The sequence below is a fragment of the Streptomyces sp. NPDC025784 genome, from assembly GCF_055558435.1.
This window is the reverse complement of sequence record NZ_JBVHMN010000019.1, coordinates 84,399-138,079: the sequence shown is the minus strand read 5'-3', so window position 1 is coordinate 138,079 and position 53,681 is coordinate 84,399. Positions and strand designations below refer to the sequence as shown.

Sequence of the window (53,681 nt, the reverse complement as noted above, 5' to 3'; positions counted from 1 at the left end):
GTTGCAGAAGAGGCGGTACGGATTTTCCGTACCGCCTCCTGACTGACGTACCGCGGCGGCTACTTGACCGCGAGGACCAGGGCGTCCGAGGGGGAGCGCCAGACCGTCCGGGCCTCCCCGAAGCCCTTCTCGCGCAGGACGCGCGCGTGCCAGTCGGCGGAGGGGGTGTCGCCGTCGGCGTGCTCGCCGTAGATCTCGAAGCGCCGGGCGGTGGGGCCGGCGAGGACGGGGTCGGCGGCGGCCAGCTCCCACCATTCGGCCCAGTCGAGGGCGCCGTCCTTCTTGGCCTGATCCATGCGGGCGTGCCGCTGGGCGCGCTCAGCCGCGTTGATCCTGGGGGTGGTCTCGTCGATCATGTGGTCGGCGTTCATGAAGACACCGCCGTCGCGGACGAGTCCCGCGATCCGACCGTAGAGGGCCGCGAGGGGTTCGCTGTGCAGCCAGTGCAGGGCCGTCGCGGTCAGGACGGCGTCGTACGAGTCGTACGGCAGCAGGGACGCCCAGTCCGGGTCCTTGAGGTCGGCCGTGACGAAGGAGACCCGGTCGTCGCCCGCGAAGGTGCCCTCGGCGATGGCGAGCAGGGCGGGGTCGAGGTCGACTCCGGTGCTGACGGCCTTCGGGAAGCGGGCGAGCAGCCGGGCGGTGATGGTGCCGGTGCCGCAGGCCAGGTCCAGGATGCGCGGCTCGGGACCGACGAGGGCCTCGACCATGTCGAGCATGACCCGGAAGCGTTCCTCGCGGTCCGGCATGTACCACTCCTGCTGCCGGTCCCAGCTCGTCTGCCAGGCTGCCCAGTCGGTTCCCGGTGTGGTTCCGGTCGTGGTGGTCATGGACTCCCCTTCTTCGCCGCACCTCGTAATACCCTGGAAGCACGATCAGCTGTTACCCGACCGCAGACATGACGATAGAGCGCGCCCGTAAGGACTACAAGTGGAACTGGCCTATTACTCGGATTACGCCGTCCGTCTCGTCAACAGCGAGGAGCCGGCCCGGGGCAAGGACGGGCTGACCTCGGTCGAGGCGGTCCGCGACCTCTTCGGCGGCAACTCCTCGGCCGCGCGCCGTGCCACGGACGCGGACGTCACCCGCTTCCGCTCCGTACGGGCGCGGCTGCGCGGAGTCTTCGAGGCGGCGGACGGCGGCGACGAGACCCTCGCCGTCGACCTGCTGAACTCACTGCTCCTGGAGTTCCCGGTGAGCCCCCAGATCTCCGGCCACGACCACCGGGACGACGACGGCCGCCCCCTGTGGCACATGCACCTGGCGGACCACCCGTCGAACGCGACCGCGGGCTACGCGGCGATCGCCGCGATGGGGCTCGCCTTCCACCTCACCGAGTACGGCGTCGACCGGCTGGGCCTGTGCGAGGCAGCACCCTGCCGCAACGCCTACCTGGACACCTCGACCAACCGCTCGCGGCGCTACTGCTCGGACCGCTGCGCGACCCGTGCCAATGTCGCGGCCTACCGGGCCCGCAAGCGCCTGGAGGCGGACCGGTCCGACAGCACGGGCCTGGCCGCGCCGAACGCCCAGCGCGCCAGCGCGACCGGCGAGCGCTGACCCCGCTTCAGGGGCCGGTAGCGGAACCACACCTTCCCGAGGACGAGTTCCTCGGGGACGGTTCCGTAGTCGGTGCTGTCCCCGCCCGCGAAGGCGTTGTCCCCGAGCACCCACCAGCCGCCCTCGCGCCGCTCCGCTGCGCGTTTGACGACCAGCAGGTCCTGCTGGAACGGATGGCGCAGGACGACGACGTCGCCGACCTTGACCCGCGCCCCCCATTGCACGACGAGCCGGTCCCCGTGCTGGAGGGTGGGCACCATGGACGGTCCCGTCACCTCGGCCGCACCGAACGGCAAGACGGCCCTCCCACGCTCGGTGTCCTGCGACAGCTCCGGCATCACCGGCACCTCCCCGGTCCTATCCTCCACCAGTCCCAGTTTCACCCTGGACTTTTGTCCTAAGCCCATGGGGGCACTCGCGAAAACCCGTCTTCCACGGAGTAATGTCCCACCTGAGAAGACGATCACGAGGAAGGACAGCTCAATGCTCTCCCGCCTGTTTGCCCCCAAGGTCAAGGTCAGCGCACACTGCGACCTGCCCTGCGGTGTGTACGACCCGGCCCAGGCCCGCATCGAGGCGGAGTCGGTGAAGGCCGTCCAGGAAAAGATGGCCGGCAACGACGACCCGCACTTCCAGGCTCGCGCCACCGTCATCAAGGAGCAGCGCGCCGAGCTCGCCAAGCACCACGTGTCGGTGCTCTGGAGCGACTACTTCAAGCCCCCGCACTTCGAGAAGTACCCGGAGCTGCACCAGCTGGTCAACGACGCCCTGAAGGCCCTCTCGGCCGCCAAGGCGTCCACCGACCCAGCGACGGGCCAGAAGGCGCTGGACTACATCGCCCAGATCGACAAGATCTTCTGGGAGACCAAGAAGGCCTGATCTATGGCTAGGCCGTCTGACCTGCGCTCACGCGGGTCGCATCGCCTACCTGTCCGCACCCGGTCCGCAGGCCGCCGAGAACGGCGTCCATGACGGTCCGGGTGCGGTCGTCTTCACCCGGCCACAAGTGGGCGCAGATCCGCAGCGTGATGACGGCGGACGTATGGCCGAGAACCAGCCGGACCTGCTTGAGGCTCGCCGCGCCGGCGATGAGGGCGGAGGCAAAGATGTCGGGAGCCCGTGTGTACAGACCACGTGAGAGGGTCGAGCGGATCGGCCATGACCGCCGAATGGCCCCGAGCCTGCCGGGGCGGGGGCCTCATCCGCGGCACGAGGTCAGCAAGAACACGATGACCGAGGCTTCGAGGACACAGGTACAAGAGCACGGCCATGGCACAGGGTGAGCGGCGACCGGAAAGCGGCATGACGGACCGTTCGGAAGGGTTCGGTGAGCGGCTGCTGGGGGTACTGCTGGACCGGGCACACGAGATGCCGCCGCAACTGATCGCCCCGCTGATCGCGGAAGAGGTGGCCAGGGTCGGTGGCCGTGACGTCTCGATCCTGTTGCAGGACTACGGCCAGCTGGTGCTGGTGCCGCTGCCGGGTCGGCGGCTGATGGTCGGCGAGCCCGAGCCGATCGGTGACTCTCCCGCGGGCACCGCCTTCCTGCAGGCGACCACTGTCGAGGTGCCGCAGCCTGACGGCGTCCGGATGTATCTACCGCTGCTGGACGGCAGCGACCAGGTGGGAGTGATGGGCCTCACCCTGGACACCGTCGATGACAACGACCGACGGCTACTGCGCAGGCTCGCCGGTCTGGTGGCCGACATGCTGGTCACCAAGCACAGCTACACCGACCGGTTCTTCCTCGCCCGGCGCCGCGAACCGATGAGCGTGGCCGCCGAGATTCAGTGGTCTCTGCTGCCGCCGCTGGCGATGTCCGTCCCACAGGCAGCAGTGGCCGGAATCCTGGAGCCCGCCTACAGCGTCGCAGGCGACAGCTTCGACTACGCCCTCAACGAGGACATCCTGCACCTGGCCATGGTCGATGCGATGGGCCACGGCCTGGACGCCGCCACGATGGCGACTGTCGCCGTCGGGGCCTACCGGCACGCCAGACGTGCGGACATCGGCCTGTCCGAGATCTATGCGTTCATGGACCGGGCCATCGCCGACCAGTTCGGGCCCGAGCACTTCGTCACCGCGCAGATGATGCGTCTGAACGTCGCAACGGGCCACCTGCAGTGGGTCAACGCGGGCCACCCCGCACCGCTGCTGATCCGCAACCACCAGGTCGTGCGGCAACTGACAGGCCCGACCACCCTGCCGGTCGGCTTCGGCGGTGAAGAGCCCCAGATCAGCGAGCAGATGCTTCAACCCGGCGACCGGGTGCTGTGCTTCACCGACGGCCTGATCGAGGAACACGAAGCCGGTGAAGAGCAGTTCGGCGAGGAGCAACTCATCCGCTGGGTCAACCGCGTCGAACACACGGAGAAGGGAGTACGCGCGGTGGTGCGCGCACTCTCCCACGCTCTGAAGCAGCAACGGGGTGGCCGCACCAGCGACGACGCGACCCTCTTCCTGATCGAATGGCGCGGGGGCGCCGCCGACCACCTCGCCATCCTGGAGTGAGGCGACCGCCGAACCACCATGAATGGCAGCTCGGTTCAGGAGACCGGCCGAGTAACGCTGCACAAGCCGGATCCCCAGCTCTTCCTGCGCTCCGTGCGCGTTCGTGCTCTCGTGCAGAGAAGCGAACAGCCGGTCCAGCAGCCTGTGTTCCAGGCGCAGGGCCGACTGTCTCATGGCAGGCCGTCCTGGTGCGGGGCCCCCTTCCGCTGAGCCGTGGTGCAGGCTGAGCCGGTTGTGCGGGGGTCACTTCTCGGTTCGGCGCCACGGCCGGAGCCGCCACAGCCGGGTATGACCGGAGGGCAAGGTCGCCGTGCGATCGTCGTGGCGCCTCGTGAACAGCTGAATCACGAGCACGCCCACGGCGATCATGGCCACAAGCAGGATCACTGTCGAGAAGGTCTCCATGCCTTCACATTCCTTCTGCCGGGGTCGGCAAGGGGTCAATGACCGTTCCGACAGGGCCATGTGAGGTCGGGTGGCGGGCGTCATGCCCGCCTCCGGATTCCCACACCGCCTCCCGCATCGAGTCCGAGTCGGCCTCGTCCTCTGTCATGGTCCGGAAGCTTTCGGCCTCACGCATCAGGCCGCTCGCCGTGAGGTTCCGTGACGGGTCGGTGGCCGTGACCATGAGCCGGGCCGCGGTGGCCGGGTCTGTCTCCGGTGGGATCACCAGCAGGTCCCAGCGGCCGAAGATGCAGGACAGCAGCAACAGCTTGTGCGTGTCGTGACCGGCGTCGGACCAGCCGACGCGCACCATGTGACCGTGCGCGGGTACTTTTCCCGGAATGACCGGCCAGAACGTGCGGCTCACCGCTACCCGGGTGATCCGCCCGCACAGCGCGTCGAGACATTCGACGAGCGCCGGGAGCTGCTCCGTCAGGTTGCGCGAACGGGGCCACCAGGCACCGTCGACCAGGGCCGGAGGGACACCGGCCGGCGCCGGCGTGAGTCGGAGCGGTGACGAAGAAGGGGCCCGGTCTTCGACTGCGGGCGTGAACGGAACGGTCGCAGTCACGGCGCGGACCCAACCCCGGGCCGGTCACGGCCGGCCCGGTTGTCGTGAATCGCCGAGAACGACGTCGGCCTGGAAGCCTGTGTACGAGATGCTCTCGGTAATCACAACGGTACTCCTAGCCGAGCCCCGACGGACCGATGCGGAGCGACGGGCTGAACGGAACACGAGACCCTGGTCGTCCGCCGCCGCAGTCAGCGGAGGAGGCGCCTATGCGAGCGCCGGTACAGTCGCAGCCTGCCCGGCGGCCCGCGCCGCGGCACGACCCCCTGCGGGACCACCACTGCCCAAATCGCCGACCGTCGGCGAACGACGTGACCACCGCGACGGGGGCCGCGGCCGCTGCACCCGCCACGCCGCCGCCACTCGGCGGCGCTGCACCGGCCGCACCGACAAGTCCCTCAGCCCGGTCGGCAACGCGCCCGGCACCGCAGCCTGACCCGACCACGGCCCGCACCGTCACCGCGTACCGCGGTGACGGTGCGGGCGAGCGATCCGTGCCACCAGGGCGGACTCGTGGCCGGTGCCTGTCGCGCGGACTCCGGGCATCGGCTGATGATGGGAGTACGGCCGAACACGCGGAGCTGATCATGACGGGTTGGCGGGTCAGGGACTACACCGAGGACGATCTCGAAGCGCTGATCCGAGTCGACATGGAGAGCAGCACGACCGAGGAGCTGCCGCTCTTCCCGCTCTCGGATGCCGTGACGGCTCTCCAGGCACGCCACCCGGCTGTGGTGGCCACGGCCGACGACGTGGTGATCGGCGCCGCGGTGAGCCGGGTGGAGGGCGAACGGGCATGGATCCTGCTCATCTGCATGGCGCCCGGCTGGCGGCAGCGCGGGCTGGGCAGTGCCCTGATCACCGCCCTTGAGCAACGGCTCTTCACCGCCGGCGTCCGGGCAGTGCACGCCGTCCTGCCCGAGGGTAAGACAGGTGACACCGCCCTGCGCAACTGCGACTTCGGCGCCCGCCCCGGGTTGGTCTTCTTCGAAAAACGCGGGCCGGTGACTCCGCAGTCGGTCGGCACGCTGTCCTCGCTCGGAGCGGAGCTGCCGCCGGGGGGACTGTGGCAGAAGGTCGCGGGCATGCAACGGGAGAAGCAGCTCATCGAGCGTCGCCTGGTCCTGCCGCTGGCCCATCCCGAACTGGCCGCCCAGCACGGAGTGGAACTACCGCGGGCGGTGATGCTGTTCGGCCCGCCCGGGACCGGCAAGAGCACCTTCGCGCACGCGATCGCCAGCCGCCTGGGATGGCCCTTCCTCGAGCTGTTCCCCGCCCGTCTGGCCGCTGAGTACGGCCTGGCGACCGGGCTGAACCGGCGCTTCGACGAGATCGCCCGGCTCGACCACGTCCTGGTCTTCATCGACGAGGTCGAGGAGATCGCCAGCGAGCGCGGCGGTGCGGACGCGACCGCTGTCGGCGTCGTCAACGAACTGCTCAAGGCGATCGTCCGGTTCCGAAGCCAGGACGGACGTCTGCTCGTCTGCGCCACGAACAACGTGACCACGCTCGACTCCGCGTTCCTCCGACACGGCCGCTTCGACTACGTGCTGCCGATCGGCCCTCCCGACCGCACCGCCAGGACCGCGCTGTGGGAGAGCTACCTGGCCCGAGCGGGCGCGCGGGCCGACAGCGCGGTACTCGCGTCCGCCAGCGAGGGATTCACCCCCGCCGACATCGCCCACGCGGCGCGAACCGTCTCCCAGGCCCAGTTCGAGCGCACCTTCGACACCGGAACCCGGAGCACCCCTACCACGGACGACTACCTGGTCACGATCGGCGACACCAAGCCCACGGTCAGTGCCGCCATGGCCCGGGAATTCGCTCAGCAGACGGAGAAGTTCGCCCGCATCTAGCCCAGGCCGACAGGGAGTCGATCGGTGACGGAACTGCCCGTGCTGCGCGCGCTTCGCCGCAGGGCGCGGTTATGGAAACAGGCAACGGCTCCGGCGTGAACCCGCCGGAGCCGCCCTTCCGGATCATTGCACGTGAGCGTGCGCCGACCCGCTTTCCACATTACGCCAAAGGGATTAATCCGACACGAACAATCCTTGCCTAGGTTCACTTCGGTCCGAGAAGCCGACGCGGCCGCTCAGCCACGTCCTTCCTCTTCTGTCTCCATCTGTCGGATGCCCTGGTGCGTCAGCGTGATCATCGCGGGCGTGTTGCCCCTCTCCCAGTCCACGACGACCCAGCCTTCGCCCGCCAGGTACATACAGGCGGCGGCCATGTCCTGCTCAGGGATACCGAGGTCGGTGCGGAGCTTCGCCCCACCGACGCCCAGGAGGCGATTGCCTTCGGCGGCTTGGTACAGAGCCTGCATGATCCTGTCGCGGTACGTCTTCCGGTCTCGCAATATCGCCATGACGTGCCTTCCTCTACCGCCCTCGGTCGGGCCGAAGTCGATGTCATCCACGGTCGCTGTCGCGGTGGGGTGCGTCGGAACGGTTTTTCCCGTCCACCGCCGACCGACACTGTCTCCGGGGCCGACGCCCGATCCCCGGCAGAACATCGCTGTAGTGGAAGGCAGCGATCCGTTCGTCGTGCTGACCGTTGAGCCGGTGGATCAGAACGACTCCGACGGTGATCAGAAGGAGCAGCACGGCCACGGCGATGACAGTCATGGTTCTCTCACCTCCGCGGACCGCCGGGCGAAGGCCCTGCCGAGCCGATGGGCCGGGGCGGGGAGGACGGCCGATCCGCTCCGCCGTCGGTGTCCCACGCTTCTTCCCTGGTTCGGGCATCGATCCTGTCTGCTGCTTCCTCTCGGGCCGGGGCACCGATACCGTCGCCGGCCATCAGCTGCGCGGCGGCATCCGCACCGCTTTCCGGCGGAATCACCAGCACGTCCCGGCGGCCATCGGTGGAGAAGAAGGTCAGTCTGTGCGGATCCTGCCCATCGGTGGTCCAGCCCACATGCACCGTGCGCCCGGCGACGGACACCCAACTCGGGATGACGGGCCAGTAGGCCGGGTTCACCGTGATACGCGTGATGCGCCCCCAGAGGTCGCCCAGAGCGGCCGTCAAGGGTGGCAGCTCACGGGTGAGGGCACGGGAGCGAGGCCACCACGTTCCGTCCAGCCCGCCGGGCGCCGACGTCAGGGACAGGCGAACCGGCAGCAACGGCGCGCGCCTGCTCGATTTCGTACGGTCAATGGTCACGGGCATGGCGCGGACCTGTCCCCGGGCTCGTGGGTGCGGCCCGGCGTTGTCGATCACCGGAAACGGCACCGCGGCGGAGCCGGTGCGCGAAGAACTCCCGGTGTCTTCACACTACTCCGCTCACCGGCCCGAAAAGCCGGGGGTGACCAGGTATTTCCCCGCCTTCGGAACCTGGTGTACAGCTTCGATCTCACGGCGCCCGGCCGCGAGGAGCAGCCCCTCCAGCTCCTCGATGCTGTCCTCCAGTCGCTGGACCGCGGCGAAGTGCCCGTCCACGAGAGGTCGAGCAGGCCGTGCAACAGGAATCCGACGCCGTGACCGGCGGGTCCGGACTCTCGTCCCAGCGGGCGACGACGTTCTCGATGTCGCGACTGTCGTCCTTGCGGACGGTGATCACGGCCTGGCTGATGAGGAAGGCGGCGATCTCGCTGTACGTCAGTCCCGCACCGTCCGGGCTGACGGTCACGGCACGGTCGCTGAGGAACTCGTGGGTGCGACAACGGTCGAGTCTCGGGCGCCGCCCATACTGTGCGGCATCCGCCAGAACCAATTCGTGGCTGCCGAACTCCTGGCCGGGCATGCTGAATTCGGCGGGCCCGGGTTCCTACAGGTCCAGCCAAAGGACCGACGCCGGATCGGCGAGATCCGCGGAGACGTCACTGACGGGAAGGTGCTCCAGGACGAGCGTGCCCTCGCGATACAGCCGGGTGCGCGTCATCATGGCCCGAGGCACGAGCACCGCGTCCGCCACGGGCCGGGTGCGGTCGTCCTGTCACAGCCAGCCGCGCTCCTTCGCCCGCAGGGCGGCCTGGAAGCGGGTGGTGGCACCGAGCCGGGTCATCAGCGCGGCCACGTGCGCGCGGTACTTGCGCAAGGACACGTTCAGCGCGCGGGCGGCGGTCTCGTCCTTGTCGTGCTCGGCCAGCGCCCGCAGGACCCGCGCCTCCGTCGCGCTGAGGTCGAGCCCGTCGAGATCCGCGGCCCGCTCCCACAGTTTCTCGAACAGCGCGACGAGCGCGGCCACGATCCCGGGCTGACGGATCATCAGCGCGTCGGTGTCCGACCGGTCCGGTTCGAGCAGCACGAACGCGACCCGCCGGTCGATGACGAGCAGCGGCAGGAACGGCTCGGCCGTGACGCGGTGCAGATCGCCCAGGCCGTGCAAGTGCCGGGCGTAGGCCATCTCCTCGGGCAGGTCGAGGGCCGCGGCGCCGACCAGGGTCCGGCTGACCAGACCGTCGGCGAGCTGACGGCGGTAGCGGCGGGTGGCCGCCTCGGTGTGGTGCCGGCCGCGCGGCAGGGGCTTGGCGTTCATCGTCTCGGCCCGGTCGCGCATCGCGTCGACGCGCCGGTTCACGCCCGCGCTGTCCTCGATGCGTTCGACGAGTTCGACGGGGCGGCCCCGGCGCGCCTCCTCGGCCAGATCGCGCACCACGTCGAAGGCCGCGTCCAGGCGGGCCAGTTCGCGCGAGGTGCGCTCCACCTGGTGGCGGACGAGCAGGTCCACGGTGGCGGCGGGCGGCAGCGGGACCAGGGAGCGGTCGATCACGCCCAGCGTCCGCAACTCGTCGAGGACGGCCGCGAGACGGGGCAGGCCGAGTTCCGCCCGGGCCTCGTCGGGGTCGGCGTGCGGTGTGCGCAGGAGGTAGCGGTAGACCCGTTCCTGATCATGCGTCAGCCCGAGGCTCTCCAGGCTCATCGGTCCCCCCGTCCCGTGCAGCTTCCTGCACCGAGTCTTGCATCTTCTCCCCGTGCCGAGGCGCACATGTGACCGAGAAGCTGAGGGCCCCGGGTCCGACCGAACCCGGGTCGTACGAACACTGGGGGACCACCGTCATGGGCTACATCCGCAGCTTCGTCCCGTGGATCGCCGTGGCCGCGCTCACCGGCACGGTCGACATCCGTGTCGCCGCGCTCACCGGCCTCGTCCTGGCCGCCGGACTCGTCGCGGTCCAGCGCCGCGCGGGCCGCGGCTGGGACGCCCAGGTGATCGAGGGCAGCGCCGTCGTGTTCTTCGCCGCCTACACCGTCGCCGCGTGCGTCGCGCCCGCCTCGTCCGCCGTCGTCCATTACGGCCCGCCGCTCTCCTCGCTCTGGCTCGCGGTCACCGCCTGGGGCTCGCTCGCGATCGGCCGCCCCTTCACGCTCGGCATCGCTCGCACCCAGGTGCCCGAGAACCGGTGGAACAGCCCGCTCTTCCTGCACGTCAACCGTGTCGTCACCGTCGTATGGGCCACGGCGTTCACCCTCTGCGGCGTCGGCGGGGCGCTGCTGTGGCACTACCGGCCGGAGGCGGACACGGCCCGCACCCTGCTCACCGTCGCCGCGTTCGTCCTTCCCGTCCTGTTCACGGTGCGCTTCCCCGACATCGCACGCGCCCGTCACGCGACGTCGCGCGACGCGGTCGCCGAGTGACCGGGCCGGCCGGGCGCGTCCCGGCCGGCGGCCTCCCCCCGCTTCACCGGACGCGGCGGTCCCTGAGAGAGTGCGTGCGAGAAAGCACGATGAACGCCGAGGAGTCCCCCATGCCGTCCGCGCGCCCCCGCGTCCTGTTCGTCAGTGACCTGGCCTACCCGGCCAAGGGCCGCCGCTACTGCGACGAGGACATCTTCCTCACCTCGCGGCTGCGTGAGGACTTCGACGTCGCCCTGTGCCACCCGCTGGACGCGGAGCGGCTGATGCACGGCTTCGACGTGGTGGTCGTGCGCAACAGCGGGCCGGTGCTGAACTACCAGGAGCAGTACGACGCGTTCCGCGCGCGGGCGGTGGCGGACGGTGTGCGCGTGTTCAACGAGCTCTCCGGCAAGGGAGACATGGCGGGCAAGCGGTACCTGCTCGATCTGACGGCCGCCGGATATCCGGTCATCCCCACCGTCGACCGTGCCGAGGACCTGGGCCTGCTGCCCGACTCCGGCCAGTACGTGGTGAAGCCCAAGCTGGGCGCGGACTCGATAGGCCTGGAGTTCGTCTCGCGCGAGCAGCTCGCCGGGCGCGCGTACGGCGAGGTCCTCGTCCAGCCCCGTATCGACTTCCGCTACGAGGTGTCCTTCTACTTCGTCGACCGCACCTTCCAGTACGCCCTCTACGCTCCCGACCCGGACCGGCGGTGGGCCCTGGAGCCGTACGAGCCGACCGCGGCCGACCGTGAGTTCGCCCAGCGGTTCGTCGACTGGAACGACATCGACCACGGCGTCCAGCGCGTGGACGCCTGCCGTGCCCCCGGCGGTGACCTGCTCCTCGTGGAGCTGGAGGACCTCAACCCGTACCTCTCCCTGGACGTCCTCCCGCCCGGTGTCCGGGACTCGTTCGTCGCCGGCGTGAAAACCTCGTTGCGCGGGCTGATCGGGCGGGAGACGGTACGAGCCGTACCGGCCGACCGACAGGGAGCACCCCGATGACCGAGCCGATCCGGTGGACCTACGCCTTCGTCGACCGGCCCCTGAAGGAGTCCGGCACCGCCCACGACTTCTGGACCGCCGTCACGGGGACGCGGTTGTCCGAACCGCGCGGCGACCGGGACGAGTTCGTCACGCTGCTGCCGGGCGGAGCGGACGCGTGCGTGAAGGTGCAGGGCGTCGAGGACGGCGACGGGGGCGCGCACCTCGACCTGGTCGTCGATGACGTGACCGCGCTGGTGCGGTCGGCGCGGCACCTGGGTGCCGAGGTCCTCGCCGGGCACGAGGGATGGACCGTCCTGCGCTCCCCCGGCGGGCAGTCGTTCTGCGCGGTGCCCTGGCAGGGCGAGTCGACGCGCCCACCGGTGGTCGAGGTCCCGGGCGGCGGTGCGACCAGCCGCCTCGACCAGGTGTGCCTGGACCTGGCGCCGTCCGTGTACGACGCCGAGGTGGTCTTCTGGAGCGAGCTGACCGGCTGGGTGTCCCGGCCCGGCGCTCTGTCGGAGTTCCACGTGGTCAGGCCGCCCTCGACGCTGCCGTTCCACATCCTCCTGCAACGCCTGGACGACGAGCGTCCCGCGTCCGCCCACCACGACATCGCGTGCTCGGACGTCGACGCGGTCCGCGCCCACCACGAGAGTCTCGGTGCCGTCCTCGTCGCACGCGGCGCCCACTGGAACGTCATGCGGGACCCTTCCGGCGGCACGTACTGCCTGACGTCCCGGGATCCCGCGACGGGAAGCCTCCCCTAGGGGGTGTGCGGCTCCCAGGTCTCCACATCCACGACGGCCTCCACCGGGATGGGGCCGTAGACGTGCGGGAACTCCTCGCCCCCGGGCTTCATCGCCTCGTAGCGCACCGGCGCACCGACCCGCTCGGCGTCGATGACGAGGACGACGAGCTCGTCGGGACCGGCGTAGGCGCCGTACAGGAAGGAGGCCACGCCCGGGAGTTGGCGGCGTGTGGAGCAGTGGACGAATCCCTCCTCGCCGAGGGTGCGGCCGCGCGTGGACATCTCATACGTGCCGGACGCGCGGGCCGCGTCCCACAGGGACCGCTCGGTGATGTGCAGCAGAGGTTCAGGCATGCGCCCACGCTACGGTCCCCCGTACGGGGCCCGCACGCGGATAACGCCTGCTCCCTAGGCGTTCGGGCGCGCCGGCTCCTCGGGACGGTCGCCCGGTCCTTGTTCCGGCCGGTCGACGGCCGCCCGGTCCGCCCGTCCGCCGGACGCGTCGTCCGGTGTGCGGCCCGGCGCGTCGTCCGGTGTGCGGTCCGGCGCGTCGTCCGGCTCATGGACGGGGTGCCGGCCGTGCTCGGCATGCCCGGCCTCGCACTCGGGGTTGTGGCAGGGTCCGGGTCCCCACACGGGGACCCAGGCGCCCAGGGTCTTGTGGCGTCGCACTACGGTGTCGACCGGCTGCCCGCAGGAGGGGCAGACGTGCTCGTCGGTGCCCATGACCCCAGGGTATTGCGGCGGCGGCCTCAGCGCTTCCTGCTGTACGTCCGCACGAGCACGCCGTTCTCGAAGGTGCGCACCGAGTCGAGCGCGAACTCGGCGACGTCGAATCCGGATCCGAACATCGGCATACCCGAGCCCAGCACCACGGGGTAGGTCTTGATGACGAGCTCGTCGACCTCGTCGATCAGGGCTCCGGCGAGCTGCGAGCCGCCGCAGAGGTAGATCCCGAGTTCGCCGTCCTCGGCCTTGAGTTCGCGGACCTTTCCGAGGACGTCGTCCCCGACGACCGTCACGTTCGGGTCGGGCGACTCGTCGAGGCCGCGCGAGGCGACGTACTCGCGCAGATGGGCGTACGGGCTGGTCACGCCGATGTCCAGCGCCAGGTCGTAGCTGACGCGGCCCTGGATCACCGTGTCGAAGCGGCGGTTGGCCAGATCGTCGATGCCGAGCGCCTGCCGGCCGTGGGTCGCCAGGGTCTCCGGGTACTCCGCCTTGAGGAACTCGAAGTACTCCTCGTCGACGAACGGCATGAAGAACTGCCAGTCGCCCTTCGGGTCTGCGATGAAGCCGTCGATCGAGCAGGCGATGAAGTACGTGAGCTTGCGCAAGCGGGTCTCTTTTCGTGGACGACACGTTCAGGTGGTCCGGCCGGCCCGGCCGGACCACTCCAGTTATAGTGCTTCATCTGTAGTGGTTACAAGGGGATTCCCGGAGGACGTCCACATGGCAAGGAACCCGGAGCGCAGGGCCGCCCTCGTCGACGCGGCCGTGGCGGTGCTGGCACGAGAGGGGGCGCGCGGGCTGACGTTCCGTGCCGTGGACGGTGAGGCCGCCGTGCCGGTGGGGACCTCGTCGAACTACTTCACCGACCGGGACGACCTGCTCAACCAGGTCGACGCCCACCTCCACACGCGCCTCGCCCCCGACCCGGCGGTGCTCTCCGAACTGCTCACCAGACCGAAGGACCGCTCTCTGGTGCTGGAGTTCATGCGCGACCTGCTGTCCCGCGCCACCGGCGACCGCACCGGCTACCTGGCCCTGTTCGAGATGCGTCTGGAGGCCACCCGCCGTCCCGCCCTGCGGGCCTCGTACACCGCGTCGGTACGCGGCGACCTGGAGCAGGGCATGGCGTTCCACCGGGCGGCGGGGCTGCCCGGCGGCGACGAGACCGTGACGGTCCTCTACCTGGCCGTGCTCGGGCTGCTCCTGGAACAGCTGACCCTGCCGGGTGTCCTGGACGGGGTGCTGCCGGGCCTCGCCGTCCCGGACGAACTGCTGGAACGGATCGTGGCCACGATCGTGCCCGAGGCCTGATGCCTCAGGCCTGCGGCTCCCGCCACATGGGCCACATCTGCGGCCCGTCCGGCAGGTCGAGCGGGCGGCCCTCGAGGGCGAACCCGAGCCGCTCGTACAGCGCGCGGCTGCGCACGCTGCTCGCCTCCAGATACGCGGGCAGGCCCTCCCGGTCGCAGCGGTCGAGGACGGACCGGATGAGCGTCGTACCGAGTCCCTCGCCCTGCCGCTCCGGCGCCACGGCGATCATCCACAGATACTCGTGGGCACGGCCCGCGGGGTGGATGTCCGCCGTCAGCCGGCCGATCAGCTCGACGCGTTCGTTGCCCGGGTCGACGGCCTCGCGCAGCTGCGCCGGACCGTCCTCGTCCGCGTCTTCCCCGTGGTCACCGGCGGGGACCGACAGCCACAGGGCGCAGGCCGTGCCGTCCTCGGCCAGGTCCACCCGGCCCTCCGCCAGCACGGCGTCGAGAAAGGCGGCCATCAGCTTGTGGTGCGTCGCACGGCGGTCCGCCTCGTCCGGGAAGACCCAGCCGCTGACCGGATCGTCCTGGAAGGCCTCGTCCAGCAGCCGGACGACCAGCTCTCTGTCGCCCTCGTCCGCCGCCCGGATCGCCACGCCCATGTCCCGCCCCGCCCTTCGCCCCAACTCACCTTGATCGTATGGCCGTTGCAGCCTAGTCGGTCTCCGCGGAGGGCGGGCACCGGAGGTCACGCACCGGGGACGACGAAAGGGGGCGGAGCCCGCACACCGTGGGGATGTGCGGGACCCGCCCCGTCCGGGGCCCGGTGTCGTACGGAGGTCAGGTGCCGTACGGAACCGGGCCCCGGGGCCTGCGGCAGGCGCGCGGGCCGGGTGACCGGCGCGCCGCTCCGGTCAGTTGCTGCGCCGCGTGACGAACTCCGCCAGCGCGAGGAGGCCGCCCGCCGCCTCCGGGTCGGGGATCGCCCGGGACAGCTCGTGCATCGCCCGGGCCATCCGGTCGGCCGCCTGGACCTGCGCCCAGTCACGGCCGCCCGCCCGCTCGACGGCCAGCACCGTGCGCTCCAGTTCCCCCGCGTCTCCTTCCCCGTACGGCACCCTGTACAACTCGGCCAGTTCGTCCGCCGCCGGGGTCCCCGAGCCGAGCGCGGCGACCACGGGCAGGGACTTCTTGCGGGCGATGAGGTCCGCCCCGGCCGGTTTGCCGGTGCGGCTCGGGTCCCCCCAGATCCCGATCACGTCGTCGATCAGCTGGAAGGCGAGCCCGGCCGCACGGCCGAACACGTCCAGCGCCGCGACGTCCTCGTCGTCCGCCCCCGCGTAGAGCGCGCCGACCGCACAGGCGCAGCCGATCAGCGCTCCCGTCTTGGCCTCGGCCATGACCAGGCAGTCGTCGAGGGTGACTTCGTCCGGGCCCAGCTTCTCCATGGCCGTGTCCGCCTGCTGGCCCGCGCACAGCTCGACGACGCAGGCGGCGAGCCGGGCGGCGGCCGCCGAGGACGCCGGATGGGGGTCCTCCGCGAGCAGCTGCTGGGCCAGCGCCTGGAGCGCGTCGCCCGCGAGGATCGCATCGGCGTCACCGAACACGGTCCACGCGGTGGGACGATGCCTGCGGGTGGTGTCCCGGTCCATGACGTCGTCGTGCAGCAGCGTGAAGTTGTGGACCAGCTCCACGGCCGCCGCGGCCCGCACGGCCGCACCGTGCCGCCCGCCGAGTGCCCTGACCGCGGCCAGCACGAGCGCGGGCCGGATCGCCTTGCCCGCGTTGCCCGCCGCCGGGGTGCCGTCCGCGTGCTCCCAGCCGAAGTGGTACAGCGCGACCCGGCGCATGGAGCCGGGCAGCGTGTCGATCGCCCTGCGCAGCTCGGGGTCGACGGACGCCCGCGCGCGCTCCAGGATGCCCGCCGCCTCCTGCCCGTCGAGCGGACCCTGCGGGGCGTGCCTGTCCATGGGCCTTCCGGTGGGGCTCCGCCTTTCCAGGATCTCGGCCGGGCCCTGCTTCGTGTCCGTCATGAACTCACCCATGGGACCGCCTCGGAGCGTCTGCGGACAGTGGCATCTCCACGACTGCCGGGCGCGCACCCCCTCGTGCACCCGCCCCGCGGGACCGGGACGCGGCGCCCGGCGTGCGGTGACGTCACCGCCAGCGGCCGATCTCGACGTTCTCCAGGATGCCGAGGGCGTCCGGCACGAGGACGGCTGCGGAGTAGTACGCCGTCACCAGATAGGAGATGACCGCCTGTTCGTTGATGCCCATGAAGCGCACCGACAGGCTCGGCTCGATCTCGTCCGGGATGCCCGACTGCTGCAGGCCGATCACGCCCTGCTCGGCCTCGCCCGTGCGCATGGCGATGATCGAGGTCGTACGGGTGTCGCTGACCGGGATCTTGTTGCACGGGAAGATCGGCACCCCGCGCCAGGTCGGGATGCGATGGCCCGCCATCTCGACGGTCTCCGGGACCAGACCGCGCTTGTTGAGCTCGCGTCCGAACGCGGAGATCGCGCGCGGGTGCGCGAGGAACAGCTTGGTGCCGCGCCGCCGGCTGAGCAGCTCGTCGAGGTCGTCCGGGCTGGGCACGCCGTCGTGCGGCTGCAAACGCTGGTCGTACTCGCAGTTGTTGAGCAGTCCGAACTCCCTGTTGTTGATGAGCTCGTGCTCCTGGCGCTCCTTCAACGCCTCGACGGTGAGCCGGAGCTGCTGCTCGGTCTGGTTCATGGGCTGGTTGTAGAGGTCGGCCACACGGGTGTGCAGGCGCAGCACGGTCTGGGCGATGCTCAGTTCGTACTCGCGCGGCGCCGCCTCGTAGTCCACGAAGGTGCCGGGGATGTCCGGCTCGCCGGTGTGACCCGCCGCGAGGTCGATCTCCTTCTCGCCGTACTTGTTGGTGCGCTGCGCCGGAATGGAGCGCAGGCTCTGGAGATGCTCACGGAGGGAGTCGGCGCGCTCCGCGACCTGTTCGAGGTCCTGGCGGGGCAGGGTGAGCACGGTGACCGAGGTGACCGCGCGAGCCGTGTACTCCCAGATCGCGTCCGGGTCGATGAGCGCCTGCTCGCCGAAGTAGGCGCCGTCGGCGAGGACACCGAGGACCGCGTCGTCCCCGTACGGGCCGGTGCCGATCTTCTCGACCCTGCCGTGCGCCAGCAGGAACACCGCGTCGGCCTGGCTGCCGAACGAGGCCAGCACCTCGCCCGGCGCGAACTCCCGCTGCCGGCAGCGCTGGGCGAGCTCGCCCAGTACTTCCTGGTCCTCGAACGACCTCAGCACGGACAGCTCGCCGAGCTCCGCCGGGATGACCTCGACCCGGTCGCCGGTCTTCACGAACGTCACGCGGCCGTCGCCCACGGAGTAGCTGAGCCGCCGGTTGACTCGGTACGTGCCACCCTGCACGTTCACCCACGGAAGCATGCGCAGCAGCCAGCGGGAGCTGATCTCCTGCATCTGGGGTGCGGACTTGGTGGTGGTGGCCAGGTTCCGCGCGGCGGATGTGCCGAGGCTCTGCTGCGGCTTGCTCTGCTGCGCGCGGACCTCTTCGCCTACCGACATGAATTGCCCTCCCGGTCGTGCACTGATCTGCGCCGACCAGCCTTCCATCACGGAGCGCGCCGGTGCTATTACACGAATGAGGGGGAATGGATCACCGGCCAGTGGGCATTGGCCGCGATTCTGTCCAGGGAACTCCAAGATCCGGCCAACCGTTTGACCCAGCGACGGACAACGAAGGGAGACGGCAGTGGCAGGCTTCCTGGACCGCGCCAAGGAGCAGGCGCAGCGCGGCCTCACACAGGGCAAGCAGAAGCTCGACGAGGTGCAGGCGCAGCGCGCCGGCAGCGACCTCCTGAAGAAACTCGGCGCGGCGTATTACGCGGAGCGGCGCGGCAGCGGCACCCCCAAGGCGACCCAGCAGGCACTCCAGGCCCTGGAGAGTCACATCGCCGCGCACGGGGACGCGTTCCTGCACTCCTGAGCGGCCCGGCCGGATTTCGCGGTCCCGGCGGTCACCGGCCCAGCCGTTCGGCGGTCCGCCGGGTCGCTGGGGCGGTCCACCCGGCCGCCCGATCCACCGGTTCCACCGCTTCCGTCCCGCATGTCCGGATCGGCTCGCACGCTGTGCGAACGAGTAGTACCGGCCACCTTGTCGCGGGTACAAGCTGCGGTACGAGACGGCCACGAAAGGTGGCCGCCGCGCAGTACGAAGGAGGCGGCCGTGGCCCCACCCATGTCCGCGCGTACTTTCCTGGACCGGCTCAGGGACGAAGGCGTCACCGTCGCCGAGGTCGGCGACTGGGAGCACCACAACCGCGACCACAAGGGCCCGTGGGGCCCGGTGCACGGCGTGATGATCCATCACACGGTGACCTCCGGCAGCGAGCGCACCGTCGAGATCTGCCGCAAGGGTCACTCGGAACTGCCCGGGCCGCTGTGCCACGGCGTCATCACCAAGGACGGCGTCGTCCACCTCGTCGGCTACGGACGCGCCAACCACGCGGGCCTGGGCGACGACGACGTCCTGCGGGCGGTGATCGCGGAGAAGGCACTCCCCCACGACAACGAGGCGAACACCGACGGCAACCGCCACTTCTACGGCTTCGAGTGCGAGAACCTCGGCGACGGGACGGACCCGTGGCCCGAGGCGCAGCTGGACGCCGTCGAGCGCGTCTCCGCCGCGATCTGCCGCCACCACGGCTGGACGGAACGCTCGGTCGTCGGCCATCTCGAATGGCAGCCGGGCAAGATCGACCCGCGGGGCTTCACGATGCGATCCATGCGGGAGCGCATCCGCGACCGCCTGAAGTGACGGGGCGACCGCCGCCCCGGACCGGCGGTGGGCGCGGGCGCCGACGCGTGGTCCGGTCCGCCGGCCACGCCTGGCGCCCGCTGCTCCGGCCGGTCCGTCCGGTCCGGCCGGGGCGGCCCAGGGCGTCCGGGGCCGAGGGGAGCCGGGGCCGGCGGAGGAGAACGGCCGCCGCCCCCTGTGTCAGCCGGGGGAATACGACCTGGCCCGCCCCGCGTCGGCCGGAGGGAAGACGGCCGACCGACTCCGCGTCGGCCGCCAGGACCTGGCCGACACCGCGGACCCGTGGGGCACTGTCCCTCCGGGGCGCCGAGACGGGCGCACCACCGGGGGCACCGGAGCGGGCCGCGCGGTCGCGAGGTGGTGGCGCCCTCTCCGTGAACCCGGCCCGCGCCCGTTCCGGACATGTGTCCGACAATGGGCGGATGACCAGCCCCGACGCCCAGGACACCGGTGGTGCCGCCGAGCCTCCCGCCGCCGGGGCGGCCGGCCCCGCCGTGCTGCGGCCGCGGCTGCCGTCGCCACTGCTGGAGGCCGGGGACGAGCGGTTCGCACGCCACGGCGTCCGGCTGCTGCTCAAGCGGGACGACCTGATCCATCCCGAGCTGGTCGGCAACAAGTGGCGCAAGCTGACCCCGAACCTGGAGGCGGCGGCCGGCCGCACGGTGGTCACCTTCGGCGGGGCGTACTCCAACCATCTGCGGGCCACGGCCGCCGCCGGCCGTCTCCTCGGCATCCCGACGCTCGGCGTGGTCCGCGGCCAGGAGCTGGCCGAACGCCCGCTCAACCCCTCGCTCGCCCGGTGCGCGGCCGACGGCATGCGCCTGCACTTCGTCGACAGACGGACGTACCGCGCCAAGGCGGAGCCGGAGACGCTGGCCGGGATCCTGCGGGCGGTGGGGGCCGATGACGCGTACGTGGTGCCCGAGGGCGGCAGCAACTCCCCGGCCGTGCGCGGATGCCAGGAGCTCGGCCGCGAGCTGGGCGACGCGGCCGACGTCGTCGCCGTCGCCTGCGGCACCGGCGGGACCCTCGCGGGCCTGGCCGCCGGACTGGCCCCCGGCCACCGCGCCCTCGGCATTCCGGTCCTGAAGGGGGGTTTCCTGGAGGCGGACGTACTGGCCCTCCAGCAGGCCGCGTTCGGCGCCCGCCGTGGCCTGTGGTCCCTGGACGACCGCTTCCACTTCGGCGGCTACGCCCGCACCACCCCCGAACTCGACGCCTTCGCCGAGGACTTCGAGGACCGGCACGGGCTGCCCGTCGAACGTCTCTATGTCGCCAAGATGCTGTACGGACTTGTCGCCCTGGCCGAGGAGGGGGCGTTCCCGCGCGGCACGACCGTGGCCGCGGTGATCACCGGGGCACCGCTTCCCTGACGGTGCGGCGCACCCGGACAGCGTCGGCGCACCGGCGCCCTACGCCGTCTCGCGGTAGGCCGCCGCCTCCTCCAGGTCGAGCCGGCGCAGCAGCGTGCGCAGCATCTCGTCGTCGATGAAGCGGAGGTCGCGCAGCTTCACGAAGACCTCGCGCTCGGCGCCGATCATCTCCCGGGACAGCCGCCGGTAGGTGTCGTCGGCCGACTCGCCGGTCACCGGGTTGACCGCGCCGAGCCGCTCCCAGACCGCGTTGCGGCGGTGCTCCATGACTCCGCGCAGCCGGTCGGCGAGGGGCGGCGGCAGGGCGTTGCGCTCGTCGGTGAGCAGGTCGTCGAGCCGCTGCTCGGCGGCCCGGGACGCCTGCGCCTGCGCGTTGGCCTCGGCGAGCGTCTCGGCCTGGACGTCGCGGCCCGGCAGCTTCAGGAGGCGGATCAGCGGCGGCAGGGTCAGCCCCTGCACGACCAGCGTCCCGATGACCGTCGTGAAGGTCAGGAACAGGATCAGGTTGCGGTCGGGAAAGGCCTCGCCGCCGTGGACGGTGAGCGGGATCGAGAAGGCGATGGCGAGCGAGACCACACCGCGCATGCCGGCCCAGCCGATGATGAAGGGGCCCTTCCAAGAGGGGTTGTCCTCGCGCTTCCTGATCCGCGCGGACAACAGCCGGGGCAGGAACGTCGCCGGGTACACCCACACGAACCGCGCCGCGACCACCACCAGGAAGACGGCGACCGCGTACCAGGCTGCGCTCGTGCCCTCGTACTGCCCGAGTCCCTTGAGGACGACCGGCAGCTGGAGTCCGATCAGCGCGAACACCGCCGACTCCAGGACGAACGCGACCATCTTCCAGACGGCCTCCTCCTGGAGCCGCGTCGCGAAGTCCACCTCCCACGCACGGTGCCCGAGGTAGAGGGCGACGACCACCACCGCGAGCACGCCGGAGGCCTTCAGCTGCTCGGCGACCCCGTATGCGACGAAGGGGATCAGCAGGGACAGCGTGTTCTGGAGCAGCGCCTCCTTCATGTGGGTGCGCAGCCAGTGGATGGGGATCATCAGGACGAGACCGACGGCCACACCGCCGACCGCCGCGATCAGGAACTCGCCGATGCCGCCCGCCCACGTCGCGCCCTCGCCGATCGCGGCGGCGAGCGCCACCTTGTAGGCGGTGATCGCGGTCGCGTCGTTCACCAGGGACTCGCCCTGCAGGATGGTGGTGATCCGCGAGGGCAGGCCCACGCGCCGCGCCACCGCCGTCGCGGCGACCGCGTCCGGGGGCGCGACCACCGCGCCCAGGACGAGCGCCGCGGTCAGCGGCAGGCTCGGCACGATCAGGTACGCGGCCCAACCGACCACGAGGGTCGCGAAGAGGACGTAGCCGACGGACAGCAGCGCGACGGGCCGCAGTTGTGCCCTCAGGTCGAGGTACGAGCTGTCGGTGGCCGCCGTGTACAGGAGTGGGGGCAGCACCAACGGCAGCACGACCTCGGGGTCGAGTTCGTAGACGGGCACTCCCGGGATGTACGAGAAGACCAGGCCCGCCGCGACGAGCAGGAGCGGCGCGGGCACCGGTGTGCGGCGAGCCGCACCGGCGACCGCGGCGCTTCCCGCGACCAGCAACAGCAGTGGCAAAACGTGCATCGACTTTCCGCCCGCCCTCGTTTTCGCGCGACTTCCCGCACACCCGACGTAACCTGGCCATCATGAAACAGTGCACGCACGCCGAAGCGCTGCCGCACCCCGAACCCCAGCCCCTCAGCGAGACGTGCCTGGAGTGCCTCGCGGCCGGCACGCACCCGGTGCAGCTTCGCCTGTGCCTGGAGTGCGGGCACCTCGGTTGCTGCGACTCCTCTCCGCTGCAACACGCGACGGAGCACTTCAAGACCACCGGGCATTCGATCATGCGCACCTTCGAGCTCGGGGAGAACTGGCGTTGGTGCTTCGTCGACCACGTACTCGTATGACACGACGCAGGCATACTGGAACAGCCCGCGGATCGCATACGCGTGTGACCGGCGATCCGGACGGTTCGACCGTCTGACGCCTGGGTACGTCAACCCGGCGCGCGCTCTTCCTAATTGGGCCCGCAGACCCCTAGCCACTGTCCGTACTCATAGGCTTACTATGAGTGACAGCAAGGGGCGGGGTCCCCAGGACAGGACACTTGGGAGCGCGGTAGCGTCACGGCTGAACGACATAGTGCGTTACCCGGGGGGCGACCCTCGGCCCCCGAAAGAGCTTGTACCACCATGGAGGTGAGGGTGTCCCAGATCGCAGGCGAGCCCGCGACGAAGGACTTCGTGGAAGTCCGGCTGCCGGCCGCGGGTGCCTACCTGTCGGTGCTGCGTACGGCCACGGCCGGGCTCGCGGCCCGTTTGGACTTCACCCTCGACGAGATCGAGGACCTGCGCATCGCGGTGGACGAGGCCTGCGCGATCCTGCTGCAACAGGCCGTCCCCGGCTCGGTGCTCAGCTGCGTCTTCCGGCTCATCGACGACTCGCTGGAGGTGACGGTCTCCGCGCCGACCACCGACGGTCACGCTCCGTCACGGGACACCTTCGCCTGGACCGTCCTCTCGGCGCTCGCGGGCAAGGTCGACTCCTCCGTCGCCGAGGACAAGACCGTTTCGATCAGCCTCTACAAACAGCGCGGCGCGGGACCCGGGCCGGCGTGAGGAACGGGGACGGGCCGGTGCGGGACGAAGAGCGCGGCACACGGGAGCTTCCGTCCGGGCGCGTCGACGGCCTCGACGGGCCGCGGCGGACGGCGGACGGCGCCGAAGGCGTCGACGGCATTCCCGAGCAGGCCCGGCCGCATCCGGAGGACGGCGCCTCACCGGTCGTCACGCAGGCCGCGGCCGAACCGCGGACCGACGAGGACGAACGGGAGGAGCTCTCCGGCCGGGGCGATGGACAACGGGATCCGGAGGGTGCCGCGCTGAGCACGTCCTCGGGAGGGCGGCGGCTGGTGACGGGCGGGACTATGAGCGAGCACGAGCGACACGACAAACCAGGGGCACAGAGCGTGCAGGGCGCGCAGCACGGGCCGAGCGCCCAGCACATCGAGCACGACCCTCAGGACCGCAGCGGTGCACGGGCGATGTTCGTCGAGCTGCGCAAGCTCAAAGAGGGCAGCGCCGAGTACGCGGAGCTGCGCAACCAGCTCGTCCGCATGCACCTCCCGCTCGTGGAGCATCTCGCCCGCCGCTTCCGCAATCGCGGCGAGCCGCTGGACGACCTGACACAGGTCGCCACCATCGGCCTGATCAAGTCGGTCGACCGCTTCGACCCCGAGCGTGGCGTCGAGTTCTCGACGTACGCGACGCCGACGGTCGTCGGCGAGATCAAGCGGCACTTCCGGGACAAGGGCTGGGCGGTCCGCGTCCCGCGCCGCCTCCAGGAACTGCGGCTGGCGCTGACCACGGCGACCGCGGAGCTCTCGCAGCTGCACGGCCGCTCCCCGACGGTCCACGAGCTGGCCGAGAAGCTCGCGATCTCCGAGGAAGAGGTGCTGGAGGGCCTGGAGTCCGCCAACGCCTACTCGACGCTGTCCCTGGACGTGCCCGACACGGACGACGAGTCGCCGGCCGTCGCGGACACCCTGGGCGCCGAGGACGAGGCGCTGGAGGGCGTCGAGTACCGCGAGTCCCTCAAGCCGCTGCTGGAAGATCTGCCGCCGCGGGAGAAGCGCATCCTGCTCCTCCGTTTCTTCGGGAACATGACGCAGTCGCAGATCGCCCAGGAGGTCGGCATCTCCCAGATGCACGTGTCACGGCTGCTGGCCCGCACCCTGGCCCAGCTGCGGGAGAAGCTCCTCGTCGAGGAGTGAGCCGGCCCCGGCCGACCCCTTCCGCCCCGCACGACATTCCCGCACCACCGGCCTCGTGGAAGATCTCCGCGCTGCCGGCTCCCCCGGGACGGCTCCGGGCCACTGCCCTTGCGGGACCGCTCCGCGCCGACCGGTCACCCCGGTCCGACGGACACATCCGCGGTCACCCCGGCCGCACCGCGCACTTCGGCGCCCCACCGGGCGCTTCCGGCCCCGGGCGGAGGCCGGCCACAGCGCCCGTGGGCGGGCGCCCCGGCCGGTCACTTCTGGTCGGACGCGCCGGCGCCGGGCCCTCGGATGCCGAGGGCCTTCGTCGTCTCCGGGTTCAACAGCAGCACCAGGCCCACGATCGCGACGACCGCCAGCGCGATGCCGCCCGGGATCGCGACGCTGTCGGCCTGGAGCAGGGTGTAGGCCACGGGCAGCGACAGGATCTGGGTGATGAGCGCCGGGCCCCGGCTCCAGGACCGGCGCAGCAGCAGTCCGCGCGCCGCCAGCAGGGGCAGCAGCGCCAGCACGATGAGCGTGACACCGCCGGTGATGGCCTGCCCCCGGCTGTCCGGGGTGCCCGTGAAACCCCGGACGAGCACGTACACACCCCCCGCGACGAGGGCGAAGCCCTCCAGCGCGGCCAGGGCCGCCGCGGCGGTCAGCCGTGCGGGGCGGGGTTCCGCGGCGGGGTCGTGCGAGGTGGTGGGGTTCTGCTCAGCGCTCACCCCTGCAGGGTAGCCGTCGGCGATGCGGCGGCCGGGGCGCGGGGGCCGCGCCGGAGGGCGTCCGACGTGCGCAGGCTCACGTTGCGATCTCTTACCCGATCCCTACCTCGCTCTGGGCCCGGTATTTCTTAGTAGGTACGCTGCAACCCATGCGTGCACTTCTCGTCGTCAATCCGGCAGCAACCACCACGAGTGCGCGCACGCGCGACGTGTTGATCCACGCGCTCGCCAGCGAGATGAAGCTGGAGGCGGTCACCACCGAGTACCGCGGTCATGCCCGGGACCTCGGCCGGCAGGCCGCGGAGAGCGAGGACATAGACCTGGTCGTCGCCCTCGGCGGCGACGGCACGGTCAACGAGGTCGTGAACGGACTGCTCCACGACGGCCCCGCCCCGGACCGGCTGCCCGGCTTCGCGGTGGTCCCCGGCGGCTCCACCAACGTCTTCGCCCGTGCCCTCGGCCTGCCCAACGACGCGGTGGAGGCGACCGGCGCCCTGCTGGACGCGCTGCGCGAGAGCCGTGAGCGCACCGTCGGCCTGGGTCTCGCCTCGGGCACTCCCGGCACGGAGGACGAAGCCGTGCCGTCCCGCTGGTTCACCTTCTGCGCCGGGCTCGGTTTCGACGCGGGGGTGGTCGGGCGCGTCGAGCAGCAGCGCGAGCGGGGCAAGCGCTCCACCCATGCGCTGTATCTCCGCCAGGTGATGCGCCAGTTTCTGGACGAACCTCACCGCCGGCACGGAACGATCACGCTGGAGCGCCCCGGCGCGGACCCGGTGACCGATCTGGTCCTGTCCATCATCTGCAATACCTCGCCATGGACGTTTCTCGGTAATCGTCCGGTGTACGCCTCGCCTAAGGCTTCGTTCGATACCGGGCTCGACGTACTCGGTCTCAGCCGCATGTCGACGGCCGCGGTTGCCCGGTATGCCACACAGTTGCTCACTTCGTCCCCCGAGCGCGGCCCCCATGGCAAGCACGCCGTCTCCCTGCACGACTTGACAGACTTCACCTTGCATTCGAAGGTCCCGCTGCCCCTCCAGATGGACGGTGACCACCTCGGGCTGCGAACAAGCGTGACGTTCACAGGCGTACGCCGTGCACTGCGTGTGATTGTGTGAGTAGAAGGGGCCAAAGTCCTTTCACTCGAACGTTTAGGCCAGGATCCACCCCATGGAAGTACGGCTGTGACCTAGTCGACACCGAGGAATCAAAAAAAACTTTCCGGAAGGGGTTGTATCCGCCGCTGAGGTTTGCGAGTCTCTACGTGGCGATCGGGACGGCCCGCAACATCGGCCCCACAGAGAGCCAGAACCCCTCCTCAAATCACAGGACCACGTCAGGCAACCTGGCAGTCGGCCCTTCACTTGTTGAGGGATTCGTGAAAGCGTTCACATTCACAAGCAACTTGCATGTAATACCAAGGAGAGGTAGCAGCCATGGACTGGCGTCACAACGCCGTTTGCCGCGAGGAAGACCCCGAGCTCTTCTTCCCCATCGGCAACACCGGTCCTGCGCTGCTGCAGATCGAGGAAGCCAAGGCCGTCTGCCGCCGCTGCCCCGTCATGGAGCAGTGCCTGCAGTGGGCGCTCGAGTCCGGCCAGGACTCCGGCGTCTGGGGTGGCCTCAGCGAGGACGAGCGCCGTGCCATGAAGCGTCGCGCCGCCCGCAACCGGGCCCGTCAGGCCTCCGCCTGACACCCCACCCCGCACGAGCCTGAGCTTGGCGGCGCGTACAGCGAGTACGCATCTCCCGCCCCCGAGCCGCAGCGCGCAGTACCCCCGATGCGCATTTGAGCAACGAGCTTTCGGCCCCGGATCACCTGGTGATCCGGGGCTCATTGCTGTTTGCGACCGTGTGGATTGCTCCGCCGTCGCGCAGGCCGGGCGCAGGCCGAACCGCTCCCGCCCGGCCGGGAGCGACTACTTGTGGCCCCGCACCGGGATGTCCAGGATCACCTGCGTGCCGCGCTCCGGGGCCGCCACCATGTCGAAGGTGCCGCCCAACTCGCCCTCCACCAGGGTCCGCACGATCTGCAGGCCGAGGTTGCCCGAACGGTGCGGGTCGAAGTCCTCGGGCAGACCCACCCCGTCGTCCTGGACCGTGACCAGCAGACGGGCCTCCTTGCTGGTGCCGCCCCGCACCGCGGAGACCTCGACGGTGCCCCGGTCGCCCTCACGGAAGCCGTGCTCCAGCGCGTTCTGCAGGATCTCCGTGAGGACCATCGACAGCGGGGTCGCGACCTCGGCGTCCAGGATTCCGAAGCGGCCGGTGCGTCGTCCGGTGACCTTGCCGGGCGAGATCTCCGCGACCATGGCGAGCACCCGGTCCGCGATCTCGTCGAACTCCACGCGCTCGTCCAGATTCTGAGAGAGCGTCTCATGCACGATCGCAATCGAACCGACTCGGCGCACGGCCTCCTCCAGTGCCTCGCGGCCCCGGTCCGACTCGATGCGCCGGGCCTGCAGGCGCAGCAGCGCCGCCACGGTCTGGAGGTTGTTCTTCACCCGGTGGTGGATCTCCCGGATGGTCGCGTCCTTGGTGATCAACTCACGCTCGCGGCGCCGCAGTTCGGTGACGTCGCGGAGCAGGACGAGGGAGCCGACCCGGGTGCCCTTGGGCTTGAGCGGGATGGCGCGCAGCTGGATCACGCCGTCGTTGCTCTCGATCTCGAACTCGCGGGGCGCCCAGCCGCTGGCCACCTTGGACAGTGCCTCGTCCACCGGGCCGCGGGACGGAGCCAGTTCGGCGGTGGTCACGCCGAGGTTGTGTCCCACGAGGTCGGAGGCCAGGCCGAGGCGGTGGTAGGCCGACAGCGCGTTCGGGGAGGCGTACTGGACGATGCCGTCCGCGTCGAGCCTGATCAGTCCGTCGCCCACCCGCGGGGAGGCATCCATGTCGACCTGCTGGTCGGGGAACGGGAACGTGCCCGCGGCGATCATCTGCGCCAGGTCGGAGGCGCTCTGGAGATACGTCAGCTCCAGCCGGCTCGGGGTGCGCACCGTGAGCAGGTTGGTGTTGCGGGCGATGACGCCGAGGACGCGTCCCTCACGCCGTACCGGAATGGACTCGACCCGCACCGGGACCTCTTCGCGCCACTCGGGGTCGCCCTCGCGCACGATCCGGCCCTCGTCGAGCGCGGCGTCCAGCATGGGCCGGCGGCCGCGCGGGACGAGATGGCCGACCATGTCGTCCTGGTACGAGGTGGGGCCGGTGTTGGGCCGCATCTGGGCGACGGAGACGTAGCGGGTGCCGTCGCGCGTGGGAACCCAGAGCACGAGGTCGGCGAAGGAGAGGTCGGAGAGCAACTGCCACTCCGAGACCAGCAGGTGCAGCCACTCGAGATCGGAGTCACCGAGGGCGGTGTGCTGGCGTACGAGGTCGTTCATGGAGGGCACGTGTGCGAGCGTACCCGGCGGATGCGGCAGGCCTCGAAAACGGCCGCCTCGGGGCTCGTACGGCGGCCCCGGAGGGCCCCGGAGACACCCGCGGGCCGCGGCGCCTGGGAGGGACCCTCAACCCTCCCGGCACCGCAGCCCGGAGCAACATCGGCCGCGGGGTGTGCGGTCCCGGTCGGCCGAAGAGAGGACCCGGTGCAGTCAGGGCAGAGAGCGCCGGTTCCTCGGTCCGCCTTCCTGTGCGGGGAAGACGGAGGCTTGTTCAGTCGCACAATCATTGTGGACTAGACCATGCTGCCGCGTCCATGCTCCTGCGCCCGCATGCCTTCTGTCCATGCGTCGGCAGGTGTTCGCCGTTGTCCGTTTATCCAACATGCAGCACTGTCCATCAGGCAGACTAACCCGCTTCGGTTCGTGAACGGGCCGGATTGGCCGATGAATCGGGCCAGACGGCCATGGCGAGCGCGGCGAGGGCCTCCAGCTGCTCCCTCGTGGCGCCGTCACGGGCCTGCTGCGACATGCCCTGGACGATCGCGCCGGTGTGCCGGGCGAGCGCGGCGGCATCGGTTCCGGCGGGCAGCTCGCCCGCGGCGATGCCCGCCTTCATACGACTCTCGAACGCGGCGATGTTCGCGTTGCGCCGCTCGCGCAGGCCCTCCTCGACCTCCGGGGACGTGCAGTTGGTGGCGGCGTGGATGACCAGACAGCCGTGCGGGCGGCCCGGAGCGGTGTACTCCGCCGCGGCCTCGCGCAGCATCCGCTCGACCGCGGCGCGGGCGGTGGGCTCCTCGGCCAGCGCGCGCTCGCCGAAGGACCCGTACCGCGTGCCGTACACACGGACGACCTCGTCGAAGAGGGAGCGCTTGTCGCCGAAGGCCGCGTACAGGCTCGGGGCGCCGATGCCCATGACCCGGGTGAGGTCGGAGACGGACGTCGCCTCGTACCCGTGCTCCCAGAACGCCAGGATCGCCTTCTCCAGCGCGGTCTCCCGGTCGAAGGAGCGGGGCCGGCCGCGCTGCTTGGTCACGGCCTCGGCGCCCGTGCGCGCGGTGGTTCCGGACTCGGTCTGCCGCCTGCTCGCCATGGGGTGGATTTTATAGCGGGTACTAGAGAAATGTCGTCGGGTCGTTGTACGGTTTTTTTCTGTAGCGATCATTAGGGAAATACGGAGGGGGCGTCGGCATGGGTGTGCTCGCAGGCAGGACGGCACTGGTCACGGGTGGCGGCAGGGGCATCGGGCGGGGCATCGCCGAGCGGCTCGGGCGAGACGGCGTCAATGCCGACTGGCTGCGGGCCGACGACGCGGCCTGGGCGGGCGCCGCCGCACTGGCCGCCCTCGGCAGGGTGGGCACCCCTGCCGATGTCGCGGACGTGGTGGCCTTCCTCGTCTCGGACGACGGACGCTGGGTGACCGGGGCCCGGCTGGACGCGACAGGGGGTTCCCTGACGTAGTGCCGGGTCGGGGACGCCGGCCTGGTGCGGTGACTGCAGGCCGTGCGGGCGCGGGGCGCCTCTGTCAGTGGGTCTCCGTCACCTTCGCCAGGGCACGCGGCGCGTCCGGGTCCTGGCCGCGGGCGATGGTGACCTCGTAGGCCAGCAGTTGGAGCGGGATGATCTCCAGCATCGGCTGCACCTCTTCGGCGACGCCCTCGGTGGGCAGCACGAAACCGGCCGAGGCCTGTTCCACCTGCGCCCGCGGGCCCACGACGACGAGGTCGGCGCCGCGTCCGCGCAGACGGTCGAGGACGGGCTGGAGCGCCTCGCCGCCGCGGCCGTCGGTGACCACGGCGATCACCGGGGAGACGTTGTCGACCATGGCTAGGGGGCCGTGCAGGAGGTCGGCACCGGAGTAGGACAGCGCGGGGATGTAGCTGGTCTCCATCAGCTTCAGGGCGGCTTCCTTGGCGGTGGGATAGCCGTAGCCGCGGGAGGTGATCACCATGCGACCGGCGAATCGGTAGCGGGAGGCGAGGACCCTGACCTCGTCCTGGCGGGCGAGAAGTCCCGCGGCCAGCTCGGGCAGCACCTGCGCGGCGGCGCCGTCCCCGCCACGCAGACCTTCGACGAAGAGATGGAGCGCGAGGAGCGAGGCCGTGTAGGTCTTGGTCGCCGGGAGGGCCTTCTCCGGCCCGGCCATGATGTCGATGTGGTACTCGGAGACGGCGGCGAGCGGCGAGTCCGGGTTGTTGGTCACCGCGAGGGTGATCGCACCGGCCTCCCTGGCGGCCCGGGTCGAGGCGACGAGGTCGGGCGAGCCACCGGACTGGCTGACGGTGATCACCAGGACGTCGCTGAGGTCGGGCCGTGCGCCGTACGCGGTGATCGTGGACATCGAGGTGAGTCCGCAGGGCATGCCGAGACGGATCTCCAGAAGGTACTTGGCGTACAGGGCCGCGTTGTCGGAGGTGCCGCGCGCGGCGAGCAGGACGAAGCGCGGTGAGCGGGAGGCGACCTGCCGGGCCACGTCCTGGATCCGCGGCGCGCCCGTGTCGAGGAGCCGGCGCATCACGTCGGGCTGCTCGGCCATCTCACGGGCCATGATCCGGCCGGGACGGTCGCCCTGGGATTCCGGGGGCGTGGCGGTCATGGTGCCTCCTCGTGAGTCGGTGCGCGGCTTCCATTGCACTCCCGGGAGCGGGGGCACGCGCGTCCGGGGAGGGGTGGTGGTTCGAACGGCAGCGGACATGTCCGGTTGGGGGCGGAGGTGTCCGGGTGCGTACTCCGGGGCGACGTGAGGCGGGGCCTCTGCTAGATTGGTCTATACCACATGTGTCCCCTTTCGGGTTCCGGTTGAGTCCCCTGAGTCCCCTCTCCAGATCGGCAGGCCCAGCGTGGAAGTTGTCATCGTCCCGGACGCCAAGGCGGGCGGCGAGCTGATCGCCGAAGCCATGGCCGAGCTGCTCCGTCGCAAGCCCGACGCCCTGCTCGGCGTGGCCACCGGCTCGACCCCGCTGCCCATCTACGAGGCGCTGGCCGCCAAGGTGGGCTCCGGTGCCGTGGACGCCTCGCGGGCACGGATCGCGCAGCTCGACGAGTACGTGGGACTGCCGGCCGAGCACCCCGAGTCGTACCGTTCGGTGCTCCGCCGTGAGGTGCTGGAGCCGCTGGGTCTCGGCATGGACGCGTTCATGGGTCCGGACGGCACCGCCGCGGACGTGCAGGCCGCGTGCGAGGCGTACGACAAGGCTCTGGCGTCGGCCGGCGGGGTCGACCTCCAGCTCCTCGGGATCGGCACGGACGGGCACATCGGTTTCAACGAGCCGTGTTCCTCGCTCGCCTCACGGACCCGGATCAAGACGCTGACCGAGCAGACCAGGGTCGACAACGCCCGGTTCTTCGAGGGCGACATCGAGCAGGTCCCGCACCACGTGATCACCCAGGGCATCGGCACGATCCTGGAGGCACGGCACCTGGTGCTCCTCGCGACCGGCGAGGGCAAGGCGGACGCGGTGGCCGCGACGGTCGAGGGACCGGTGGCCGCGGTGTGCCCGGCGTCCGCGTTGCAGCTCCACCCGCACGCGACCGTCGTCGTGGACGAGCCGGCCGCCTCCAAGCTGAAGCTCGCGGACTACTTCCGTCACACCTTCGCCAACAAGCCCGACTGGCAGGGGATCTAGACTCCGCCGCCGAGCGGATCGTGCCGGACCACGGGTCCGGCACGCTCGTCTGCTCTCTCCCGCCCCCTGCGCTGCCGTTGCCGACGGGTCTCCGGTCGCCGCGCCGTCCGCCTGTGGCGGTGCCGGTTCCTTCGCCCCTGCCGGTGTCGGCGCCGGCGCCGACAACTCGCAGCCGGTCGGGGCGAAGACGACCGCACGGGAAGCGTTCGTACGACGCCGTCCATGCGAAGGCCATCCCCGCAGCCGCGCACACGAAGGCGCCGGGTGCTCCTCCCCCGAGGGCACCCGGCGCCTTCGCACGTCGTGGGTCAGGCCCCGACGACGACCTCCGCCGCCGCCTGGCCGCACACGCGTGCCGCGCCGTGCGTGGCGATGTGCAGGGCGCCCCGGGGCGCGGCCTGGGGTACGCCCATCTCCACGACAACGGTGTCAGGACGGGCGGCGAGCAGGGCGTCGAGAGCGCCCGCCATCCACGGGTGACGGTGTTCGTCGCGCACGACGGCGACGATGCGGCGGGTTCCCGCGGCCTCGAGGGCGGCGGGGCCCGCGCCCTCACCGGTGAAGCTGCCCGTCTCGGTCCCGGGAACCAGCCGGGCCAGCTCCGCGGCCACACCCCAGGGGGTCTCGTCACCGACGGCGATGTTCGCGACCGGGGTGAGAGCGGCGACGTACGGGGGCTCGGTGAGCGGGGCGTACGCCTCGGAGTGGGTGACCGTGAGCGCGCGGCGGGCGGCGACCAGGCCGATCCCGGCCCGTTCCGCCGTGTCCGCGGCTGCCGCCTCGCGTGCGGCGGCGGCCGTCCAGCCGGCCAGCGCCCGCACCCGGGCGGCGGCGTCGGCGAGCCTCTCCTCGGGGAGGTCACCGCTGCGGACCGCCGCGACGAGGGCGTCGCGCAGGCGGCACACGGTCTCTTCGTCGGCGAGTCCCCCGCCCACGCAGATCGCGTCGGCGCCGGCCGCGATGGCGAGGACGCTGCCGTGTTCGATGCCGTACGTCGCGGCGATGGCCTGCATCTCCATGCCGTCGGTGACGATGAGGCCCTCGTAGCCGAGTTCCTCGCGGAGCAGGCCCGTGAGGATGCGGCGGGACAGGGTGGCGGGCCGGTCGGGATCCAGCGCCGGGACGAGGATGTGCGCGCTCATCACGGCCCGGGTGCCCGCGGTGATCGCGGCGCGGAACGGGGCGAGTTCACGGGACTGGAGCACGTCGAGCCCGGCGTCGATGCGCGGCAGCGCGTGGTGCGAGTCGACGGCCGTGTCGCCGTGTCCCGGGAAGTGCTTCGTGCAGGCCGCGACCCCGGCGGACTGGAGTCCGGTGACGTAGGCGGCCGTGTGCCGGGACACCAGCTCGGTGTCGGCGCCGAAGGACCGTACGCCGATGACCGGGTTGTCCGGGTTGGAGTTGACGTCCGCGGACGGCGCCCAGTTGAGGTTCACCCCGCAGGCGGCCAGGCGGCGGCCGAGTTCGCGGGCGACGTCCCGGGTGAGCGCGACGTCGTCCACCGCCCCGAGTGCGTGGTTCCCGGGGAAGGAGGACCCGGTGCGCACCTCCAGGCGGGTGACGTCGCCGCCCTCCTCGTCGATGGCGACGAGGACGTCGTCGCGCTCCGCGCGCAACTGGGCGGTCAGGGCGGCCAGTTGCTCGGGCGAGGCGATGTTGCGGCCGAACAGGCCGACCGAGGCGAGGCCCTCGCCGAGGCGGCGGAGCAGCCAGTCGGGGGCGGTCGTGCCCGTGAAACCGGGCTGGAGGACGGTCAGGGCGTCGCGTGTCGGACCGTCCTGGGCCGAATTGGACGCGGTGGTACCACTGGCGAGTGTCGTCATCGGGTGGCGTTATCCCTTCACGGCGCCCGCGGTCAGCCCCGCGGCCATCTTGCGCTGGACGATGAGGAACAGGACGACGATCGGCACGGCCATCATCGTGGAACCGGCCATCATCGGGGCGTATTCGGTGCCGTGCTTGGTGGTGAAGTTGCCGAGCCAGACGGTGGCCGTCTGGTTCTTCTGGCTCATCAGCATGAGGGCGTAGAGGTACTCGTTCCACGCCTGGATGAATCCGTACACGGACGTGGCGACCATGCCGGGGGCGAGGAGCGGGAAGACCACGCGGACGAAGGCGCCCGTGCGGCTGCAGCCGTCGACCATGGCCGCTTCCTCCAGCTCCTTCGGGATGTTGACGATGAAGCCGCGCAGCGTCCAGACCGTGAACGGAAGGATGAAGGTCAGGTACGTGATGATCAGGCCGGAGAGCTTGTCGTACTGGTCGAGGTCGTTCAGCAGCAGGAAGACCGGGATGATCATGGCGACCAGCGGGACCATCTGGACGGCGAGGATGCCGACGATCACGATCTTCCGGCCGCGGAAGGCGAAGCGGGAGATGGCGAGTGCGGCGAGCAGGCCGACGGCGACGCCGATCACGACCACCGCCAGGGAGACGATCAGGCTGCGGCCCACCGGTCCCCAGAAGTCGGCGATGTCGAGGGCGCGGCGGAAGTTGTCGAGCGTGAGCCCGGTGGGCAGCAGGCTCGGATCCGGGTCGATGGCGTCCTTGGCGGGCTTGAACGCGGTGTTCAGCATCCAGTAGACGGGGAATCCCGCGGTGACGAAGACGAGCAGTCCGAGCAGGTTCCAGCCGGTCTTGGACTTGCGGGCCTTGGCCGGCCCGGAGCCCTCGCGCTGCGGGGAGGACGTACGTCCCGGGGTGGCGACGGCGCTCATTCGACCTCTCCGATCTTCAGCATCTGACGCATGTACACGGCCACCACGCCGAGCAGGAGCAACACGGTGAGCAGGGCGATCGCCGATCCCTGCGCGTAGTCGTTGACGACGAACGCGCGGTCGTAGGAGTAGGTGGTGAGCAGCTGGAACTCGGCCTCCGGGTGGCCGCCGCGCATGACGAAGACCTGCGGGAAGACGCCCATGTCCCAGATGACGGAGAGCGTCGTGAGCATCACGACGATGGGCTTGAGGATGGGCAGCGTGACGTACCGGAAGACGCCCCAGGAGCCCGCCCCGTCGAGGCGTGCGGCCTCCTCCAGTTCCTTCGGCACCTGGGTGAGCCCCGCGCTGAGCGTGATGACGACGAACGGCACCGCGCCCCAGACCACCAGGAGCATGATCACGGCCAGTCCCTGCGGACCGCTCGCGAACCAGTTGTGGCCGATCATGTCGACGCCCGGCAGCTTGCTGAGCAACGCGTTGAAGATGCCGTAGTCGGAGTCGAAGAGCCACTTGAAGACGGTGGTGGCCACGATGATCGGCATGCCCCAGCTGGCCACCAGCGCGATGTTGATGAGCGTCTTCACCCAGCCCGAGACCCGCTGGAGCAGCAGGGCGATCAGCATGCCGACGACCATCGTGAAGATGACGGAGCCGGCCGCGAAGACGAACGTCCGGACGACCACGGCCCAGAACTCGCCGTCCCCGAGCACCTTGCTGAAGTTGTCGAAGCCGACCGACTCGGCGGGCTGGAAGCCCCACAGCTGGGACTGTCCGAACTTCTGGAAGGACAGCGTGACCAGGCGGACGAGCGGATAGCCCAGGACGAGCGCGAGGATCAGCAGACAGGGTGCGAGCAGCATCCAGGGAAGCGCGGCCCCGCCCGGGCTCCGCCGTGCGCGTGGCGCTTTCGGGACGGCTGGTGGCGGTGCCTGCCGCGGGGGCGGCACCTTGGCAGGGGTGGTCGTGTCTGCGGCACTCATCGCGCGCTCCTCAGCGGTCCCTCTGGTCGTACGTAAGCAGAGCCCCGCACGGCCGTGCCGTACGGAAGGCAGGGCCCCGCCCCTCCGTGGCGGAGGACCGACGGGGCCCTGCTCTCAGGTCACTTGGTGTTGATGACCTTGTCGATCGCGGCGTCCGCGTCCTTCGCGGCGTCCTCGACCGACTTCTTGCCGGTGCCGATGCTCTGCAGCATGGTCTGCAGGACCTGGGCCTTCTCGACCTGGCCCCAGCCCGGCGCCATCGGGACGAACCAGTTGGACTCGGCCGCGGTGGCCGGGACCTCCGTCTTCGGGTCGCTCTTCAGCGTCGCGAGGTCGGTCTTGTTGTTGGGCAGGTTGCCCTTGTCCATCAGGCCCTTCTGGCCCTTGGCGCCCGTGAAGGCGTTGATCCACTCGCCGGCGACGGCCTGCGCGTCGGACTTCACCGGCACGGCGAGGTCGGAGCCGCCGAGGAACACGGGGAGGTTCTTGCCGGACGGGCCGGGCATCACGAAGTTCTCGAGGTTGCCCTTGAGCTTGCCGGTCTTGTCGTTCTTCGGGTCCTCGGAGGTCGCGCCCTCCCAGGCGGCGCCGAAGATCATGCCGGACTTGCCCTGGCCGTAGACGATGTAGCGGTCGGACTCGTCCTTGGTCTTGTCGCCGTGCATGTACTTGTCGACGACGTTCTTGAACTCGGTGAGGCCCTTGATCGACTCGGGCGAGGAGAGGTTGGCCTTCCACTGGCCGCCCTCCTCCTTGGCGATGGAGCCACCGGCGTCGTAGACGAAGGACATCGCGGCGTACCAGTCGCGGGTGGGCTGGTACCAGGCGTTGAACTTGTCGCCCTCCTTCTTCTGGATCTTGTCCAGGGCGGAGGTGAGGTCCTTGTACGTCTTCGGCGCGGTCTTCACGCCGACGGAGGCGGCGAGGTCCTTGCGCCAGTTGCCGACGCGGCCACCGGCGTAGTACGGCACGCCGTAGGTCTTGCCCTCGTACGTGACCGAGGCCTTGAGGCCGTCCAGCCAGGCGTCCGAGTTCTCGAACTTGCTCGCGTCCAGGGGAGCGAAGGCGCCCTTGACCATGTAGCCGAGCATCTCGGTGTTGCCCATCTCGACGACGTCGGGGGCCTTGTCGGTGGCCAGGACCGCGTCGAGCTTGGTGTTCTTGTCCGGCCAGCCGTAGTACTCGTGGTTGATCTTGATGCCGGGGTGCTTGGCCTTGACGGCCGCGTCGGCGGCCTTGACCAGCTCGGGCCAGTTGTTCTGCGCGTCGACGGTGAGCCAGACGGTCAGCTCCTTGGCGTCCGCGCCCTTGTCCGACCCCCCGGACTTGTTGTCACTGTCCCCGCATGCCGCGATGGAGACCATCATGCCCGCGATACCGATCGCGGCTATCAGCTTGCGCTTCACGCCACCCTCCTCAGGGATGCCACAAACCCCCCTGCCTCCCCGCGGTGACATACGCCGTACCGCCCGTGGGGCCGGGACTGGACCAATGGTGTAGACCAGTACGGGGAGCTTGGCCTAGACCTAAGGGGGTGTCAAGACATTCGCGGGCACCCCGACCGTCCGTTATGGGACCTACATATGCAGGGACCTTTAACTAGGTAATCCGCATATCGGGCAGGTCTGTTCAAGCGTCCGGCCCGATGCCCCGACCGGACCACCCGCGCGCGGCGCACGGGCCGCGCGTCCGTGATGGACTAGACCAACGAGTGAGCCGACGGTATATAGAGGGGATCACGGAAGGTGCGGGGGGTACTCGCACATGAAGCCGTGCCACGATGTGAGCCGTGGCCGATGCGTAGGTCGGCCGCTTCGGCATCCGGAGCCGGGAAGGCAGAGCATGAGCACCGACGTCAGCAGTGCGGAGAACGAGGGTGGCGCGCCCATCCGTACCGCGCGCGTGCCCAAGTACTACCGCCTGAAGAAGCACCTGCTCGACATGACGGAGACCCTGCCGCCCGGCACGCCGGTTCCGCCCGAGCGCACCCTCGCCGCCGAGTTCGACACCTCGCGCACCACCGTGCGGCAGGCCCTTCAGGAACTGGTCGTCGAGGGCCGCCTCGAACGCATCCAGGGCAAGGGCACCTTCGTCGCCAAGCCGAAGGTCTCCCAGGCGCTCCAACTCACCTCATACACCGAGGACATGCGCGCGCAGGGCCTCGAACCCACCTCGCAGCTCCTGGACATCGGCTACATCACCGCCGACGAGACGCTCGCCGGCCTGCTCGACATCTCGGCCGGCGGCCGGGTGCTGCGCATCGAGCGGCTGCGCCTGGCGAGCGGCGAGCCGATGGCGATCGAGACGACCCACCTGTCCGCGAAGCGCTTCCCCGCGCTGCGCAGGTCGCTCGTCAAGTACACCTCCCTCTACACCGCGCTCGCCGAGGTGTACGACGTCCATCTCGCCGAGGCCGAGGAGACCATCGAGACCTCGCTGGCCACCCCGCGCGAGGCAGGGCTGCTCGGCACCGACGTCGGCCTGCCCATGCTGATGCTCTCCCGCCACTCGCTCGACAAGCAGGGCGAGCCGGTGGAGTGGGTGCGTTCGGTGTACCGGGGCGACCGGTACAAGTTCGTGGCCCGCCTCAAGCGCCCGCAGGACTAGGGGCTTCGTTCGGATCAGCTCGGGTCCGCCGCCCCGGGACACCCGGCCGGCGGCGGAACGGGCCCGCGCAGCCCGTCGGGAGCGGCGTCCGGGACGCCGCTCCGGGTGCTGTCGGGTTGACGGGGCGTCGCGGTCTCATTGCTGTTGGGGACCGATATGCGGACGAGGGGTTCCGCTTTGCTGACGCCGTCGCCTACATTGCCTGCGCGTTACACAGGTGATCAGCGAGGGGACGGAGTCGCCGTATGTCAGATGTGCCTGAAGTGAAACCACCGGTGGTCACGCCGGTACGCGTAGTGATCGCCCTGTGTCTGCTCGCGCCGTTCGTGGCGATGCTGTGGGTCGGCTCCTACGCCAAGGCCGACCCGGCCTTCATAGGCATCCCGTTCTTCTACTGGTACCAGATGGCGTGGGTGCTCATCTCGACGGCGCTCACGATGGTCGCGTACCAGCTGTGGCGGCGTGACCAGCGGGTCCGCGCCTCCGCCGCCACCCGCACTTCCACCAAGGGCGCCCCGGCCTCCGCCGAGGGTGCCGAAGCATCCGCCGAGGGGAGTGCCGGAGCATGAAGGACGGCGTCAACGGCGTCGCACTCGGCGTCTTCATCTTCTTCTTCCTGGCCGTCACGGTCGTAGGGTTCCTGGCCGCGCGCTGGCGCAAGGCCGACAACGAGCACAGCCTCGACGAATGGGGACTGGGCGGACGGTCGTTCGGAACCTGGATCACCTGGTTCCTGCTCGGTGGCGACCTGTACACCGCGTACACGTTCGTGGCCGTACCGGCCGCCATCTACGCGGCGGGCGCGGCCGGCTTCTTCGCCGTGCCGTACACGATCCTGGTCTACCCGCTGATCTTCACCTTCCTGCCGCGCCTGTGGTCGGTGTCCCACAAGCACGGATACGTGACGACGTCCGACTTCGTGCGCGGCCGCTTCGGCTCCAAGGGCCTGTCCCTGGCCGTGGCGGTCACCGGCATCCTGGCGACCATGCCGTACATCGCGCTCCAGCTGGTCGGCATCCAGGCCGTCCTGGACGTGATGGGCGTGGGCGGCGGCGACAACACGAACTGGTTCGTCAAGGACCTTCCGCTGCTCATCGCCTTCGGTGTGCTGGCCGCCTACACCTACTCCTCGGGCCTGCGCGCCCCGGCCCTGATCGCGTTCGTGAAGGACACCCTGATCTACATCGTGATCGCGGTGGCCATCATCTACATCCCGATCAAGCTGGGCGGATTCGACGAGATCTTCAAGGCGGCGGGTGACAAGTACACCGCGGCCGGCGCGGGCGGGCTCGTGCCGCCCGAGGCGGGCCAGTGGACCTATGCCACGCTCGCGCTCGGCTCGGCGCTCGCGCTGTTCATGTACCCGCACTCGATCACGGCGACGCTGTCCAGCCGCAGCCGCGAGGTGATCCGCCGCAACACCACGATCCTCCCGCTGTACTCGCTGATGCTGGGCCTGCTCGCGCTGCTCGGGTTCATGGCGATCGCGGCCGGGGTGAAGGTCACCAACGGCCAGCTCGCGATCCCGCAGCTGTTCGAGAACATGTTCCCGGACTGGTTCGCGGGTGTGGCCTTCGCGGCCATCGGCATCGGCGCGCTGGTCCCCGCGGCCATCATGTCGATCGCCGCCGCGAACCTCTTCACGCGCAACATCTACAAGGACTTCATCAAGCCGGACGCCACTCCGCAGCAGGAGACCAAGGTCTCCAAGCTGGTCTCGCTGCTGGTGAAGGTGGGCGCGCTGGTCTTCGTCCTCACCATGGACAAGACGGTCGCCATCAACTTCCAGCTCCTGGGCGGCATCTGGATCCTGCAGACCTTCCCGGCCCTGGTCGGCGGCCTGTTCACACGCTGGTTCCACCGCTGGGCGCTCCTCGCCGGCTGGGCCGTGGGCATGCTCTACGGCACGATCGCCGCGTACGGGGTGGCCTCGCCGACGCAGAAGCACTTCGGCGGCAGCGCCAAGGAGATCCCCGGCATCGGGGAGATCGGCTACATCGGCTTCACGGCGTTCACCCTGAACGTGGTCGTGACGGTCGTCCTCACGTTCGCGCTGCGTGCGTTCAAGGCCCCGGACGGCGTCGACGAGACGTCCGCCGAGGACTACACGGCGGACGCGGGCGACCCGGGGGTCGAGGTGGAGCTGCCGGTGGCGGCCCACTGACCCGGCGGTTCCACACTCCGCGGCGCCCCTCGGTCAGGGGGGCGCCGCGGTCTTTTCGCGCCCGCCGTCCTGCCGTCGTACGGCGGCAGGCCCCACCGCCCGGACCTGGGGGCCCGCCCGGGCCGTGAGGTCCGTCGACTCCACCGGGGCCGACGACTCCACCGGATCCGGCGGGGCCGACCGGCGCCGCTGCCCCGCCCCCGGGAATTCGGCGGCCCTCCCCCGCGATCTCCCCCAGACTGTGCGCATGGACACAGTCATCCGCGTCGCGCATCCCGAGGAGTACCCGGGCCTCGGCGAGATCACCGCCCAGGCCTATCTCCGCGACGGGCTGCTCGACTTCGGGGAGAGCGACGCGTACCTGGGAGAGCTGCGGGACGTGGCCAAGCGCGCCGCCGCGGCCGACGTGCTCGTCGCGGTCGAACGCGGATCCACGCCCGGCACGCAGCGGCTGCTCGGTGGGGTGACCTTCGTGCCGCGCGGCGGCGCCATGGCCGACATCGCCCGCCCCGGCGAGGCCGAGATCCGCATGCTCGCGGTCGCCCGGGAGGCACGCGGCCGGGGTGCCGGGGAGGCACTCGTCCGCGCCTGCGTCGACCGCGCACGGGCCACGGAGGGCTGCGTACGCATCGTGCTGTCCACCCAGCACTCCATGCACGCCGCCCACCGGATCTACGAGCGCCTCGGCTTCACCCGCACCCCGGACCGCGACTGGAACCCGATCCCGGAACTGGACGACATCCGGCTGCTCACCTACGAACTGACGCTCTGACAGCTCTTCTGCCACCCTCCGAAGCCGACACGACACAACATGTGGGGGTGGTCCCGCAGCCCGGCACAAGATGTATGCTCATGCTCGCTGTCGCCGCAGGGGAATCCGGTGCGAATCCGGAACTGTCCCGCAACGGTGTACTTGTGCGTGTTCGCGTCTCCGCCTGCACGCGCTGGCTTCAGTCCGAGGACCTGCCGACAGCGCACCCCGGCCGTCCGGCCCGGGTGCCGACGACGTCCGGGCCTCGCGGAATGGGCCGGTGGACGCGGTGTGCTGCCCTCCGGCCGGCGCCCCCGTGTGCCTCCGTGCCTCCCGACAGGCCCCGTGCCGAGCGAGGGAGAGCCCCACGTGACCATCGCGCCAGCCGATCCGGCTTCAGCGTCAGCGCAGCAGGCCCCGGTGGAGACGGACGGTCCCGGTACCGCGCTGCTGCGGATCCTGACCGATCTCACCGCCGACCTCCCCGACGCCGACCCCGGCCGGGTCGCGGCGGCCGCGCTGCGCGGCCGGTCCGCCCGGGCCGACGAGGCGGAGCTGCGTGAGCTGGCCACCGAGGCGGCGGCGGGACTCATCTCCGAGGACCCCGCGTACTCGCGGCTGGCCGCCCGGCTGCTGACGATCAGCATCGCTGCCGAGGCCGCCTCGCAGGGCGTCGCGTCCTTCTCCGAGTCGGTCGCCGTCGGCCACCGCGAGGGTCTTGTCGCGGACCGTACCGCGGAGTTCGTCCGCCTGCACACGGCCCGCCTCGACGCGCTCGTCGACGTCGAGGGCGACGACCGCTTCGGCTACTTCGGTCTGCGCACCCTGCACAGCCGTTATCTGCTCCGCCACCCGATCACCCGCCGGGTGATCGAGACGCCCCAGCACTTCATGCTCCGGGTGGCGTCGGGTCTCGCCGAGGACGACACCGTCCGCTCCGTGGACGAAGTCGCCGCGCTCTACCGGCTGATGAGCCGTCTCGACTACCTGCCCTCCTCCCCCACGCTCTTCAACTCCGGTACGCGGCACCCGCAGATGTCGTCCTGCTACCTCCTCGACTCCCCGCTGGACGAGCTCGACTCCATCTACGACCGCTACCACCAGGTGGCCCGGCTCTCGAAGCACGCGGGCGGCATCGGGCTGTCGTACTCCCGCATCCGCTCGCGCGGTTCGCTCATCCGCGGCACGAACGGGCACTCCAACGGCATCGTCCCGTTCCTGAAGACCCTCGACGCCTCGGTCGCCGCGGTGAACCAGGGCGGCCGGCGCAAGGGCGCTGCGGCCGTCTACCTGGAGACCTGGCACTCCGACATCGAGGAGTTCCTGGAGCTGCGCGACAACACCGGTGAGGACGCCCGGCGCACGCACAACCTGAACCTGGCGCACTGGATCCCGGACGAGTTCATGCGCCGGGTGAACGAGAACGGTGACTGGTCGCTGTTCTCCCCGGCCGACGTGCCGGAGCTGGTCGACCTGTGGGGCGACGAGTTCGACGCCGCCTACCGCAAGGCCGAGGAGGCCGGGCTCGCCCGGAAGACCATCCCGGCCCGCGATCTGTACGGCCGGATGATGCGCACCCTCGCGCAGACCGGCAACGGCTGGATGACCTTCAAGGACGCCGCCAACCGCGCCGCCAACCAGACCGCCGAGCCGGGCCACACCGTCCACTCCTCGAACCTGTGCACCGAGATCCTGGAGGTCACGGACGACGGGGAGACGGCGGTCTGCAACCTCGGTTCGGTCAACCTCGGTGCCTTCGTGGGCAACGGCGACATCGACTGGGAGCGGCTGGACGAGACCGTCCGCACGGCCGTGACGTTCCTGGACCGGGTCGTCGACATCAACTTCTACCCGACCGAGCAGGCGGGCCGTTCCAACGCCAGGTGGCGCCCGGTGGGCCTCGGCGCGATGGGCCTCCAGGACGTCTTCTTCAAGCTGCGGCTGCCCTTCGACTCGGCCGAGGCGAAGGCGCTGTCCACGCGGATCGCCGAGCGCATCATGCTCGCCGCGTACGAGGCCTCCGCGGACCTCGCCGAGCGCAACGGCCCGCTGCCGGCCTGGGAGAAGACCCGTACGGCGCGCGGTGTGCTGCACCCCGACCACTTCGACGCCGAGCTGACCTGGCCGGAGCGCTGGGCGGCGCTGCGGGAACGCATCGCCGCGGTCGGCATGCGCAACGCGCTGCTGCTGGCCATCGCGCCGACCGCCACCATCGCGTCCATCGCGGGCGTGTACGAGTGCATCGAGCCGCAGGTCTCCAACCTGTTCAAGCGCGAGACGCTCTCCGGCGAGTTCCTCCAGGTCAACTCCTACCTGGTCGCCGACCTCAAGGAACTCGGCGTCTGGGACGCGCGCACCCGCGAGGCGCTGCGCGACTCCAGCGGCTCCGTGCAGGACTTCGCGTGGATCCCCGCCGAGGTCCGGGCGCTGTACCGCACGGCGTGGGAGATCCCGCAGCGCGGCCTGATCGACATGGCCGCGGCGCGCACCCCGTTCCTGGACCAGTCGCAGTCGCTGAACCTGTTCATGGAGACACCGACGATCGGCAAGCTCTCCTCGATGTACGCGTACGCCTGGAAGCAGGGCCTCAAGACGACGTACTACCTGCGCTCGCGCCCGGCGACCCGCATCGCCCGCGCGGCCCAGGCGCAGGCGCAGCCCGAGAAGACCATCCCCGTCCAGCAGGTGGCCGACCCCGACGCCGTCGCCTGCTCCCTTGAGAACCCCGAGTCCTGCGAGGCCTGCCAGTGACGACCGCCCCGAACACCGAGAAGAACCTGCTCGACCCCGGCTTCGAGCTGACTCTGCGCCCGATGCGCTACCCGGACTTCTACGAGCGCTACCGGGACGCCATCAAGAACACCTGGACCGTCGAGGAGGTCGACCTCCACTCGGACGTCGCCGACCTCGCGAAGCTGTCCCCGGCCGAGCAGCACCTGATCGGCCGCCTGGTCGCCTTCTTCGCGACGGGCGACTCGATCGTGGCGAACAACCTGGTGCTGACGCTGTACAAGCACATCAACTCCCCGGAGGCTCGGCTCTACCTGAGCCGGCAGCTCTTCGAGGAGGCGGTCCACGTCCAGTTCTATCTGACGCTGCTGGACACCTACCTGCCCGACCCGGAGGACCGGACCGCCGCCTTCGCGGCCGTGGAGAACATCCCCTCCATCCGCGAGAAGGCCGGGTTCTGCTTCAAGTGGATGGACTCGGTCGAGAAGCTGGACCGGCTGGAGAGCAGGGCGGACCGCCGCCGCTTCCTGCTCAACCTCATCTGCTTCGCCGCGTGCATCGAGGGGCTCTTCTTCTACGGCGCCTTCGCCTACGTCTACTGGTTCCGCAGCCGCGGCCTGCTGCACGGCCTCGCGACCGGCACCAACTGGGTGTTCCGCGACGAGACGATGCACATGTCGTTCGCCTTCGAGGTGGTCGACACGGTCCGCAAGGAGGAGCCGGACCTGTTCGACGACCAGCTGGAGCAGCAGGTCACGGACATGCTGCGGGAGGCCGTCGAGGCCGAGCTGCAGTTCGCCCGCGACCTGTGCGGCGACGGTCTGCCGGGCATGAACACCGACTCGATGCGTCAGTACCTGGAGTGCGTCGCCGACCAGCGGCTCTCGCGGCTGGGCTTCGCTCCTGTGTACGGATCGGAGAACCCGTTCTCCTTCATGGAGCTCCAGGGCGTGCAGGAGCTGACCAACTTCTTCGAGCGGCGGCCGTCGGCGTACCAGGTCGCCGTGGAGGGCACCGTCGACCTCGACGAGGACTTCTGACGGATGCGCCGTGGGCGACGCCGGGCCGCTTGTGCGGCCCGGCGTCGTCGTGTCGCGCCCGCCCCGCGGCGCGCAGTCGGGCCGGCGGGCCCTCGCCGCGGTACCGCGTCCCGCGTGCGGCGGGGCCCGCGGGGGCCTTCGCCACAGTGCCGTGTCGCGCGTGCGGCGGGGCGGAAGACGCCTGGCCGTGGCACCGCGTCCGGAAGCGAGTGGATCCTGTGGCGTGGGTGGCACGTCCAAGCGGCAAGGAGGTCATCTCATGCGCCGAACGACCCACCACCGGATGCCGGCCCTCGCCGCGCTGGCACTGCTCCTCGCGGCATGCGGCACGCAGGGCGGGGGCGAAGCGGGCGGCAGCGGCACCGTGTCACCCGCCCCCACCACCCCGAAGGGCTGCGCCGCGGCACGCGCGGAGCTCGCCGCCACCGACACCGGCCGTACGTTCTGCCTGTCCGTGGGCGAGGTGATCCGGATCGGGCTGGACGGCACGTCCGCGCGGCCGTGGGCGCCCGTCAAGGCCGGCGGCAGCGGTCTGGAGGCCACCAACAGCGGTGTCGTCCTCCAGGCCGGTGACGCGTCCTCCGCGTTCAAGGCCGTCTCGGCGGGTACGGTGCGGCTCACCTCGTCCCGCCCGCTGTGCCCGAGCGATCCGGCCCGGATCTCGTGCGAGGGGCTTCAGGAGTGGGCGGTCACCGTGGTGGTGACGAAGGCCTGAGTCCGTGAGGAACGCCCACCGCCCGCCGGCGGCAGGGCCGCGCGCCCGGGGTGGTGGGCCTTCGCGCGAGAGCCTGCCTCCCTCAGCTGCCTGTCCACCCGCCGCTCGTGAGCGAGTCCGATCAGCGACGGGAGGGCCACCGCCACGAAGATGCCCAGGACGGTCAGGATTCCGACGAAGTTGTCCATGAGTGCGTTCATGGACACTAGTGTCGCGCCGTTCACTCCTTACCGGCAGTGGCAGCACTGCCGCACACCCTCGAATTACTGCCACTTCCACGGCACACTGGGGCGCATGCTGAAGAACGTGGCCGCCATCCTGCTCGACGGTGTGCATCCCTTCGAACTCGGCGTGGTCTGCGAGGTGTTCGGGCTCGACCGCAGCGACGACGGCCTGCCCGTCTACGACTTCGCCGTCGCCTCGGCCGAGGGACCGGACCTGGGTACGCACGTCGCGGGCCTCACCCTGTCCACCCCGTACGGTCTCGACCGGGTCGAGGAGGCCGACCTCGTCGTCGTCCCGGCCGGTGAGAACTTCACCGGCCGGGAGTACCCGCCCGCACTGCTGGAGGCCCTGCGCCGGGCCGTCGGCCGCGGAGCCCGCGTCCTCAGCGTCTGCTCCGGGGTCTTCGCCCTCGGCGCGGCCGGGCTCCTCGACGGACGGCGGTGCAGCGCGCACTGGCGGCACGCGGAGGAGCTCGCCCGCCGCCATCCCCGGGCCATCGTCGAACCCGACGTGCTGTACGTCGACGAGGACCCGGTGCTCACCTCCGCCGGCACCGCCGCGGGCATCGACGCCTGTCTCCACCTGGTCCGCAAGGAGCAGGGCCCGGAGGTCGCCAATGCCATCGCCCGCCGGATGGTGGTGCCCCCGCACCGCGACGGCGGTCAGGCCCAGTACATCGAGCGCCCGCTGCCCCGCTCCCCGGGCGACACGGTCGGCGACGTGCTGGTCTGGATGGAGCGGCACCTCTCCGAGGACGTGACCGTCGAACAGCTCGCGGCCCGCGCCCACTTGGCGCCGCGCACCTTCGCGCGCCGATTCCAGCAGGAGACGGGCACCACCCCGTACCGCTGGATCCTGCGCCAACGGGTGCTGCTGGCACAGGAGTTGCTCGAGGCCACGGACGAGACGATGGATGCGATCGCGAGCCGGACCGGGTTCGGCAACGCGGCCGCCCTGCGCCATCAGTTCGTCCGGAGCCTGGGCACCACCCCGCAGACGTACCGGCGCACCTTCAGGGGCCCGCGGGCCGCCTGACGGTGCGCCGGTGGGCGCGCGGGATCAGCGCGGACGTGCTGTGAGCAGCAGCTTGTGCGGGCGCAGGGTGATGCCGACACGGGTCGTGTCATTGGACCCGGACACCTGCTCGTAGTGCCAGCGGGACGCCACGGTCGCGGTGATCAGGGTGAGCTGCGCCATCGAGAAGTGGTCGCTCGGGCACTTCCGGTTGCCCAGACTGAACGGGCGCATCGCGTACTTCGGGATGTCCTTGGACCGTTCCGGAAGCCAGCGCTCGGGATCGAAATCCAGGTGCTGCCGGTACGAGCGGGGGTCACGCTGGATCGCGTACGGGCTGTAGACGATGTCGGCACCGGCCGGAATGCGATAGCCGCCGAGCTCGGTTTCGGTCACCGCCCGCCGCGTCAATATCCATACCGCGGGGCACAACCGCATCGCCTCGACGACGACATTGTTCGTGTGGGACAGCTTCCGGACGTCGTCGAATCCGACGGGCCGGTCCCCCACGACGGATTTGACCTCTGCGGCCACCTTGTCCGCCTGTTCCGGATGTTCCGCGAGGACCTGGAGGAGCCACATGATCGTGGACGCGATGGTTTCGCTGCCGGGCGTGAGTATCGCGACGACTTGGTCGTGGATCTCCTGTTCGTCGATGAGGTCGCCGTTGTCGTCCTTCGCCTCCAGCAATGCCGTCAGCAAATCGTCCGGCTTTTGACCAGATGACCGCCGTTCGTCGATGATCTCGTCGACGAGGTCATGCAAATCAGCCAATGCGTGGTCGAATTTACGCAATGGGGGGAGGGGCAGCCGATAGAGCGGCCCCGCCGGGATGACCATGCGTCGGTACATGCCGCGGAACACGGTCGTGAGCGCGACGCTCAGCCGTTCCGCACGCTCGTCCATGAACTTGCCGCGGAGCAGGCAGCGGGCCGCGATGCGGACGGCGACACGGAACGACTCCGAGGTGCAGTCGACCGTCGTCCCCGGCTCCCAGCGGGCCGCGAACGCACGCGCCTCCTCCTCCATGATCGGCCCGTACTCGGGGATGATGTCGGCCCGGAACGCCGGCTGTATGGTGCGCCGTTGCCGCCGGTGCTGTGGTCCGTTGGCGGTCGCGACACCCTTCTTGCCCAGCAGTCCTTCGAGGGACTCCCACAGCGGGCCGCCGATCTCGTAGTCGGGGTCGAGCGCCAGCGCCCCGGTGAGCGCGGGAGTGGTGACGGCGTACACGATCTTGGGACCCAGCTTGAGCCGGACGACGTCGCCGTGGTCGCGCAGCTGGGCGAGGAAGCCCAGCGGGTCGCGGACCAGTTTCCAGCCGTGGCCGAGCCCCGGCACACCGCCGCCCGCGAGGGGCGGGACGGACAGCTCCGGCGCTCGGGGGGCCGGAGTCCGCGGGGGTGCCGCCCGGTCGGGCGCGGCCGAGAGCTCGGGGGATGACTCGACGGTCATTTCTCACCTGCCGCTTCATTGTTGACGTACGGGGGTGTGGAGCGGTCGTCCCAGTTGTCGACCATGTACCGGCCCGACTCGTGGTGGAACCAGTACACGGAGCTGAACCAGTTCCGCATATTTCCGATGCACGCCCTGACGGCGACGCCCGTCGCCTTTTCCTCCACGGTGCCGTCCATGAAGGAGTCGGCGAGCCGTAATGCGTCCCGTTCGGCGACGAGGAATTCACTGATGCATTCCTCGACGCGCCGCCTGATTTCCGTGACCGCCTCTTCGAGTGTCAGCCCGTCGTGATGAATGAGACTGATTCCGAGATTGTGGACCTCGTCACCCGCTATTTCCTTGGGGAGCGAACACAGATCGTTGTACCAGGCGGCGAATTCCTGACTGAGCAGTGCCGCGCGCTCATAGGCCGGGTGTTTCCGTACGGCGACGGGAAGTTCGAACTGCGCGCTGGGCTCCAGCAGATCGGTCCAGATCCAGTGCGCGAATGTCAGTCGGCGTAGTTCCAGGTATGCGTCGACCGTGGGGACGGTGCCGGACGTACGGTTGCGGAATTCTCGGTCGTACGCCTCGATCACCGCATGGAAGTGGAGTGCGAACCGCTCGTTCCACTTCTTGCCGAGGAACGAGTACAGGCGCACCATGCTGTCCGCGAACCCCGCGACCAGGGGATCGGGGTGGTGCAGGTGGTCCCCGGGGGAGTCGAGGGCCGCGTGGAGCCGGAACCTGAGCCTGCGCCAGGCGTCGGCCCGGCCGTGGATCACGTCCCGGTCGTGGCGGTCGTCCCAGACGAAGAACCAGGCGCTGTAGTCCGCTATCGCCTGCATGACGTCGTCGGGGGCGCCTATGTAGTAGCCCGCCATGAGGTCCGTGTAGCACAAGCCGTCGGCATATTCCTCGACCTTGTCCGCCGGCATGAGCCGTTTTTCGAGGAGCCAGGTCCTGGTCTTCTCCTGGAGCCTGGGCCAATACGGGTGCAGTTGACGGGGAAACTCTGACTCGATCACCGGAAGAGAGAGCGCTGGTGGAACCGCGACCGCTGTCGGTGTCGATGAAGTGCCGTGTGAGAAAGCATGCACGAACAAACCCCTCTCAGCCGCCTGTTGGCGGTACGCCCCTCCCTGTGCCGGGCGTGCGCCGTTGCGTATCCCCGCACTTCCCATTCAGCACCACAACTGACCGTTCTGGGAACGGATTTGCTTCACTCACTACCCCACGATGCCGAGAATCTCCCCTTGTGTGACTGAATATGGATCACTAGAGGAGCACATGGGATCGAACGTGCGACGCACACGCGAACGGCGCCTGATCAGGGAAGGTTCCCTGATCAGGCGCCGTTCGAGAGGGCTCACGAGAGGCCGTGAGTCCCACCTGTCATTTTCTGTCTCAGTCGTTCGCGAGGGCGGACGCCGGGTGGCCGGGCTCCCGGGACGGTCGCCGGACCGTTCAGTCGTTCGCCACGACCGGGTAGCGGGGCTCGTTCTCGGCCATCTGCCGCAGCGCGTCCTTGCGCTCGCGCTTGGAGAGACGGTCGATGTACAGGTAGCCGTACAGGTGATCCGTCTCGTGCTGGAGGCAGCGGGCGAAGTAGCCGGTGCCCCGCACCTTGACCGGATTGCCCTTCTCGTCCTGCCCGGTGACCTCGGCGTAGTCGGGACGGGCGAGCGGCGCGTACGCGGTCGGCACCGAGAGGCAGCCCTCGTTGCTGTCGTCCAGACGGCGCAGCTCGGCGGGCAGTTCGACGAGCACGGGGTTGCAGACGGCCCCGACGTGCCGCTTGCCCTCGTCGTCCATGCAGTCGTACACGAAGACCTTCAGGTCTACGCCGATCTGGTTCGCGGCCAGGCCGACGCCCTCGGCGGTGCGCTGGCTGGCGAACATGTCCGCGACCAGCTGGTCCAGCTCCGCGCCGAACTCCGTGACGTCCTTGCACTCCTTGTGCAGCACGGGATTCCCGACGACCGTGATCGGCCGCGAGGTCCCGCGCTCGCGGTAGGCCGTCTCGCGCTCCTCGCAGTCCTCGGTGTCGATGACGAAGCCGTCGTCGTCCACGGGGAGCACGCCCGCGTGCTGCTGATCGGTGTCCTGCTGCGCCATGACGACGTACGCCTTCCTCAAACCTTGGGAAATTCTGCGAGTACAGCCTACGGGGAGCGACCGGGTGACTTCCCGGCGATCCCGCGGGACGGTCGCACCCCGGCCGGCTTCCGCGGCCGTCGGAGCAGCGCGCTCAGCAGACCTCTTCCAGGTCCCGCCAGTCCCTGGAGTCGGGGCTGTCGGCCACCCAGCCGTCCAGCAGCCCGCGCACCAGCGAGGCCGGTGCCGCGAGACCGCACTCCCGCTCGGGCACCCACAGCTGCCCGTCGGTGCGGTGACCGAGCGGCCCCGGGTGGCCCGGTTCGCTGTGGTCGTGCGGGTCCAGGTGCTCGCCGTCACCCTCGTCGGACGGCATCCGCGACTCGGAGCACATCCGGCACAGCAGCCGTACGGAGGACGACCAGTCCTCGGCGGCGAAGCCCGCGTCCGCCGCGAGCTGCTCCAGCGCGTCGCGGTCGTCCTCGGTGGCGGCCTCCAGGAGAACCACCCAGGTGGGGACGGGTGAGGGCGCCCACAGCTCGATCTCGTCGAAGACCGGGTAGGCGTGTCCGGCGGCCGTGGTCCGCTCCCCGTGGGGCACCCCGTCGTGCAGCACGACCTCGCCCCAGCGCCGTCCGGAGGACGGCAGCGGAATGGACAGCACCTCCACGCGGGCGGGGTCGAGCCGCCGCCCCCACACCACCTCGGCCTCCCCCTCGGGGGACAGCCGTACGGCAGCGCTGCCGAGGTCCATGCCCACCGGCTCCCCGGAGACCGCGGCGCCGCCCGGCACCCGCAGCCCGTACGCCTGCCAGGCGCGCCGGGCCAGCGGCCAGTCCTGCAGGGCGGTGGCCGCGATGCCCACGTTCCACCAGTCGGGCGCCCCGGTCTCCCGGTCGAGCAGCGCGACGGCCCGCAGGCCCGCAGCCCGTGCCTGTTCCCAGTCGTGGCGGAACTTGTGCAGCAGAGCCAGGTTGAACCAGGACTCGGAGAGCCACGGCTCCAGGTCCGCGGCGCGTGTCAGCAGCGCGCCCGCGTCCTCGTACCGGCCGTCGCCGATCAGCGTGAACGCACGGTCGGTGGCCTGCCGCCATGAGGCGGAGGGCCGGTGCCGTCCCTTGCCGAAGATCCTCACGATTCCCGCCTGCCAGTTCCTTGCGTATCCCGCCTGCTGGTCCTTCGAAGAGTCCCTTGAAGACAGTGCAGCCCCGGGCTGGCCCGTGCCCCCGAACACCCTCTTCCTCGCATCCAACCACGTACCGTCGGACGGGCGCTCATTACCCATGGGTTACCCCGCCCGGGGCGAGGTCAGACCGGCCGTCGGTGCCCGGTCGCCGTCCCCGGTCCGAGGCTCTCACCCGTCGGCCCTGTTCTGCGACAGCACCCTGGCCAGCGACTCCACCACTTCCGGCTGGTAGTCGTGGGCCGTGGCCAGCCGGAGTCTCTCCAGCGCGGCCAGCGGCCCTCCGGGTCCTGCTTCCCGGGCCATCTCCTCGTATGCGTTCACGGTCCGGACGATCCGCGCGATCATCGGCTGCTCCCGGTACGGGTCGGCCTGCCGCTCCACGACAACGGCGACCTCGGCGTCCACCCCGGTCTGGCGGACGACGGCCCCGCCCAGCAGTGCGATGCGCCGCTGCTCGTCCGCGGACAGCGCGGCGGTGGCCCCGGCGGGCACGGGGTCGACGAGGCTGAGCTGGCCGATGTCGTGCATGAGTGCCGCGTACTCCAGCACGACGAGGTCGGGCGCGGTGAGCCCGAGTTCCCGGCCGACGGCCCGGCTGAGGGCCGCCACCCGGCGTGCGTGCCCCACGGGCGTGTACCCGGCGATCTCGGTCGCCCGTGCCAGGGAGGCGATGGTCTGCCGGTAGGTGACCCGCACGGCCGCGTACCGGCGGAAGGAGAGCTGGGTGAGCAGCAGGGGGAGCGAGAAGACGGGCAGGGCCCACAGTCCGACCACGGCGACCGCCAACGACATCACGGCCCCGGTCGCGCAGACGGCCGATCCGATGCCGAGCGTGGCCCGCAGTTCGTCCCGCAGCAGCGGCCCGAACGGCCACCGCGCGCGCGAGTGCGCCATCGCCGCCGTGAGCACGGCGTCGCACAGCGCGGTGAGCACCAGCAGGGCGACCAGGAGCACCGCGTACGCCGGACCGCCCCACTCCAGCAACCTGCCCTGGTTGTACAGGGGTTGGAAGCAGACGGCGGCGAAGGAGACGGTCAGCACCCGCCGGGTGAGGTGATCCGTGGTGGGCGCGTGACCCCTGGCCACGTGCGGCACGCTGCCGAGCAGCGTGGCGGCCGACACCACGGCGACGACCTGGAGGGCACCGTGCTCGCTGGACCGTCCGGCCTGCTCCCCGAGCAGGGCGTACGACAGGGCCGCGGCGGCACCGAGCGGCGCGGACTCGCGTTCCTCGGCGCCGCTCCAGCGGGTGAGTTCCCCGAGGGTCACGAGGAGGCCGAAGGCGAGAGCGGTGCCCCGGTCGTCGAGCCCGTTCCACAGCGTGGAGGCGAGGGCGACGAGTCCGAGCAGGGCGGCACCCGTGCGGGCGACGGCACTGAACGAGGCGGTGCCCGAACGGGCGAGGGCGGGCGCCGGGAGCGGCCGGGACAGGCTCATGGGCCTCTCCCGATCCCGATGTCCTCGGGGCCACCCCGCGCACCGTCCTCCTGCGCCGCACCCTCGCCCGGCACGGCGCCGGGCGCCGCGCCCTCGGCGACACGCGAGCCACCCGCCCGGGGCCCGGCGGTACGCGGGCCACCTGCCCGGGGCCCGGCGACACGCGAGCCGCCGACCCGGGGTTCGGTGACACCCGGACCGTCCGACCGCGTCCCGTTCAACCGCGGACCGTACGCCGGAGAGTCAGCCGCACCCGAGCCACCCGCCCGGGGCCCGGCGACACGCGAGCCGCCGACCCGGGGTTCGGTGACACCCGGACCGTCCGACCGCGTCCCGTTCACCCGCGGACCGTAGGCCCGGGTGCCGGTCTCACGCGGACCGTCCGCCCGGGGCCCGGCGACACGCGAGCCGCCGACCCGGGGTTCGGTGACACCCGGACCGTCCGACCGCGTCCCGTTCACCCGCGGACCGTAGGCC

At 70.5% G+C, this 53,681-nt stretch carries 55 protein-coding genes, 3 pseudogenes and 1 riboswitch; of the genes and pseudogenes, 26 read left to right on the top strand and 32 right to left on the bottom strand.

What is annotated here, in order from left to right:
- Nucleotides 1-59: 59 nt before the first annotated feature.
- Nucleotides 60-830 carry a class I SAM-dependent methyltransferase gene (locus ACZ4IF_RS34360; RefSeq protein ID WP_467569993.1) on the bottom strand — a complete coding sequence of 257 codons (771 nt, stop codon included), beginning with the start codon at nt 828-830 and terminating at the stop codon, nt 60-62.
- A gap of 100 nt (nt 831-930) precedes the next feature.
- Between ACZ4IF_RS34360 and ACZ4IF_RS34355 the strand changes: the two genes are divergently transcribed.
- Nucleotides 931-1,560, top strand: a complete 630-nt coding sequence (locus ACZ4IF_RS34355) for a CGNR zinc finger domain-containing protein (RefSeq protein ID WP_467569990.1) — start codon at nt 931-933, stop codon at nt 1,558-1,560.
- Here the strand turns inward: ACZ4IF_RS34355 and sodX are convergent.
- On the bottom strand, nt 1,464-1,898 hold the full coding sequence (gene sodX / locus ACZ4IF_RS34350) for a nickel-type superoxide dismutase maturation protease (RefSeq protein ID WP_467570144.1): 435 nt from the start codon (nt 1,896-1,898) through the stop codon (nt 1,464-1,466). The two genes, ACZ4IF_RS34355 and sodX, sit on opposite strands and share 97 nt — an antisense overlap.
- A 145-nt stretch (nt 1,899-2,043) precedes the next feature.
- On the opposite strand from sodX, the gene sodN reads away from it, so the two are divergent.
- Nucleotides 2,044-2,439, top strand: a complete 396-nt coding sequence (gene sodN, locus ACZ4IF_RS34345) for a superoxide dismutase, Ni (RefSeq protein WP_023546844.1) — start codon at nt 2,044-2,046, stop codon at nt 2,437-2,439.
- 7 nt (nt 2,440-2,446) lie between these two features.
- Here the strand turns inward: sodN and ACZ4IF_RS34340 are convergent.
- A pseudogene (locus ACZ4IF_RS34340) lies at nt 2,447-2,665 on the bottom strand (tyrosine-type recombinase/integrase); the annotation flags it as partial.
- Between the two features lie 164 nt (nt 2,666-2,829).
- Here ACZ4IF_RS34340 and ACZ4IF_RS34335 point away from each other — a divergent pair.
- Nucleotides 2,830-4,071 carry a PP2C family protein-serine/threonine phosphatase gene (locus ACZ4IF_RS34335; protein WP_467569987.1) on the top strand — a complete coding sequence of 414 codons (1,242 nt, stop codon included), beginning with the start codon at nt 2,830-2,832 and terminating at the stop codon, nt 4,069-4,071.
- Between the two features lie 243 nt (nt 4,072-4,314).
- On the opposite strand, the gene ACZ4IF_RS34330 is transcribed toward ACZ4IF_RS34335, so the two are convergent.
- Both ACZ4IF_RS34330 and ACZ4IF_RS34325 read right to left on the bottom strand, forming a co-directional pair.
- Nucleotides 4,315-4,476 carry a hypothetical protein gene (locus tag ACZ4IF_RS34330; RefSeq protein ID WP_467569984.1) on the bottom strand — a complete coding sequence of 54 codons (162 nt, stop codon included), beginning with the start codon at nt 4,474-4,476 and terminating at the stop codon, nt 4,315-4,317.
- A gap of 4 nt (nt 4,477-4,480) precedes the next feature.
- Complete coding sequence (locus ACZ4IF_RS34325; RefSeq protein WP_467569981.1) at nt 4,481-5,086, bottom strand: DUF5994 family protein; 606 nt, start codon at nt 5,084-5,086, stop codon at nt 4,481-4,483.
- Nucleotides 5,087-5,673: 587 nt separating this feature from the next.
- On the opposite strand from ACZ4IF_RS34325, the gene ACZ4IF_RS34320 reads away from it, so the two are divergent.
- A complete protein-coding gene (locus ACZ4IF_RS34320) occupies nt 5,674-6,942 on the top strand; it encodes an ATP-binding protein (protein WP_467569978.1) in 1,269 nt (422 codons plus the stop codon).
- Nucleotides 6,943-7,178: 236 nt separating this feature from the next.
- On the opposite strand, the gene ACZ4IF_RS34315 is transcribed toward ACZ4IF_RS34320, so the two are convergent.
- From ACZ4IF_RS34315 to ACZ4IF_RS34290, 6 genes and pseudogenes are all read right to left on the bottom strand, one after another.
- Nucleotides 7,179-7,451 (bottom strand): hypothetical protein, encoded by a 273-nt coding sequence (locus ACZ4IF_RS34315; protein ID WP_467569975.1) that lies wholly within the window; start codon nt 7,449-7,451, stop codon nt 7,179-7,181.
- 43 nt (nt 7,452-7,494) lie between these two features.
- Nucleotides 7,495-7,710 carry a hypothetical protein gene (locus ACZ4IF_RS34310; protein ID WP_467569972.1) on the bottom strand — a complete coding sequence of 72 codons (216 nt, stop codon included), beginning with the start codon at nt 7,708-7,710 and terminating at the stop codon, nt 7,495-7,497.
- A gap of 7 nt (nt 7,711-7,717) precedes the next feature.
- Nucleotides 7,718-8,254 carry a DUF5994 family protein gene (locus ACZ4IF_RS34305; RefSeq protein ID WP_467569969.1) on the bottom strand — a complete coding sequence of 179 codons (537 nt, stop codon included), beginning with the start codon at nt 8,252-8,254 and terminating at the stop codon, nt 7,718-7,720.
- Between the two features lie 114 nt (nt 8,255-8,368).
- Nucleotides 8,369-8,524 (bottom strand): hypothetical protein, encoded by a 156-nt coding sequence (locus ACZ4IF_RS34300; protein ID WP_467570151.1) that lies wholly within the window; start codon nt 8,522-8,524, stop codon nt 8,369-8,371.
- Between the two features lie 106 nt (nt 8,525-8,630).
- Nucleotides 8,631-8,828, bottom strand: a pseudogene (locus tag ACZ4IF_RS34295) (magnesium transporter); the annotation flags it as partial.
- Between the two features lie 192 nt (nt 8,829-9,020).
- Complete coding sequence (locus tag ACZ4IF_RS34290) at nt 9,021-9,947, bottom strand: LuxR C-terminal-related transcriptional regulator (protein ID WP_467569967.1); 927 nt, start codon at nt 9,945-9,947, stop codon at nt 9,021-9,023.
- Between the two features lie 68 nt (nt 9,948-10,015).
- Between ACZ4IF_RS34290 and ACZ4IF_RS34285 the strand changes: the two genes are divergently transcribed.
- The 3 genes from ACZ4IF_RS34285 to ACZ4IF_RS34275 all read left to right on the top strand — a co-directional run bounded on the left by ACZ4IF_RS34285 (nt 10,016) and on the right by ACZ4IF_RS34275 (nt 12,395).
- Nucleotides 10,016-10,663 (top strand): hypothetical protein, encoded by a 648-nt coding sequence (locus tag ACZ4IF_RS34285; RefSeq protein ID WP_467569964.1) that lies wholly within the window; start codon nt 10,016-10,018, stop codon nt 10,661-10,663.
- Nucleotides 10,664-10,773: 110 nt separating this feature from the next.
- Nucleotides 10,774-11,646, top strand: coding sequence for an ATP-grasp domain-containing protein (locus ACZ4IF_RS34280; protein ID WP_467569961.1), 873 nt, complete (start codon nt 10,774-10,776; stop codon nt 11,644-11,646).
- Complete coding sequence (locus ACZ4IF_RS34275) at nt 11,643-12,395, top strand: VOC family protein (RefSeq protein WP_467569958.1); 753 nt, start codon at nt 11,643-11,645, stop codon at nt 12,393-12,395. Before ACZ4IF_RS34280 ends, ACZ4IF_RS34275 begins: the two co-directional genes overlap by 4 nt.
- Here the strand turns inward: ACZ4IF_RS34275 and ACZ4IF_RS34270 are convergent.
- From ACZ4IF_RS34270 to ACZ4IF_RS34260, 3 genes are read right to left on the bottom strand one after another with little or no spacing between them, the layout of a single operon-like run.
- Nucleotides 12,392-12,730, bottom strand: a complete 339-nt coding sequence (locus ACZ4IF_RS34270; RefSeq protein WP_467569955.1) for a DUF952 domain-containing protein — start codon at nt 12,728-12,730, stop codon at nt 12,392-12,394. The two genes, ACZ4IF_RS34275 and ACZ4IF_RS34270, sit on opposite strands and share 4 nt — an antisense overlap.
- A gap of 54 nt (nt 12,731-12,784) precedes the next feature.
- Nucleotides 12,785-13,102, bottom strand: coding sequence for a hypothetical protein (locus ACZ4IF_RS34265; RefSeq protein ID WP_467569952.1), 318 nt, complete (start codon nt 13,100-13,102; stop codon nt 12,785-12,787).
- Between the two features lie 26 nt (nt 13,103-13,128).
- Nucleotides 13,129-13,713 (bottom strand): dihydrofolate reductase family protein, encoded by a 585-nt coding sequence (locus tag ACZ4IF_RS34260; RefSeq protein WP_359489677.1) that lies wholly within the window; start codon nt 13,711-13,713, stop codon nt 13,129-13,131.
- A gap of 115 nt (nt 13,714-13,828) precedes the next feature.
- Between ACZ4IF_RS34260 and ACZ4IF_RS34255 the strand changes: the two genes are divergently transcribed.
- Nucleotides 13,829-14,419 (top strand): TetR/AcrR family transcriptional regulator, encoded by a 591-nt coding sequence (locus tag ACZ4IF_RS34255; protein ID WP_467569949.1) that lies wholly within the window; start codon nt 13,829-13,831, stop codon nt 14,417-14,419.
- A gap of 4 nt (nt 14,420-14,423) precedes the next feature.
- Here ACZ4IF_RS34255 and ACZ4IF_RS34250 read toward each other — a convergent pair whose 3' ends face one another.
- The 3 genes from ACZ4IF_RS34250 to ACZ4IF_RS34240 form a co-directional block, all read right to left on the bottom strand.
- Complete coding sequence (locus tag ACZ4IF_RS34250) at nt 14,424-15,023, bottom strand: GNAT family N-acetyltransferase (protein ID WP_467569946.1); 600 nt, start codon at nt 15,021-15,023, stop codon at nt 14,424-14,426.
- Between the two features lie 252 nt (nt 15,024-15,275).
- Nucleotides 15,276-16,406 carry a family 2 encapsulin nanocompartment cargo protein polyprenyl transferase gene (locus tag ACZ4IF_RS34245; protein WP_467569944.1) on the bottom strand — a complete coding sequence of 377 codons (1,131 nt, stop codon included), beginning with the start codon at nt 16,404-16,406 and terminating at the stop codon, nt 15,276-15,278.
- Between the two features lie 112 nt (nt 16,407-16,518).
- Nucleotides 16,519-17,925, bottom strand: a complete 1,407-nt coding sequence (locus ACZ4IF_RS34240; protein WP_467569941.1) for a family 2B encapsulin nanocompartment shell protein — start codon at nt 17,923-17,925, stop codon at nt 16,519-16,521.
- 187 nt (nt 17,926-18,112) lie between these two features.
- On the opposite strand from ACZ4IF_RS34240, the gene ACZ4IF_RS34235 reads away from it, so the two are divergent.
- The 3 genes from ACZ4IF_RS34235 to ACZ4IF_RS34225 all read left to right on the top strand — a co-directional run bounded on the left by ACZ4IF_RS34235 (nt 18,113) and on the right by ACZ4IF_RS34225 (nt 20,550).
- A complete protein-coding gene (locus ACZ4IF_RS34235; RefSeq protein WP_467569939.1) occupies nt 18,113-18,346 on the top strand; it encodes a hypothetical protein in 234 nt (77 codons plus the stop codon).
- A gap of 240 nt (nt 18,347-18,586) precedes the next feature.
- Nucleotides 18,587-19,177 (top strand): N-acetylmuramoyl-L-alanine amidase, encoded by a 591-nt coding sequence (locus tag ACZ4IF_RS34230; protein WP_467569937.1) that lies wholly within the window; start codon nt 18,587-18,589, stop codon nt 19,175-19,177.
- 422 nt (nt 19,178-19,599) lie between these two features.
- Nucleotides 19,600-20,550 carry a 1-aminocyclopropane-1-carboxylate deaminase/D-cysteine desulfhydrase gene (locus tag ACZ4IF_RS34225; RefSeq protein ID WP_467569934.1) on the top strand — a complete coding sequence of 317 codons (951 nt, stop codon included), beginning with the start codon at nt 19,600-19,602 and terminating at the stop codon, nt 20,548-20,550.
- Nucleotides 20,551-20,589: 39 nt separating this feature from the next.
- Here the strand turns inward: ACZ4IF_RS34225 and ACZ4IF_RS34220 are convergent, their stop codons facing one another.
- Nucleotides 20,590-22,185, bottom strand: a complete 1,596-nt coding sequence (locus tag ACZ4IF_RS34220; RefSeq protein ID WP_359489660.1) for a Na+/H+ antiporter — start codon at nt 22,183-22,185, stop codon at nt 20,590-20,592.
- Nucleotides 22,186-22,247: 62 nt separating this feature from the next.
- Here ACZ4IF_RS34220 and ACZ4IF_RS34215 point away from each other — a divergent pair, with 62 nt between their 5' ends.
- The 3 genes from ACZ4IF_RS34215 (at nt 22,248) to ACZ4IF_RS34205 (ending at nt 24,373) form a co-directional block, all read left to right on the top strand.
- Nucleotides 22,248-22,508: a UBP-type zinc finger domain-containing protein gene (locus ACZ4IF_RS34215; protein WP_028802067.1), complete on the top strand. Its 261-nt coding sequence runs from the start codon at nt 22,248-22,250 to the stop codon at nt 22,506-22,508.
- Nucleotides 22,509-22,805: 297 nt separating this feature from the next.
- Complete coding sequence (locus tag ACZ4IF_RS34210; RefSeq protein ID WP_028802066.1) at nt 22,806-23,219, top strand: ATP-binding protein; 414 nt, start codon at nt 22,806-22,808, stop codon at nt 23,217-23,219.
- Entirely contained in the window at nt 23,216-24,373 is a 1,158-nt protein-coding gene (locus tag ACZ4IF_RS34205) for an RNA polymerase sigma factor SigF (protein ID WP_467569930.1), read from the top strand. Before ACZ4IF_RS34210 ends, ACZ4IF_RS34205 begins: the two co-directional genes overlap by 4 nt.
- Nucleotides 24,374-24,633: 260 nt before the next feature.
- Here ACZ4IF_RS34205 and ACZ4IF_RS34200 read toward each other — a convergent pair whose 3' ends face one another.
- Entirely contained in the window at nt 24,634-25,089 is a 456-nt protein-coding gene (locus tag ACZ4IF_RS34200) for a hypothetical protein (RefSeq protein WP_467569927.1), read from the bottom strand.
- Between the two features lie 149 nt (nt 25,090-25,238).
- On the opposite strand from ACZ4IF_RS34200, the gene ACZ4IF_RS34195 reads away from it, so the two are divergent.
- Both ACZ4IF_RS34195 and ACZ4IF_RS34190 read left to right on the top strand, forming a co-directional pair.
- Nucleotides 25,239-26,207: a diacylglycerol/lipid kinase family protein gene (locus ACZ4IF_RS34195; protein ID WP_467569924.1), complete on the top strand. Its 969-nt coding sequence runs from the start codon at nt 25,239-25,241 to the stop codon at nt 26,205-26,207.
- Nucleotides 26,208-26,525: 318 nt separating this feature from the next.
- Nucleotides 26,526-26,783: a WhiB family transcriptional regulator gene (locus tag ACZ4IF_RS34190; protein ID WP_016639615.1), complete on the top strand. Its 258-nt coding sequence runs from the start codon at nt 26,526-26,528 to the stop codon at nt 26,781-26,783.
- Between the two features lie 225 nt (nt 26,784-27,008).
- Here the strand turns inward: ACZ4IF_RS34190 and ACZ4IF_RS34185 are convergent, their stop codons facing one another.
- A complete protein-coding gene (locus tag ACZ4IF_RS34185) occupies nt 27,009-28,475 on the bottom strand; it encodes a sensor histidine kinase (protein ID WP_028802062.1) in 1,467 nt (488 codons plus the stop codon).
- Nucleotides 28,476-28,881: 406 nt separating this feature from the next.
- Nucleotides 28,882-29,568, bottom strand: coding sequence for a TetR/AcrR family transcriptional regulator (locus ACZ4IF_RS34180; protein ID WP_467569921.1), 687 nt, complete (start codon nt 29,566-29,568; stop codon nt 28,882-28,884).
- A 137-nt stretch (nt 29,569-29,705) separates the two neighbouring features.
- Here ACZ4IF_RS34180 and ACZ4IF_RS34175 point away from each other — a divergent pair.
- A pseudogene (locus tag ACZ4IF_RS34175) lies at nt 29,706-29,936 on the top strand (SDR family oxidoreductase); the annotation flags it as partial.
- A 64-nt stretch (nt 29,937-30,000) separates the two neighbouring features.
- Here the strand turns inward: ACZ4IF_RS34175 and ACZ4IF_RS34170 are convergent.
- Nucleotides 30,001-31,071, bottom strand: a complete 1,071-nt coding sequence (locus tag ACZ4IF_RS34170; RefSeq protein WP_467569919.1) for an SIS domain-containing protein — start codon at nt 31,069-31,071, stop codon at nt 30,001-30,003.
- Nucleotides 31,072-31,315: 244 nt separating this feature from the next.
- Between ACZ4IF_RS34170 and nagB the strand changes: the two genes are divergently transcribed.
- Nucleotides 31,316-32,101, top strand: coding sequence for a glucosamine-6-phosphate deaminase (gene nagB, locus ACZ4IF_RS34165; RefSeq protein WP_467569916.1), 786 nt, complete (start codon nt 31,316-31,318; stop codon nt 32,099-32,101).
- A gap of 308 nt (nt 32,102-32,409) precedes the next feature.
- Here nagB and ACZ4IF_RS34160 read toward each other — a convergent pair whose 3' ends face one another.
- The 4 genes from ACZ4IF_RS34160 to ACZ4IF_RS34145 all read right to left on the bottom strand — a co-directional run bounded on the left by ACZ4IF_RS34160 (nt 32,410) and on the right by ACZ4IF_RS34145 (nt 37,207).
- Nucleotides 32,410-33,924 carry a glycoside hydrolase family 3 protein gene (locus ACZ4IF_RS34160; RefSeq protein WP_467569913.1) on the bottom strand — a complete coding sequence of 505 codons (1,515 nt, stop codon included), beginning with the start codon at nt 33,922-33,924 and terminating at the stop codon, nt 32,410-32,412.
- Nucleotides 33,925-33,933: 9 nt separating this feature from the next.
- On the bottom strand, nt 33,934-34,818 hold the full coding sequence (locus ACZ4IF_RS34155; RefSeq protein WP_467569910.1) for a carbohydrate ABC transporter permease: 885 nt from the start codon (nt 34,816-34,818) through the stop codon (nt 33,934-33,936).
- Nucleotides 34,815-35,801, bottom strand: coding sequence for a carbohydrate ABC transporter permease (locus ACZ4IF_RS34150; protein WP_467569908.1), 987 nt, complete (start codon nt 35,799-35,801; stop codon nt 34,815-34,817). The genes ACZ4IF_RS34155 and ACZ4IF_RS34150 overlap by 4 nt, the downstream gene beginning before the upstream one ends.
- Before the next feature lie 119 nt (nt 35,802-35,920).
- Nucleotides 35,921-37,207, bottom strand: coding sequence for an extracellular solute-binding protein (locus tag ACZ4IF_RS34145; protein ID WP_467569906.1), 1,287 nt, complete (start codon nt 37,205-37,207; stop codon nt 35,921-35,923).
- A gap of 436 nt (nt 37,208-37,643) precedes the next feature.
- On the opposite strand from ACZ4IF_RS34145, the gene ACZ4IF_RS34140 reads away from it, so the two are divergent.
- The 7 genes from ACZ4IF_RS34140 (at nt 37,644) to ACZ4IF_RS34110 (ending at nt 45,808) form a co-directional block, all read left to right on the top strand.
- Nucleotides 37,644-38,408 (top strand): GntR family transcriptional regulator, encoded by a 765-nt coding sequence (locus tag ACZ4IF_RS34140; RefSeq protein WP_028802055.1) that lies wholly within the window; start codon nt 37,644-37,646, stop codon nt 38,406-38,408.
- Between the two features lie 245 nt (nt 38,409-38,653).
- Complete coding sequence (locus ACZ4IF_RS34135) at nt 38,654-38,977, top strand: DUF3311 domain-containing protein (RefSeq protein ID WP_467569902.1); 324 nt, start codon at nt 38,654-38,656, stop codon at nt 38,975-38,977.
- Entirely contained in the window at nt 38,974-40,572 is a 1,599-nt protein-coding gene (mctP, locus tag ACZ4IF_RS34130) for a monocarboxylate uptake permease MctP (protein ID WP_467569899.1), read from the top strand. The genes ACZ4IF_RS34135 and mctP overlap by 4 nt, the downstream gene beginning before the upstream one ends.
- Before the next feature lie 247 nt (nt 40,573-40,819).
- On the top strand, nt 40,820-41,344 hold the full coding sequence (locus ACZ4IF_RS34125; protein WP_467569896.1) for a GNAT family N-acetyltransferase: 525 nt from the start codon (nt 40,820-40,822) through the stop codon (nt 41,342-41,344).
- Nucleotides 41,345-41,418: 74 nt separating this feature from the next.
- Nucleotides 41,419-41,557, top strand: a riboswitch (cobalamin riboswitch).
- Between the two features lie 135 nt (nt 41,558-41,692).
- Nucleotides 41,693-44,074 carry a ribonucleoside-diphosphate reductase subunit alpha gene (locus ACZ4IF_RS34120; protein ID WP_467569892.1) on the top strand — a complete coding sequence of 794 codons (2,382 nt, stop codon included), beginning with the start codon at nt 41,693-41,695 and terminating at the stop codon, nt 44,072-44,074.
- Nucleotides 44,075-44,136: 62 nt separating this feature from the next.
- Nucleotides 44,137-45,093, top strand: a complete 957-nt coding sequence (locus tag ACZ4IF_RS34115) for a ribonucleotide-diphosphate reductase subunit beta (RefSeq protein WP_467570140.1) — start codon at nt 44,137-44,139, stop codon at nt 45,091-45,093.
- Nucleotides 45,094-45,352: 259 nt separating this feature from the next.
- Nucleotides 45,353-45,808 (top strand): hypothetical protein, encoded by a 456-nt coding sequence (locus tag ACZ4IF_RS34110; protein WP_467569889.1) that lies wholly within the window; start codon nt 45,353-45,355, stop codon nt 45,806-45,808.
- Here the strand turns inward: ACZ4IF_RS34110 and ACZ4IF_RS34105 are convergent.
- On the bottom strand, nt 45,769-46,008 hold the full coding sequence (locus ACZ4IF_RS34105) for a hypothetical protein (protein WP_467569886.1): 240 nt from the start codon (nt 46,006-46,008) through the stop codon (nt 45,769-45,771). The genes ACZ4IF_RS34110 and ACZ4IF_RS34105 overlap by 40 nt on opposite strands.
- A 94-nt stretch (nt 46,009-46,102) precedes the next feature.
- On the opposite strand from ACZ4IF_RS34105, the gene ACZ4IF_RS34100 reads away from it, so the two are divergent.
- Complete coding sequence (locus tag ACZ4IF_RS34100; RefSeq protein WP_467570137.1) at nt 46,103-47,068, top strand: helix-turn-helix domain-containing protein; 966 nt, start codon at nt 46,103-46,105, stop codon at nt 47,066-47,068.
- Between the two features lie 24 nt (nt 47,069-47,092).
- Here ACZ4IF_RS34100 and ACZ4IF_RS34095 read toward each other — a convergent pair whose 3' ends face one another.
- From ACZ4IF_RS34095 to ACZ4IF_RS34075, 5 genes are all read right to left on the bottom strand, one after another.
- Nucleotides 47,093-48,502, bottom strand: coding sequence for a bifunctional albaflavenone monooxygenase/terpene synthase (locus tag ACZ4IF_RS34095; RefSeq protein WP_467569884.1), 1,410 nt, complete (start codon nt 48,500-48,502; stop codon nt 47,093-47,095).
- Nucleotides 48,499-49,584, bottom strand: coding sequence for an epi-isozizaene synthase (cyc1, locus tag ACZ4IF_RS34090; RefSeq protein WP_359489621.1), 1,086 nt, complete (start codon nt 49,582-49,584; stop codon nt 48,499-48,501). The genes ACZ4IF_RS34095 and cyc1 overlap by 4 nt, the downstream gene beginning before the upstream one ends.
- Nucleotides 49,585-49,951: 367 nt before the next feature.
- Nucleotides 49,952-50,602 (bottom strand): peptide deformylase, encoded by a 651-nt coding sequence (gene def / locus ACZ4IF_RS34085; protein WP_467569880.1) that lies wholly within the window; start codon nt 50,600-50,602, stop codon nt 49,952-49,954.
- Nucleotides 50,603-50,735: 133 nt separating this feature from the next.
- Nucleotides 50,736-51,716: a tetratricopeptide repeat protein gene (locus ACZ4IF_RS34080; protein WP_028802046.1), complete on the bottom strand. Its 981-nt coding sequence runs from the start codon at nt 51,714-51,716 to the stop codon at nt 50,736-50,738.
- 219 nt (nt 51,717-51,935) lie between these two features.
- Nucleotides 51,936-53,204 (bottom strand): HD-GYP domain-containing protein, encoded by a 1,269-nt coding sequence (locus ACZ4IF_RS34075; RefSeq protein ID WP_467569877.1) that lies wholly within the window; start codon nt 53,202-53,204, stop codon nt 51,936-51,938.
- Nucleotides 53,205-53,681: the final 477 nt, after the last annotated feature.

Bases quoted from the DNA above. Each gene is read 5' to 3' on its own strand.
- ACZ4IF_RS34125 (WP_467569896.1), top strand. From the start codon at position 40,820: ATGGACACAGTCATCCGCGTCGCGCATCCCGAGGAGTACCCGGGCCTC.
- ACZ4IF_RS34095 (WP_467569884.1), bottom strand. From the start codon at position 48,502: ATGACCGTCGAGTCATCCCCCGAGCTCTCGGCCGCGCCCGACCGGGCG.
- ACZ4IF_RS34160 (WP_467569913.1), bottom strand. From the start codon at position 33,924: ATGACGACACTCGCCAGTGGTACCACCGCGTCCAATTCGGCCCAGGAC.
- mctP (WP_467569899.1), top strand. From the start codon at position 38,974: ATGAAGGACGGCGTCAACGGCGTCGCACTCGGCGTCTTCATCTTCTTC.
- ACZ4IF_RS34360 (WP_467569993.1), bottom strand. From the start codon at position 830: ATGACCACCACGACCGGAACCACACCGGGAACCGACTGGGCAGCCTGG.
- ACZ4IF_RS34215 (WP_028802067.1), top strand. From the start codon at position 22,248: ATGAAACAGTGCACGCACGCCGAAGCGCTGCCGCACCCCGAACCCCAG.
- ACZ4IF_RS34245 (WP_467569944.1), bottom strand. From the start codon at position 16,406: ATGGGTGAGTTCATGACGGACACGAAGCAGGGCCCGGCCGAGATCCTG.
- ACZ4IF_RS34310 (WP_467569972.1), bottom strand. From the start codon at position 7,710: ATGACTGTCATCGCCGTGGCCGTGCTGCTCCTTCTGATCACCGTCGGA.
- sodX (WP_467570144.1), bottom strand. From the start codon at position 1,898: ATGCCGGAGCTGTCGCAGGACACCGAGCGTGGGAGGGCCGTCTTGCCG.
- ACZ4IF_RS34270 (WP_467569955.1), bottom strand. From the start codon at position 12,730: ATGCCTGAACCTCTGCTGCACATCACCGAGCGGTCCCTGTGGGACGCG.
- ACZ4IF_RS34135 (WP_467569902.1), top strand. From the start codon at position 38,654: ATGTCAGATGTGCCTGAAGTGAAACCACCGGTGGTCACGCCGGTACGC.
- ACZ4IF_RS34335 (WP_467569987.1), top strand. From the start codon at position 2,830: ATGGCACAGGGTGAGCGGCGACCGGAAAGCGGCATGACGGACCGTTCG.
- ACZ4IF_RS34140 (WP_028802055.1), top strand. From the start codon at position 37,644: ATGAGCACCGACGTCAGCAGTGCGGAGAACGAGGGTGGCGCGCCCATC.
- ACZ4IF_RS34170 (WP_467569919.1), bottom strand. From the start codon at position 31,071: ATGACCGCCACGCCCCCGGAATCCCAGGGCGACCGTCCCGGCCGGATC.
- ACZ4IF_RS34265 (WP_467569952.1), bottom strand. From the start codon at position 13,102: ATGGGCACCGACGAGCACGTCTGCCCCTCCTGCGGGCAGCCGGTCGAC.
- ACZ4IF_RS34190 (WP_016639615.1), top strand. From the start codon at position 26,526: ATGGACTGGCGTCACAACGCCGTTTGCCGCGAGGAAGACCCCGAGCTC.
- ACZ4IF_RS34115 (WP_467570140.1), top strand. From the start codon at position 44,137: ATGCGCTACCCGGACTTCTACGAGCGCTACCGGGACGCCATCAAGAAC.
- ACZ4IF_RS34275 (WP_467569958.1), top strand. From the start codon at position 11,643: ATGACCGAGCCGATCCGGTGGACCTACGCCTTCGTCGACCGGCCCCTG.
- ACZ4IF_RS34255 (WP_467569949.1), top strand. From the start codon at position 13,829: ATGGCAAGGAACCCGGAGCGCAGGGCCGCCCTCGTCGACGCGGCCGTG.
- ACZ4IF_RS34180 (WP_467569921.1), bottom strand. From the start codon at position 29,568: ATGGCGAGCAGGCGGCAGACCGAGTCCGGAACCACCGCGCGCACGGGC.
- ACZ4IF_RS34250 (WP_467569946.1), bottom strand. From the start codon at position 15,023: ATGGGCGTGGCGATCCGGGCGGCGGACGAGGGCGACAGAGAGCTGGTC.
- ACZ4IF_RS34185 (WP_028802062.1), bottom strand. From the start codon at position 28,475: ATGAACGACCTCGTACGCCAGCACACCGCCCTCGGTGACTCCGATCTC.
- ACZ4IF_RS34105 (WP_467569886.1), bottom strand. From the start codon at position 46,008: ATGAACGCACTCATGGACAACTTCGTCGGAATCCTGACCGTCCTGGGC.
- ACZ4IF_RS34195 (WP_467569924.1), top strand. From the start codon at position 25,239: ATGCGTGCACTTCTCGTCGTCAATCCGGCAGCAACCACCACGAGTGCG.
- ACZ4IF_RS34280 (WP_467569961.1), top strand. From the start codon at position 10,774: ATGCCGTCCGCGCGCCCCCGCGTCCTGTTCGTCAGTGACCTGGCCTAC.
- ACZ4IF_RS34225 (WP_467569934.1), top strand. From the start codon at position 19,600: ATGACCAGCCCCGACGCCCAGGACACCGGTGGTGCCGCCGAGCCTCCC.
- ACZ4IF_RS34155 (WP_467569910.1), bottom strand. From the start codon at position 34,818: ATGAGCGCCGTCGCCACCCCGGGACGTACGTCCTCCCCGCAGCGCGAG.
- sodN (WP_023546844.1), top strand. From the start codon at position 2,044: ATGCTCTCCCGCCTGTTTGCCCCCAAGGTCAAGGTCAGCGCACACTGC.
- ACZ4IF_RS34075 (WP_467569877.1), bottom strand. From the start codon at position 53,204: ATGAGCCTGTCCCGGCCGCTCCCGGCGCCCGCCCTCGCCCGTTCGGGC.
- ACZ4IF_RS34100 (WP_467570137.1), top strand. From the start codon at position 46,103: ATGCTGAAGAACGTGGCCGCCATCCTGCTCGACGGTGTGCATCCCTTC.
- ACZ4IF_RS34290 (WP_467569967.1), bottom strand. From the start codon at position 9,947: ATGAGCCTGGAGAGCCTCGGGCTGACGCATGATCAGGAACGGGTCTAC.
- ACZ4IF_RS34220 (WP_359489660.1), bottom strand. From the start codon at position 22,185: ATGCACGTTTTGCCACTGCTGTTGCTGGTCGCGGGAAGCGCCGCGGTC.
- ACZ4IF_RS34150 (WP_467569908.1), bottom strand. From the start codon at position 35,801: ATGAGTGCCGCAGACACGACCACCCCTGCCAAGGTGCCGCCCCCGCGG.
- ACZ4IF_RS34330 (WP_467569984.1), bottom strand. From the start codon at position 4,476: ATGGAGACCTTCTCGACAGTGATCCTGCTTGTGGCCATGATCGCCGTG.
- ACZ4IF_RS34320 (WP_467569978.1), top strand. From the start codon at position 5,674: ATGACGGGTTGGCGGGTCAGGGACTACACCGAGGACGATCTCGAAGCG.
- ACZ4IF_RS34315 (WP_467569975.1), bottom strand. From the start codon at position 7,451: ATGGCGATATTGCGAGACCGGAAGACGTACCGCGACAGGATCATGCAG.
- def (WP_467569880.1), bottom strand. From the start codon at position 50,602: ATGGCGCAGCAGGACACCGATCAGCAGCACGCGGGCGTGCTCCCCGTG.
- ACZ4IF_RS34110 (WP_467569889.1), top strand. From the start codon at position 45,353: ATGCGCCGAACGACCCACCACCGGATGCCGGCCCTCGCCGCGCTGGCA.
- ACZ4IF_RS34305 (WP_467569969.1), bottom strand. From the start codon at position 8,254: ATGCCCGTGACCATTGACCGTACGAAATCGAGCAGGCGCGCGCCGTTG.
- ACZ4IF_RS34240 (WP_467569941.1), bottom strand. From the start codon at position 17,925: ATGTCGGTAGGCGAAGAGGTCCGCGCGCAGCAGAGCAAGCCGCAGCAG.